This is a genomic window from Pseudomonas amygdali, assembly GCF_002699855.1.
GTDB classification, from domain to species: domain Bacteria; phylum Pseudomonadota; class Gammaproteobacteria; order Pseudomonadales; family Pseudomonadaceae; genus Aquipseudomonas; species Aquipseudomonas amygdali.
Window position 1 is genome coordinate 1 of record NZ_LKBW01000212.1, and the last position, 48104, is coordinate 48104.

Here is a 48104-nt window from a genome sequence, read left to right on the forward strand (position 1 = left end):
TTTGGTCGGCATACATGCACCTCTAGCTACATGTTATGCCCGAACACAAAATTTCTGACAGTCTCCTCTCCATTGAAGACGACCTTTTCGATTTCGATGTGCACGCCGTGCTGTTGCATGGCGTCGATGAACTGCAGGATGGTCGATGGTACGCCAAGCAGTACGTTGAGCTTGATCGAGTTGAGTGCCTCGAAGTGACTCTTGGTGAGCAGGGTGATGTCGCCCACTGACACGACGTGAGCGCCGCAGTTACCGGCCATCATGGTGGTGATGTTGTTCAGGGCAGAAAACAAGTTGATGGTGAACAGGTTGGCGCAGCGATCACCGGGTTGAATGAAGCCGTTGCTGCGGAAGACGTTGGAGCGTGAGCTATCTTCATCGACTTCGCAGTCGTAGTAGTAATAACAGCGTTTGAGGTTGCCGCTGGTGCCGCTGGTAAAGCCGATCAGGCAGTTTCGCTCGTTGCGTTCCAGACAGCGTTCAGTCTGCGCCGTGAAGCCTTCCTTGTCCATAATCGGTACATGTTTTCTGAAGTTCTGGTAGGTGAAACCTTCAAAATCATTGTTCTGGTGGGTCTTAGCGGCAGTATTGGAAATTCTGCTCCATTCCTTTTCTACATCGTAGGCAGTCATGCGAGTCCTATATAGTCCGTTTTTTTGATTTTCTGCACATCCTGCCCACCCGGCGACAGTCAGGGGTGGGCAAAACGTGGACTATGAGTTACTCCGGGGGATGGATCGGTTCCCTATTGAATGGATCTCGATGTCCAACATCTTTTTCATGAGCAGATGCGCGAGCCAGCAGGCACAAAAAGCCACTATGGTGTTACCCAGCAACTGCCCGAGCATTACCCCGACGCTGCCAAATTTATGTGCCCCATACCACACGAACGGCATGGTTCCCAGGCTGGCGCGCAGCCAGCTGAACAGTGTGACGTACGCAGGTCGCCCCATACTGAGGAAGACTGAGGTGGCAATAAATTGCAGCCCAATCAGCGTCCACAGGACGCCGCCCCATCGACAGAACGCGAAGAACACGATCACACCTTCACCGGCGACATGAAATAAGCGGGCTAATGGCTCAGCGAGCAGAATGAGTAACAGCGAGGTCACTGAGCCGTAGCCGATCAACAATCCGTACGTCATCTTTATGGCTTGCGACACGCGAGCAATGTTCATTGCTCCTAGGTTTTGCCCCATTATCGGGATCAGCGCACCGGGCAAGGCGAACACGACACAAAAAGCAACCTGAATGACCCTGTCGATCACCCCGATAGCCGCCAGCGCCTGAGATCCGAACGGTGCCATCGCAGCCATTACGTAGGCCATGCCCACTGGAGTGGCCAGGTTGCCAATCACCGCTGGCAAGGCGGTTCGCCCGATATTTCTGATGTCACCTGACAGGTTCTTCAGGCTGACCCGACAGGTCAGATGGGCGACTCGGTGAACGTAGTAAAACCCCAGACAGGCCGATATCAGGCTCGATATCAGGTAGGCGATGCCGGCACCCACCAAGCCCAGATCCAACACCAAAATAAGCAGCGGATCTGCGATGGCAACAGCGGCCGTCGCCGTCAGCAGGGTCCACATCGCCTGTTTGCCGAAGCCTGCACTGCGCAGTATCTGCACGCATAGCTGCTCGACAGCGACCAGCACCGAAGCCGGAAGGGTTAGCCACAGATACTCACGCGCCGCTGTAAAACTGTTGCCCTCTCCGCCCAACATGCGGATGGCTTGGTCGAGAACTACCAGCTCAAGCGCAGCGCCACAAACGGTAGCCATGCTGCCAAGCAGCGCACCACTACTGGCGAGGCGTCTGGCTTGATCCGGCACGCCGCTGCCCAGGCTTCTCGAAACCGTTGTCGAGACCGCCACAGCGATGCCTAGGATCATCGAAATGAGGAAGAACATCAGGGTTTTGGCTACAGCGAACGCAGCCAGCAAACTGTCGTCACGCAGCATCGCGATGTAAACCACGGTCAGCACTTCGATCAGAAAGATCGACAGCAGGCTGGTCGCACTGGTGCTGGTCATGAATACAACATGCCGCAACATCGACCCCTTGGTGAAGACTGCCTTGGTAACTACCATTGATCCTTATCTTCTCACTGATCCCAGATGAGCAACGGCATTGCATCACCTCAAGCTTTATATGAAAAGTGGCTGCGCTCCGGGATGCTGCGTTAAAAACTAGCTCAGAACTCATTTACAATCCGTAAAATCCGCTTCCTCGCTTTTTTTGCCTTGCATGAACCCCACTCCCGGACGTTTCGTACAGGGGATAATATGTGGTCATCAGGGCTTGTGGGTTCCGAAGAAAGATTCAAAACTGGCGGATATGTCGCTCAAGAAGCTGCACGCTGATGTGGACATATGGCCATCCTGATTTGTCATTGCTTCCGTATAAACGATCTGGTGGAGCAATTCGACGCTAGGCCAATCAGGTCAAAACGCTGCTCACTAACGTGTTCATCCGCCTGCGCTTGAGCTGCACGAAAAAATGCTCGCGGCTGACTTGCCGATCTGCTTCGCTCATTTTCATTCGCAGCTAATGTGAGCCAGAGGACTGCGTCAGTCGCAGTTAATCTGAGCCGAAAAGTGCGCTGATTGCGAGCACGGCCGTTTTCGATTGCAAACCGCTACATCTAGGCCGGTACCGGCCCAGGACAGCCCCAACACAAAACAGCTTCAGACCGTTGCTTTATCATCGAGGCTGGCCGGGATATCTTTACGATACACTTGGCCAGGCTGCTAGGGCTTGTCTGAAAAGTCAGCCCGCAAGCATTTTTCGATGCAGGCCAGTGTGACCATGGCTTTAAAGCTGCTGGCCAGTTTGTCGTAACGCATATAGATCCGACGTTTTTCCTTAAGCCAGCTGAACACCCGCTCAATAACGTTGCGTTTTTTGTACTGAGGCCTGTCAAACAGCCGAGGCAGGCCGGGTTGAGGCTTGCGATGCATCTTGCGCAGCGGAATCACCGGCTGCATGCCGTAGCGGTCGCAGTACTGACGTATAACCTGGCTGTCATAACCCTTGTCGGCAAGCACATAACGGCAACGCTTGCGCGGGCGACCCTTGCTGCCAGGAAGGCTGATCTGATCCAGCAACGGCTTGAAGTAACACGAGTCAGCTTGTTCGCCAGGCGACAGCATGATGGCCAGCGGGATGCCATGACTGTCGCAGGCGAGGTGTATTTTGGTGGTCAGTCCGCCCCTGCTTCGGCCGAGACAGTGGTGTTGCGGTTCCTGCGGGCCCCTTTTTTTTCAGCACCGCTGGCAGCCCGGCTGGCCCGGATTGACGTGGAATCGACCATCCAGGTATCCAGATCGATGAATCCGTCCTCTCGCAAACGAAGATGAAGGTGGCGCAGAACCTGCTCGAACTTGCCGTTGTCACGCCATTGCCTGAAGCGCTGGTAAACGGCCTTCCAAGGCCCAAAACGCTCTGGAAGATCCCGCCATTTGGCACCAGAGCACAAAATCCAGAAGATTCCATCAAGCATCTGACGATCATCGCGCCTTGGCCGCCCCATGTGTTGAGGAGGGGAAATAATAGCTTCAATGATCGCCCAACGCTCAGATGAAATTTCATAACGGTCTGTCATGACGGCTCTCCTGGCAACCAGAGGGCATCATTCTGGCGAAAGCGACTTTTCAGACAAACCCTAGGAGCGACGGGTTACGAATACCAGCCTGTTTCAGTCGCATCTATTTTGAAAAATTCGCATTTAATTCGAAAACCTACACATGCTGATAAGGGTTGTGTAGCGTTAACAGCAAATCAGTCGATGACACAGCCCGCTCTGTTACGGGGCCAATAAGACTGAAAGCTTTCGGCGGTGCACAGGTCTTCGAAAGCGTAGGTTTTCAACAGCCAGCGGGACGCCGCACTTTCAGGGTTCAGAATGTCGATCTTTTCCCGGTTGTGCAGACCGTCCTGATTGGCGAAGGTCAACAGGTCGCCAGTCAGTATGCGGTGGCGCTTGCAGTGCGAACGTGTCATTGCACTTTTGAATGCGATGAAGGCATCGCGTGCTTCGACAGGGGCTTGTTCGGCAACGCAGGTCATGGTGTCGAGAAAGCGGATGGAATGGTCGTTGCTCAGAATGGCATGTTTTTCAGAGGTGCTGAGTTGCTTGTTCATGTCACGGGAAAAGATATCGAACACGGTATAGAAATGCGGCTCACGTAAGCAGGCAATGTGCCGGGGCTCCAGGTTTCTGACGATGTCGACACCATCGATATAACCGGTATAGATCAAGTCATCTTCCGGGCAACGCATGCCCAGCAACGTGATGTAGTCGGCCCTGACTTTATGCGCGGTACGATCATTGTGGAACACCAGTTCACTGTCACTGAAGCCGGTCAATTGCCCGCTGTACTTCTTGATGGCAATAACATCGGTGAAGAAATCAACTTCATTTCTGGTCTCATAAGACAGTAACGGTGTGCCGGTAAGTTGCGCAAACAGCTCAAGAAAGGCCTCACTGACAAACGGTGTTTTCTTGACGTGTTTATCCTTACCGGATCCTCCGGATCAAGCTCGGGAATCAACCTGTCCATAGGGCAGTTGCGAATAACGTGAATCTTTTGCTGATGATTCGCTCTTTCGCTGCGGATAATCTGACAGGCACTCAGGAAACGAGCGGGCACATCGGAGTGCAAGCGCCGTATTCCTTCCGAGAAACCTGTGTAGCTTTTATAGGGGGATAAATCTAGCGGTTCCAGAAGATTCAGCAGGTGTGCTTTCTCTTCAGGCTCAAAAGTAAATAGCGGGATCATGCCTCTCCTCCATGGAAAGAGTTCAGTTCAATTAAGAAAGCGTCAGGCCGGTGGCGTCTATCGTCAGTGCGAGGGCGTGCTGCTCAAACTAGTTGGCAACACGGTTTACAACAGCGGTCAGCAGGGGAATCGGTCTCAGGTTGAACGGGGTGCCAGTGCATAGCTTTTTTCAACGCGCGGGAACAACGGCACCGTCAACAGCGCGCAGAAGGCTGCTGCCAGCCACACCACTCCCCAGGAAAAGTGAGTCATGAGAGAGGATGCAGCGATGGGCGTTGCGAACAGCACCACAAACACGCAGGTATTGCCCATGGCCAAGGCTGTACCCGCCCGACTCGCACCCGCCAGTGTGGCAAGTTCGGTATAGGCGACACCGTGCCAGGCGGACACGCTTATTCCAGCAATGATCATGACGCCGATAATCAGACCGCTGGCCAGCGCAGTTTCACTCAGGCCATAAAAGCCCGCTGCCGACACCAAGGTGCCCAGCGCCAAAAAAGTCAGGGTGCTTAACCAGGCACACGTCTTGAGGTAGGCACGTCGGTTTTTGTTTTTGTCGGTCCAGCGTCCGCTCCATATTCTGCTGACAATCGCGCCGACCTGGATAATCGCCAACGTGGTTGAAATCAGCGTGATGTCCATCTTGCTGAAATCATGGAAGAACACCGCCGCATAGGTGAGGATCGCGAATTGAGGAGCGCATAACAGACCGATGGCTAATACGATGCGCCAGACCCTCAGATCCTTTAACGGGCTCGCACTTGTCTCCATGCTCTGTTTTTTTGCAGCGCTGCTGGAGAAGTCGGGTTCATAGAGCCAGAACCCGGCGAACAACGCCGCTATCAGGCAGAACAAAGCTGATGCAGTAAAGACCTCTACAAACCCGTAGGTATAAGCGAGATAGGGCAGCACGATGGCCCCTAAGGCGTAACCGCCCGGAACGGCCGTCTGGCGAATGCTCATGGCCAACCCCCGTTCACCCTCTTTGAACCAGGCCATGATCGCTCGCCCACGGGATCTCGCTGATGGCGATACCCAATCCTAAAACGCCGAGTACAAGCCCCAGCTCGCTGTTATCCAACTGGTAGGTGGCACGCATATAGACCGCCGTCGCGGGCAGCCCCCCTACGACGCTTGAAAAGCTCACATTCGCGGCCACGCCGACGCCAAGCACTTTCCAACGGTGACCGTTATCGACAGTCATAAGAATCCCACTATTTAATTGGTTGTGGGTCGCAAGATTCTCATGAGAGTATCGTCTCGAATATCAAATTATTTTGCGTGTTCGTCCCAAAAAGCAGGATTGTTATGAGACCGGTGAATTTCGATTTGGATGTCATGCGCAGTTTTGTAACAGGGGTCGAATTGGGCAGTTTTGCCAAGGCCGCGCAGAAACTTGCCCGCTCTACGTCAGCCATCAGTGCCCAATTGAAAAAACTGGAAGCTCAGGCAGGCTCTCCACTCTTCAAGAAAGCCGGACGCAAGCTGGCGTTGACGGACACCGGGGAGGTGTTACTTAACTATTCCAAGCGCCTCTTGAGCCTTAACGACGAGACCATAACGGCAGTGTCGGAGCTCAAACTCAAAGGCTGGGTACGCCTCGGGCTTCAGGAAGACCTGGGCAGTTTCTTGCCGACAGTGCTTGGACGATTCGCCAGAGCCCACCCCGATGTTCGAGTCGAGGCACGTATTGCACGTAATGCAGATCTGTTGAACCGCATCGAAAATGGTTCTCTCGATCTTGCGGTGGCGTGGGGGGGTGTAAAAAAGAATGGGTACCAAGAAACGATCGTAGAGCTGCCCATGCAATGGATCGGATCGTCACACCGGTATCTGGACTGGCGTGTCGAGTCAGGCAACCCACTTCCTGTGATTGCATTTGATGCGCCTTGTCCCTTCCATTCAAAGGCCACTGACGCATTGAACCTTGCCGGGATCCCTTGGCATCTTTCCTTTACCAGCTCGAGTCTCAATGGTCTGTCTGCGGCCACCGAGGCTGGATTGGGCTACACCATCAGAACGGCTCTTGGTCTTCAATCGGGCACTGAGCTTCTGAATATCGAAGACCGGGGTTTGCCGGCTCTGCCTTCGATAGCCCTGACGTTGCACAGGCACGAGGCGAATCCCAATCCTCTGACCGAGCGATTGTCGAGCATGGTGGTACAAGCGATCAGAAGCGAGATCGCCTGATCGCAATGGCCTGACGACCGGCGAAGATATCAGGCCAGGAATTACTCGGCCTTTTCAACACCGCCAGCCTTCTCTTCCAGCTCGGCCATCTTGGCCTCCAGCGCTTCCAGGCGGGCGCGGGTGCGGGCGAGGACGGCCATCTGGCTATCGAATTCTTCACGGCTGACCAGGTCCAGCTTGCTGAAACCGCTTTGCAGCAGGGCCTTGAACTGGGCTTCGAATTCGCTGCGGGGTACCGGCGTTTCGCCATTGAAAAGACGGGAAGCGTGGCCGCTGAGGGCGTCAAGAAAGGCTTTGGGCGCGAGCATGATGATTTTCCTGAATCAGAAGCCGGCAGTGTAACACGCAGCGTCTATAGTCAATTTGAAGGGGCGAGTCGCACGCTTATGGAGCGCTGCGGCGTGCACATGAGCACCATTAGTGTGCATTACCTTGGTCGCGAAGCCGGTTTGACCCGGCAAAACCTGCCCAAGAGCCTGTATTCAATGAATATTCACGAGATGGCAAGCTTTCTGCTTAGTGGCTTATGACCCATGCACTGATGCAGTCGCTGTGACGAATGCAGTGCGGCAGGCGGAGCGGGGAAGTGTTTCGTCAGAAGCGGTTTTCTGGAGTTGGCCTGGCCTGATCAGGCGGCCGACACGTTACAAAGCCAGGCACTGCGCTTAGACTTGAGTCGGGTTTGTTTTCCTGGGGCAAGTCCACCAAATTCGGGAGAAAGTTTTCATGAAGCTAGTCACTGCCATCATCAAGCCGTTCAAACTGGATGACGTTCGCGAGTCGTTGTCTGAAATCGGCGTTCAGGGCATCACCGTCACTGAAGTCAAAGGCTTCGGGCGTCAGAAGGGTCACACTGAGCTTTATCGCGGTGCTGAATACGTCGTCGACTTCCTTCCCAAAGTGAAGATCGATGTCGCCATTGATGACAAGGATCTGGATCGTGTCATCGAAGCCATAACCAAGGCCGCCAACACCGGCAAGATCGGTGACGGCAAGATTTTTGTGGTCAATCTGGAACAGGCCATTCGCATCCGTACCGGCGAGACCGATACAGACGCTATTTAAGCCGCCAAACCCAACGCCCCAGGAGAAAACAATATGACTCTGCGTCAATTCGCAGGGCTCGGTGCCCTGTTGTCCCTCGCATTACCTGGTCTTGCCCTGGCGGCTGACCCAGTGGCCGAGCCGGTGCTGAACTCTGGCGACACTGCATGGATGCTGACCTCGACCGCTCTGGTCCTGTTCATGACCATCCCCGGTCTCGCGCTGTTCTACGGCGGTATGGTTCGCTCGAAGAATATTCTGTCCGTGATGATGCAGTGTTTCGCCATCACCGGTCTGATCAGCATCCTGTGGGTCGTTTACGGCTACAGCATTGCGTTCGATACAACCGGTATGGAAGCGGGCGTCGTCAACTTCAATTCCTTCTTTGGCGGTATGGGTAAAGCGTTCCTGGCAGGCATCACGCCGGCAAGCATTACCGGTCCTGCTGCGTTGTTCCCTGAGGCGGTGTTCGTCACCTTCCAGATGACCTTCGCAATCATCACCCCCGCCCTGATTGTCGGCGCTTTCGCAGAACGCATGAAGTTCTCCGCAATGCTGGTGTTCATGGGTATCTGGTTCACTCTGGTCTACGCGCCAATCGCCCACATGGTCTGGGGCGGCGTCGGTGGTTTGCTGTGGGACTGGGGCGTTCTGGACTTCGCTGGCGGCACCGTCGTACACATCAACGCCGGTATAGCCGGTCTGGTGGCCTGCCTGGTACTGGGCAAGCGCAAAGGCTTCCCGACCACGCCGATGGCACCGCACAACCTGGGTTACACCCTGATCGGCGCAGCAATGCTCTGGGTCGGCTGGTTCGGCTTCAACGCCGGCTCCGCGGCTGCAGCCAACGGCACTGCCGGTATGGCCATGCTGGTTACTCAAATCGCTACCGCGGCCGCCGCACTGGGCTGGATGTTTGCCGAGTGGCTTACTCACGGTAAGCCAAGCGCTCTGGGCATCGCGTCGGGCGTGGTTGCCGGTCTGGTCGCCATTACCCCGGCTGCCGGTACAGTCGGCCCGATGGGCGCTCTGATCATCGGTCTGGCGGCAGGCGTGATCTGCTTCTTCTGCGCTACCAGCCTCAAGCGCAAGCTTGGCTACGATGACTCCCTGGATGCGTTCGGCGTTCACGGTATCGGCGGTATCGTCGGCGCGATCCTGACCGGCGTGTTCGCAGCACCTGCACTGGGCGGCTTCGGCACCGTGACTGACATCGGTGCCCAGGTCTGGATTCAGTTCAAGGGTGTCGCGTTCACCGTCGTCTACACCGCAATCGTGACCTTCATCATCCTTAAAGTCCTGGATGCTGTAATGGGTCTGCGGGTTACCGACGAGGAAGAGTCTGTCGGTCTGGACCTTGCGCAACACAACGAGCGTGGCTACAACTTGTAAGCAGCCGCAGATGCAAAAAAAGAATGCCCGGTCTCCGGGCATTTTTTTGTCTGACGTTTGCGGATATACCGCTGATTTTTGCTGTCATTGACTTTGCCCGCGTCAATGATTTCGGCACCGTGACGCAGCGCAGGTAACGATGTATCGACAGTCTTCGTCAACTTGCAGGGAAGCCGGTTTATTGCGCGCTTTGCTTTTTTCTCAGTCGAGTTAGAATGCGCGCCGAAGGTGCGGAGAACGGTATGTGGCATCAATCCAGAATTGCCTTGCGGGCCAGGCCCCGCGGGTTCCATCTGGTGACTGACGAAATAGTCGCGGGCTTGCCCCCGTTGCGCGATTGTCGTGTCGGGCTACTGCATGTGTGGCTGCAACATACCTCGGCTTCGTTGACTATCAACGAAAATGCCGATCCGGCGGTACGTCGTGACTTTGAGCGTTTTTTCAACCGTCTGGTGCCCCAGGGCGTGGACGGCTACGAACATGACGACGAAGGCCCTGATGACTTGCCAGCGCATTTCAAGGCCAGTCTGCTGGGCTGCCAGTTGGTTCTGCCGGTGACGGCAGGGCGACTGGCGCTGGGCACCTGGCAAGGTATTTATCTGGGCGAACATCGAGACGCTGGTGGGTCTCGTAACGTCCTCGCCACCCTTCAGGGTGAGTGGATATAACCGCTGGAGTCAGCGGTTATGGAATTTTTCCGATCGCCTTAGCATTTCCGGGCGGTTGGGCTATAACTAATCAGCTTTCGCAAGTCATGAGGTAGAACATGAGCGACGACGACGATACTAACGACGATCTGGTAGACGACCTGGAAGGCGAAGACGGTGAGGAGCTTGCAGCAGCCTCCCCGGAAGACGACGCAGCCGAGCCAGACGATTCCGACGTTCCGGCAGCACCCGCAAAAGGCAAGGCCAAGGCCGCTGTCTCGGTCGATGAACTGCCTAGCGTAGAAGCCAAGAACAAAGAGCGCGATGCTCTGGCGCGTGCCATGGAAGAGTTCCTGGCGCGTGGTGGCAAGGTGCAGGAAGTGGAGGCCAACGTGGTCGCCGATCCGCCCAAGAAGCCTGACAACAAATACGGTAGCCGCCCGATTTAAGGCTGCAGACGCTGTATGAGAAAAAGCCCGCCGTCGCTGCGGGCTTTTTCTATTGAGCGAACATCAGACCGTTTTCAGGCCCAGCGTGCCAGGACTTCCGGCAGCTGCGACAGGTTGTGGATCTCGGCATCCGGCAGCCGGTCTGCGTCCCAGGCCTTGCCTTGCGGGTTGTACCAGATGGCGCGCATGCCCGCCTGTTGGGCACCTGCGATATCGTCCTTCGGGTGATCGCCTACGTGCACGGCTGCGCTGGCATCGACTTTTGCGCGCCGTAACGCTTCCACAAACGGTGCGGGGTCGGGCTTACCGATACCCAGGTCCTCGGCGCACAGCGCGAAGGCAAAATAGTCAGCCAGCCCCAAACGACGCACATCGGCATTGCCATTGGTAATCACGCCAAGCGTGAAGGTCTTGGCGAGAATTTCCAGCATGGGTTGCACATCAGGGAAAATCTGCACCTGATGGCGGCCATGCAGGAAGACTTCAAAGCCGCGGTCGGCAAGGTCCTGCGCCTCGTCCGGGTCGTAGCAGGCATCTTCGAGCGCATGGAACAGCACGCGGCGTCGCAAGGCGCTGATGCGGTGCTTGAAGGATGGGTCTTCAGCCACAAGGCGCGAGCGAATTTCCCACAGGTGCTCGACAGGAATCGCCCCCAGCCTGGGCGCGTGTTCGGCCAGCCAGTCACGCAGTGTGACTTCGGCACCGGCAATGGCAGGGGCGGTGTCCCAGAGCGTGTCGTCAAGATCAAACGTCACCAGCTTAATCATCTGCAGCTCCTTTACGTTTGGCTCGGGGATGGGCGCTGTCATAAACAGTAGCCAAATGCTGGAAGTCCAGGTGCGTATATATCTGCGTGGTCTTGATGTCCGCATGACCCAGCATCTCCTGCACGGCGCGCAAGTCCTGTGACGACTCCAGCAGGTGGCTGGCGAACGAGTGACGCAGCATGTGCGGATGCAGGTTCTGCCCTAACTCCCTCTCACCAGCCGCCTTGAGCCGAACTTGAATCGTGCGCGGGCCGAGGCGCTTGCCTTGCTGGCTGACGAACACGGCGTCGTCCTGCGGATTGGTCAGGGCACGCAGCGGCAACCATATTTCCAGCGCCTGGCGAGCCTTGCTTCCGACCGGCAGTACGCGGGTCTTGCTGCCTTTGCCCAGGACATGCACCAGCCCGTCGCGCAGGTCCAGCTGGTCCAGGTTCAGACCAGTCAGTTCGGACAGTCGCAACCCTGATGAGTAAAGCAGCTCCAGAATGGCCTGATCGCGATGAGCCAGAAAATCATCTTCGACGCCGCCATCCAGCAATTGCGCGGTGCGGTCGGTGTCCAGCGTCTTGGGCAGACGCCGTTCACCCTTGGGCGGTGACAGGCCGTTTGCCGGGTCGTGCTGGCAGATGCCTTCGCGATTGAGGTATTTGTAGAAACCGCGCACCGCCGACAGCATGCGCGCCAGACTGCGTGAAGACTGGCCCTGTTGGTGCTGGCGGGCGGTAAAGCTGCGCAGGTGCTGGATATCCAGATCATTCCAGCTCGACAGTTGCGCCTTCTGGCAATATGCCAGAACCTTGCCCAGATCGCGCCGGTAGGCTTCAAGCGTATGAGGCGACACCTGGCGCTCACTGCGCAGGTGCATGCAGTAGGCGTCCAGATGCTGTTCCATGGCTAGCGAACCGAGCGTAAAGAGTGAGCGAAACGCGGCAGCAGGCGGCTCAGGACGTCGGCGATGTAACTGAGGAACAGAGTGCCGACCGAGCTTTTGTAATGCTGCGGATCACGACTGCCGATGGCCAGCACGCCATGCAGGCCCAGGTGATTGAGGCTGGCGATGGCGGTAGAGCCCACTTCCTTGCCTTGCTCTGCGCCAAACAGGAACGCCAGTTCATGCTCACGCAACGCGCCGCAGATGATCTTCTCGCCAATCAGGCCGCCGATTGCTTTCTGTGCTTCGGCGCTGCTGACCCATCGCCCCACTTGCATCGGGCTGTCACTGAACAGGATCAGGCTGACGAAGGGCACCTGAAAATCCTGACGCAGGCTGTCTTCGACAGCGATGACCAGCTCGTCGAGGCTGGTGGCATCCATCAGGGCGAGGTTCAGGCGTCGGGTCTTTTCGAACAGGCGGTCGTTGTCCCGAGCGACGTCCATCAGCTGCGACAGGCGATGACGCATTTCGATGTTGCGCTCGCGCAGCAGCTTTAGCTGACGCTCGACCAGCGAAACGGTATTGCCACGCTGGTGCGGGATGCGCATCGACACCAGCAGCTCGTCGTGCTCGGCGAAAAAGTCCGGGTGCTCAAGCAGGAAGGCGATGACCGCCTCTGCTTCAAGGTCTGGCGCTGCGCTATCGACAGGCGATTCGCAGGGTGTGCCTGTTGAAGCGGGAGGCTGATCGGTCATGGCAGTTACTCACTCAAAGACGAACTTGGCCTTCATAAACCCTGACGGCGGGGCCGGTCATCATGACAGAATGTCCCGGCCCAGCCCATTCGATGGACAGGCGCCCTCCGGGCAGGTCGATCAGCAGTGGCGAATCCATCCAGCCCTGGCTGATGGCAGCAACCGCCGCCGCACAGGCACCGGTGCCACAGGCCTGGGTTTCCCCGGCACCACGCTCCCAGACACGCAACTGCGCACGCTGACGATCCACCACGTGGAGAAAGCCCACATTGACCCGTGCCGGAAAGCGCGGGTGATGCTCGATCTTTGGCCCCAGCTCGTGGACCGGCGCGTTATTGATGTCATCGACACGCAGTACGGCATGCGGATTGCCCATGGACACAGCAGCCAGTTCGATATTCTGCCCGTCTACCTCGACGTTGTAACGGGTGGCCTGCTCTGCGGCCTCGAAAGGTATTTCTTCCGGGACAAACCTGGGTGGCCCCATATCGACGCTGATCTGCCCGTCGCTGCGGATATCCAGCTCAATGATGCCGCTCTTGGTCTCGACGCGTATCTGCTTCTTGGCCGTCAGGCGCTTGTCGAGTACGAAACGGGCAAAGCAGCGCGCGCCGTTGCCGCACTGTTCGACTTCGGAACCATCGGAGTTGAAGATTCGGTAGCGAAAGTCCACATCCGGATTGTTCGGCGCCTCGACCAGCAAAAGCTGATCGAAACCGATACCGGTGTGGCGGTCGCCCCATTGTTTGGCATGCTTGGGCAAGATGTGCGCGTGCTGACTCACAAGATCCAGGACCATGAAGTCGTTACCCAGCCCGTGCATCTTGGTAAAACGCAGCAGCATGGGATTACTCCGGCAGCAGGCTTTCGCCAGCGAACAGCTCGGCCACGGTTTCGCGACGACGCACTTCAAAAGCCTGGGAACCGTCGACCAGTACCTCAGCAGCACGGCCACGGGTGTTGTAGTTCGAACTCATGACGAAGCCATAGGCACCGGCCGAATGGACCGCCAGCAGATCGCCTTCGGCCAGCGCCAGCTCGCGCCCTTTGGCGAGAAAGTCGCCGGTCTCGCAGATCGGCCCGACGATGTCGTACGCACGAGGTTCGCCGTCGCGCGGGCGCACCGCTGTGACGTTCATCCACGCCTGATAAAGCGCTGGGCGGATCAGATCGTTCATCGCCGCATCGACGATGGCGAAATCCTTGTGCTCGGTGTGCTTGAGGTATTCGACGCGGGTCAGCAGCGCGCCTGCGTTGGCCACGATGAAGCGCCCCGGCTCGAACAACAGCCCCAGATCACGACCAGCCAGTCGCTCACGCACGGCTTTGATGTAGTCGGCCGCCAGCGGAGGCTCTTCGTCGCGATAACGCACACCAAGACCGCCACCCAGATCGATATGGTGCAGGTGAATGCCGCAATCGCCCAGGCGATCAACCAGGTCCAGCAGGCGATCCAGCGCATCAATGAACGGCTCGAGCGTGGTCAGTTGCGAGCCAATATGGCAGTCGACCCCGATCACTTCCAGGTTTGGCAGTTGCGAGGCGCGAATGTAAACGTCTTCGGCATTTGCAATGGCGATGCCGAATTTGTTTTCTTTAAGGCCGGTGGAGATGTAAGGGTGAGTGCCTGCATCCACATCCGGGTTGACCCGCAGCGATATCGGCGCACGAACGTCGAGCTCGGCAGCCACTTCCTGCAGACGCTCAAGCTCGTCGGTGGATTCGACGTTGAAGCAATGCACGCCGACTTCAAGAGCGCGACGCATGTCTTCACGGGTCTTGCCGACGCCGGAAAACACGATCTTCTCGGCTTTGCCGCCTGCGGCCAGCACACGCTCCAGTTCGCCGCGCGAAACAATGTCGAAACCGGCGCCAAGACGCGCCAGGACATTTAACACGCCCAGATTGGAGTTGGCTTTTACGGCGAAGCAGACCATATGCGGCATGCCGCTCAGCGCATCGGCGTAGGCACGGTATTGCGCCTCTATATGAGCGCGCGAGTAGACATAGGTCGGCGTGCCGAAGCGCTCGGCAATGGCAGACAATGCTACCCCTTCCGCGAACAGCTCACCGTCGCGGTAGTTGAAGGCGTCCATTGAATTCCCTTAAAGGTGCTTGTGCGATTGCGATTTGGCTTGTTCATCCGGAGTTTTGGTGTCATCCGGCAGATACAGCGGGCCTTTCTGGCCGCAGGCTGTAACAAGACAAGCGACCGCGACAAGCGCAGCAAGCGAAGAGATCAGGCGCTTCATGGCGAAATCCTTTGTAAAAGCATTAATTGCGCCCGAGTATACCGACCACCCGGCAGCTTGCCTATGCGAGCGGCGTCCCGTCTGGCGTGCCTTTGACGTGAAAGCCGCAGCAGAGCGGTGGTTGATCGGGATTAAAGTGCTCGTGCATCGTCAATGATGAGTAAGCTTTGCATTTGCCTGGCTGCGTCCGTATCTTGCCCCTCTGCGCTATTTGCAGACACTTATCGAGGTTCCCGCAATGAGTTTGACCGAAGCCCGTTTTCACGACCTCGTCGATGCGACGCAGCAGGTGCTGGAAGATGTTTTCGACGAGAGCGGCCTGGATGTCGACCTGGAAAACTCGGCCGGCGTCCTCACCGTCAAGTTCGAAAACGGCTCGCAACTGATCTTCAGTCGTCAGGAGCCGCTTCGTCAGCTTTGGCTGGCAGCCCGCTCCGGCGGTTTCCATTTCGATTATGACGAAGAGAACAGCCGTTGGGCATGCGACACCAGTGATGAGCTGCTCAGCGAAATGCTTGCGCGCATCACCCTTGAGCAAGCCGGTGTCGAACTGGATTTCGACGAGATCTGATCGTGAGCCAGTCCCCCGTTCGACCGCCCAAACCGCTTTTCAGCAACGTCAGCCCGGCTGTAGCGTCGCCCTGTATAAGCCTGTGCCGGCTCGATGAGCAGAAGGTTTGCCTCGGGTGCTTCCGTCATGTCGAAGACATCCGCGAATGGCGCTCGGCCGATGACCATCGTCGTCGACAGATTCGCCATGAAGCGGAACAGCGTCGAGCCAGCGCGGGCCAGACCGCAGGCTGATGCCGCGTCGGGTTGTGTATTTACTGCGCTGTGTTAGTGTCGGAACCTGCTTCTCCAGATTGAGAGGCCCGTAGAACCCCGCCCACCCCGGCGGGGTTTTGTTTTATTCATGGAGAATAAAGGAGTCTGCCCAGACCATGACCACAGCACCTTCGATCATCCTCACCCGCCTCGACGTACAGCGTCTCGAGAGTTTTATCGCCAGCCAGGACGAAGACACGCCGGGCATCCAGGCGTTGCAGGCCGAACTGGACCGCGCCGATCAGGTAGTGGGCCACGATGAAGTGCCTGCGGGCGTTGTGACCATGAATTCGCGTGTGCATTGCCGTGAAGAAGTCAGCGGCAAGGATTACCACCTCAAGCTGGTTTATCCCCAGGATGCAGGCGCAGACGGCACCGTCTCGGTCCTCGCGCCAATGGGCTCGGCGTTGCTGGGTTTGCAGGTCGGCCAGCACATCGACTGGCCAGCACCGGGCGGCAAGACCCTCAAGCTGACCTTGCTGGCGGTGGAATATCAGCCGGAAGCAGCGGGCGAGTACGAGTAATCGAAGGCGCTGCATCCGTAGAGCGCCTCCGCATTCAAGAGCGGACGCAGAGCGTCCAGAACGGCATTCCCACGCTGGAGCGTGCGGAACGATAGGCGCGAGGGGCAGAACAAGCGTACGTCAGGCCTGGTCCATCGCCTCGTTCAACAGCTTTTCCAGCTCGGCCTTGTGATGCAGGAAGAGGATGCTTTGTCCATGCCGGTCATCCAGCAGCCCGGACAGGTCCAGGTCGGTGATGTAACAGCGATAGCGCTGGGGTTCCAGGCGCTTGCCGAGAATTTGCCGGGCAACGGCGGCATACAGCTGATCGCCATATTCCAGCTCGGAAAACTCGCAGTTATCGCAGTACAGCGTGGCGCTCAGCTGTCCGGGCGAGGTTTCTTCGATGATTGCCTGCACGTCATAAAACGCCTTGTCCGCCGCAGTCGGTGCCAACCGATGTTCGACACGCCGGGCAAGCCCAGGGCCAGAAGGCAGCACTTGGTAATAAAGGGTTTCCAGCGAAACCGGCTCGGACGGGTCGTCCAGCGGCAATGACGCGCCTCGGCGATAAACCAGCGAGTGAAGAAAACGCTGCAGTGGCGTCAGCAGGCTTTGTTCGTCGTGATACGGCAGGCGCTGGTGCCAGAGCGAATTGTGTTCGTCCAGCACGTACACGTCGGCATCCGGCTCGTTGATTCGGTAGAACACCTGAATGCATTCAGGCTGACCAAGTGGCAGGATCAGCGCCAGATCGTGGCCATCGAGTGCCTGAGGGTCCAGATGCAAAGGGCTGTACAACGGCAGCTCTTCACCCAGGTACTTGAACAGGCCTGGCAGGCTGTTGACCACTACATGACCGACCTGCCCGGGTTTGATCTCCAACACGTGATACTGCTGCTGCACTTGAATCAGATAACGATGGTTCAACCGCCTGGCGAGTAATAACCGGGCCGTGCTGATCAGTTCTTCAACCCGCTGAGCGATGGCAGGTGCCCGGTTATGACAGAAGCAGCGCACGCGAATCTGCGGCTGTTTACCGCTCTGCGGCAGGCTGCCGAGCAGTTCGCTCATGCAGTCGAGCAGGGCATGCGGGCCGTCATAGCGGCTGACCAGCGTTTCGTTCCAGGTATTGAGGGTGATCTGGTCCAGCGTCAGCACCAGATTCTCCCGGACACCCGCGTAACTGAGCGAGTCAGTGCGCTCGGTGGTCATCAGAATACTAAGGTCGCGGTGATGCCTGAGCGGGTCGACACCGACATTGACCAGCAACAGTATCTCGCTGGATGAACTGGGCATGAGCAGCTCGTCGTCGCTGACCTCGGGCAGCGGCAGTTCAATACTCTGCTGCAAGGCACCGAGCAGGTTGAACAACTCGAACTCGCTCAAGTCACTGGTGCCAGGATGCAGCGCCACGCGGGTCGTGGTGTCGATCACGTTGTTGCGGTGGCACCAGGTCAGCAGCTCGAGCAATTCCCGACTGCGCTTGATCGGCGAAAAGTTCGGCCACTCGTGAATACCCAGGTTGCCGTTGTACAGGGCCCACTGATGCTTGCCTGGCTCGCGTTTATCAGGGGAATGCACCAGCGTCAGCGTATCTTCTGCAAGGTCCGGAGCGATGCCCGGATTGATGAACTCGACCTTGCCCGCCTTGCGCTCGAAAGCGGCATACAGGCGCCGACCGAGTATGGTCAGGTCACGAGCATTGAGCGCGTCGGCGGTGCTTTGCGTTCTGGCGAACCGGGTCTGAAAGCGATAGCTGTAATTGAGTTCGTTAACCAGTGCACGACGCTCGCTGGCCACCTGGCGCACTTTCCACTGGCTGCGGCTGTCGAGCAGCGCCAGTTGTCGTTCATCCCAGCCCCACTCAGAGGTCAGGCGCTCCAGCAGCAGGCGTTGCCAACCGGTGTTGCGCTGACGGCTCGAGCCGGTGAGCTTTTTGTTGACCTTCAGGTACAGGCTGCGCCGCACCAGTTCGAGGCGCTCTTGCTCGTTGCGTGCCTGCAGATGCTCTTCGATACGCCGGTACACAACCACGTACGGGTCCAGCTCATCCAGGTCCAGTTGGTTGGCAAACACCGCTTGCTTGAAACGCAGGCTCAGGCACTGCACGCGGGGATGTTCACTGGAGTAAACCTCGATCAGCAGCAGCTTGAGAACAGACTTGTAGGGCGACTCGATACCCTTGAACAACTGCCACAAGCCGGCACCAATAAATTCCGCCGCAGGAATGTGCGACATCGGCCCGAGGTCGAGCACTTCGCTGGCGCGAATGAAGCGTTTGCTCAGCAGGGTATGGGTGTAATCCTCATAGTTCTGCTCTTCATAGACTGGCACCAGCCACCACATCGGGGTGCGCCCTGCGAGCCAGATCGCCGTGCGATAAAACTCATCGAGCAACAGGTAATGCTGGGTAGTGCCGCAGTCGTCAGAGCTGAGCTGCGAGTCGCGGTCCCCACGCTTGAAACGTTGCGGGTCGATCAGGAAAAAGTGCGCCTCTGCCCCCATAGTGGCGGCCCAGGCTTCAAGGGCATGGCATTTCCTGCGCAGTTCGGCGATGGCCTCCGGCTCCAGTTCGCTGTCGTGGCAGACCCATACGTCCATGTCGCTTTGTTCAGCCTGGGCCAGCGTACCGAGGCTGCCCATCAGGAACAGGCCGTGAATCGGCTGAGGAGCGTTACCACGCCGGACCTTGTAAGAGAAGGAGCGTGTCAGGCGTTGCGCTTCGGCCAGCGCCAGCGTGTCCGGTTCGTACTGCGAGACGCCAGCAGGCGTACCACCGGAAACGTAACCGGGCAGCAGAGGGTGGTTGACGTGAAAGAACAGCGGCAGCAGGGTCAGAACGCTTTGCTGGCGGGTCGACATGCCTTCGAGGGCACGCGCATATCGCCCGTCATTGAGTGACAGGAAACGGTTGCGCAACTGGCTGAGAACCTTGCGGTCGATGCCCTCATCCAGGTCGGGGCGAATTTCAGGATTACGCGTCATCGCAACTCAAGGCATCTGGCCTGTGCAGGCGTGGAATTACTGAGCAAAGATGGCGGAGAAGTTTTGCAGCCGAGAGAAGAGGATTCAGTCGGGTTGTTATTCTGACGCCAGAATCCTGTATCGACCGGCGTTCAGATAAGTGAAGGGCCTGCCACGCTTTTTTGTGCGCAGGCCCTGCGCCTGTCAGGCAGCTTGTTTGGAAACGTTGAGGATGGTCAACAGTGATTGGGCATGTTGAGCGGCCTCAAGCCCGAGGCTGGTCAGATAACCGCCATCGACCTGGGTCGTCAGTCCTTTATCGAAGAGTCTTTTTGCTGCTGCAACGGCAGTGGGTGCCGCTACATGGTGGACTTTCAGGCCTTCCTGGGTGTTTCCCAGATTGAACAGTGCAAGGATTTCCAGTTCGGCAACCAACTCAGGGGTATACGACATAGGTACTCCAGACTTTTTGTAGTAGTACGACCTCGCCGGCTGGCGGGTGTGCTCTGGAATCGACGTGTCCAATCTGCGCTCGTCGGTTCTGGATGACCGTTGAAGCCGGTTTGGCGTGGCAGCCCCGGAGGATCATGCGGCAGCGGGGCATTTGCAGTGTAGTCAGCGTCTGGAGTGTTTGCAGCATATATCTTGCTGGCACAACCTGACCGCAAGGTTACTTTTCCGGGGGCAGATCGGGCAGGGCCCGCAGCGCTGCTTCGTACCATTGCGTATCGAACGGACGGTCCTGCTCCAGCAAGGCGTCGATTTCGATGGCCAGGACGTGCGCCATCATTTCGAGAATGTCTTCACGCTCGTAGTTAACCAGGGTAAGCATGTTGAAAACAGCCTTGGCCGCTGGCGGATTACCGGACTCGATCTGGTTCTCGATGGCTTCGATCAGGGTCGAGGCGGCAAATTCTTCTTCGTCATTGTCAAGTGCGTCGTTCATGTTCATTCCTCTGGTAAGGCAGGCAGTCTAACCGGCGACCTGAAAACAACAAACCCCGGAGGTCCGGGGTTTGTCAGCACATTGGCGAAGATCAGTCAGCCGTCGGCTGGCCCATCGGCACAGGTTCCTTGCTGCGCCAGTGCGGCAGGGAGTTCCAGTAGCGCTCGCCCTTTTCATCGTCGTACATGCCTTCCCAGCGCGAGATGACCAGTACGGCCAGCGCGTTGCCGATCACATTCAGGGCCGTACGCGCCATGTCCATGATCCGGTCGACACCGGCAATAAACGCCAGGCCTTCCAGCGGGATACCGGCGCTGCCCAACGTTGCCAGCAGTACCACGAAGGAAACACCCGGCACACCCGCGATACCTTTGGACGTGACCATCAGGGTCAGAACCAGCATCAGTTGCGCGCCAATCGACAGGTCAATGCCATACAGCTGGGCAATGAAGATCGCCGCAATGCTCTGATAAAGCGTAGAACCATCGAGGTTGAACGAATAACCCGTCGGCACCACGAAGCTGCAGATCGCCTTCGGCGCGCCATACGCTTCCATTTTCTGGATCACGCGGGCAGTACGGTTTCGGAGCTGGCGGTGGAGTAGGACAGAATCAGCTCGTCCTTGAAGATGCGCATCAGCCTGATCACCGAGAAGCCGAACGCCCGAGCGATCAGCCCCAGCACCACGAAGGCAAAGAAGGCGATGGCCACATATACCAGAATCACCAGCTTGGCGAGCGGCAACAGGGAGGCGAAACCGAAGTTGGCGACGGTCACCGCAATCAGCGCGAACACGCCGATCGGCGCGTAGTTCATGATCATGTGCGTGACCTTGAACATGGTTTCCGAGACGCCCTGAAACAGCTTCACCAGAGGCTCACGGACCTCTGCCTGCAGGCTGGAAAGCCCGAGACCGAACAGCACTGAAAAGAAGATGATCGGCAGCATCTCGCCACGCGCCATGGCAGCAAAGATGTTGGACGGGATCAGGTTGAGAATGGTCGCGATAAACGCGTGATCATGCTGAACTTCGGCCGTTGTCTGCTGGTATTTGGAGATATCCACCGTACCCAGCGTGCTCATGTCGATACCCGTGCCCGGATGGAACACATTGGCCAGCACCAGGCCCACCAGAATGGCGATGGTGGTCACGACTTCGAAATAGAGGATGGTCTTCAGACCGATGCGCCCCAGTTTCTTGGCGTCGCCCACACCCGCGATGCCTACAATCAGCGATGCGACAACGATAGGGATAACGATCATCTTGATCAGACGAATGAAGATATCGCCCGCAGGCTGCAGGAGATTGGTGATCCACCAGGCCTTCTCGGCGCTGAAATGGTTGAGCAGCGCCCCCACCGCGATACCCAGTACCAGTCCGATCAGAATCTGCCAGGCCAGACTCAGCTTTGCCTTCTTCATATTATTACCCTTGTTCAAAGTGGCTTGGGCAAGTCCAAGACCGATGCGCCGAGCGTGCTTTTCAAAGCAGTTTCAGGGCAGGGGATCCCTTTGGAAATGTCCCGAGAAGGTCACCGCAGACGAGCATCCCGGCTCTGTAGCAGGCGAAAAAAGTCGCAACTATTCCCATGGCACGCGCATACGTCTAATGCCGTAAACGACTACCTCATGCTCAATCGGCATACAAATAAGCAGAAATGTGTTGATTTATGTCGCGAGGCGAGAGGGCGATTCGGCGCGAAGGTGGCTAAAACGTCGTCTTCGGCCTGATGGAGAGAAGCGGGTTTGCAGAAAGAACACAGCGGTGCTGAATCGATTACTCGGCGCATTTAACAGATGTACGGTAGTGAAGTGCTCAGGCCAGCTTATCCGCAGACAAGCTCATGGCCTGAGCGATTGAGTCGAGTCGCCGCCCTGTCAGCCTTTTCCTTTGGTGCGGGTCATGTGCGGGCCGCTGTTTTTCTCCAGATACTCGATAATCATCCCGGCCACATCCTTGCTGGTGGTGACTTCAATGCCTTCCAGGCCAGGTGACGAGTTGACCTCCATCACCAGCGGGCCGTGATTGGAGCGCAGAATATCCACACCCGCCACACTCAAGCCCATGACCCTGGCTGCACGCAATGCAGTCATGCGTTCTTCCGGGGTGATCTTGATCAGGCTGGCACTGCCGCCACGGTGCAGGTTGGAGCAAAACTCGCCCGGTTTGGCCTGACGCTTCATCGAGGCGATGACCTTGTCACCGACAACGAAGCAGCGAATATCGGCACCGCCCGCTTTCTTGATGTACTCCTGCACCATGATGTCCTGCTTGAGCCCCATGAAGGCTTCAATCACCGATTCGGCTGCCGTAGCGGTTTCGCACAGCACCACGCCGATGCCCTGAGTGCCTTCCAGCACCTTGATGACCAGCGGCGCGCCGTTGACCATCTGGATCAGGTCGGGAATATCGTCAGGCGAGTGGGCAAAGCCTGTCACCGGCAAGCCGATGCCCCGACGTGACAGCAGTTGCAGCGAGCGCAACTTGTCGCGCGAGCGGGCAATGGCGACCGACTCATTGAGCGGAAACACGCCCATCATTTCAAACTGACGCAACACCGCACAGCCATAGAAAGTCACCGAGGCACCGATCCGCGGAATCACCGCATCAAAGCCCTCCAGAGGTTTGCCGCGGTAGTGGATCTGCGGCTTGTGGCTGGCGATGTTCATATAGGCGCGCAGGGTGTCGATCACCACCATCTCATGGCCACGCTCGATGCCAGCTTCGACCAGACGACGGGTGGAATACAGACGCGGATTACGCGAAAGCACAGCGATCTTCATGCAACACCTGAGGAAGTAGAGGCCGGGAACACCGGCTTGTCTTGTACGTAAGTTATGCCCGGATTGACCACCAGTTGGCCGTCGATCAGCGCCTTGGAACCCAGCAGCAGTCGATAACGCATCGACTTGCGGCAAGCCAGTGTGAATTCCACTGGCCAGATACGATCACCCAGGGCCAGCGTAGTGCGAATGACGTAACGCACCTGCGCGTGGCCATTGGAGCTTTTAATGGTTTTCATGGCGACCAGTTGCGCCTCGCAGCGGCGATGCCGCAACTGAACCACAGTGCCCAGATACGCGTTGAAGCGCACCCATTTCTGGCCATCGCGCTCAAAAGGTTCGATTTCGGTGGCATGCAGGCTTGACGTGCTCGCACCGGTATCGATTTTTGCCCGCAGGCCCGCCACCCCCAGGTCGGGAAGCGCTACCCACTCGCGCAGGCCGATGACTGTCAGATGGTCGAATGTTTTCAATGCAATTCCGTATGTCTCAAGACTTCTGCCAGACGTCAGGTGCTATCTGCGCCAGGGCTTTGAATGCAGGTTTGGCGAACAGATAGCCCTGCATCAGGAAAATGCCGCAATCGGCGAGAAAGTCCCGCTCCTCAACCTGCTCTATACCTTCGGCAATGAGCTTAATCCCCAAGTCCGAACACATTGTGACAACACCCCGAACAATAGCCTGACGCGCGCGATCACGATGAATGTCGCGAATCAGGTTCATGTCGAGCTTTATCAGGTCTGGCTGAAAGTCCGCGAGCAGCGTCAGCCCGGAATACCCGGCACCGAAATCATCGATGGCGGTCATGAAGCCGAACTCGCGATACTCGCGCAGAATATTGCACAAGTGCCCGTTGTTATCCACATGCTCGCTTTCGATTGTTTCGAAAATCAAACGCTCGACAGGAAAGTCATGCTGCCTGGCGGCCTCCAGCGTGCTGCGGATACACAGCTCGGGACGATACACGGCGTTGGGCAAAAAGTTGATCGATAAACGCTCGTTCATGCCCAGTTTCGCGGCACCGGCGATGGCGGTGGTCCGACACGCCTGATCGAAGCGGTAGCGGTTCTGGTCGTTGACCTGACTCAGAACGGACATCGCACCTTCGCCATTGGGGCCACGAACCAGCGCCTCGTGAGCGAAAATCGACTGGTCGTGAAGGTTCACGATCGGTTGATACGCGTAGTCAAACGAGAAATCCAGTTCCGGACTGCCCGTGCATCCCGCGCACCCTTTTCTGGGGGCGGTCAACGAAGTTGGAAAATCTGTCACGTCGCGCTCCATGTAGGGGTCGGGCAATGAAAAGGGGAATAGCTGTTTTTGACAAGCAAGGATCGGTTACTTCATGTTCGTGTGGGTGTGTACACATCAGGCGAGCGACGCAGTCGCGTTTCCTGATGAGCCCGATAACGTTCAGACTGCTGCACTGATGAGGAATTCAAATGGCGCAAAAGCCGGAAGAAGATGACAAGGTCCGTCTGGATAAATGGCTGTGGGCCGCACGTTTTTTCAAAACACGCGCATTGGCCAAAGCAGCTATCGAAAGCGGCAAGGTGCACTGTCGCGGCGAACGTTGCAAGCCCGGCAAGGAGCCTCGTCCAGGCGACGAGTTTCAGATTCGCATGGGCTTCGATGAGCGCACGATAGTGGTCGAGGCGTTGTCCACCGTTCGCCGGGGTGCGCCTGAGGCGCAGACGCTGTATAGCGAGACACCCGACAGCATCGCCAAAAGAGAAAGCGCGGCCGCTCAGCGCAAGGCTGGCAACCTGGGTGTAACTACCGACGGAAAGCCCACCAAGAAGCAACGCCGGGAGCTTTTTGGTTTCCGTGCCAGCCACAACAACGACTGAAAACAGCGCATGGCGGCTCCGGCGATCAGCCCGAACGGCCAACCCGCTTGGAAGCGCACCGGATAGCTCCTAAAATGCCGGTCAATCCGCATGGCCACGGCGCTTTCGAGTGCCGGACGGTGCTTGCTCAGCCGCGTGCCATCCAATGTCATTACTTCAGATACCTTCCCTATGCATGATTTACCGGACACCGATTTCACCCAGCGCTTCATCTTCGACGAAAGCGACGTTCGTGGAGAGCTGGTAGCCCTTGAACGCAGTTATGCCGAAGTACTCGCCAAGCACCCGTACCCGGAGCCGGTCGCGCAGTTGCTGGGAGAACTGATGGCTGCCGCCGCTCTGCTGGTCGGCACCCTCAAGTTCGACGGACTGCTGATTTTGCAGGCGCGCTCCAGCGGCGCTGTACCGCTGCTGATGGTCGAATGCTCCAGCGAACGCGAGCTGCGCGGCATCGCCCGCTATGACGAAACGCTCATCACGCCAGCCGCTGGCCTGCAGGACCTGATGCCTGACGGTTCGCTGGCATTGACTGTCGACCCGCACAAGGGCAAGCGCTATCAGGGCATTGTGGCGCTGGATGGCGTCGACCTGTCGGAAAGCCTCTCTAACTACTTCGTGATGTCCGAGCAGTTGGGCACCCGTTTCTGGCTCAAGGCTGACGGTCATCGCGCCCGCGGCCTGCTGCTGCAGCAACTGCCTGCCGCACAGATCACCGACCCGGAAGAGCGCGATGCCAGCTGGGAACATGTCATTACCCTCGCCAGCACCCTGACTGCCGAAGAAATGCTCGGCCTGGACAACCAGACCATTTTGCATCGCCTGTATCACGAAGACCCAGTGCGCCTGTTCGACGCCCAGCCAATCTGTTTTCGCTGCAGTTGCTCGCGCGAGCGCTCGGCCAACGCACTGGTCAGTCTTGGCCTGGAGGACGCGCAGCAACTGGTCATCGAGCACAACGGCAGCATCGAGATCGACTGTCAGTTCTGCAACGAGCGCTACCTGTTCGATGCCACTGACGTTGCACAGCTGTTTGCTGGCGGCGGTGTCGATTCGCCATCTGACACGCTCCATTGATCAACGCGTAAAGTCCCTCAGAATACGGTATGGGCCCTTGTAATGCTGTTCTGACAGGAGGGTCCTACCATTTCTGGGCATTTCTGGCATAATCCAGCCCACTTTTACGCTGTAGTAGTGGTTGTTTTTTTACTACAAAACCGTTTGGAGCACTCGGCTACAGGCCGACGGGGAACCTCATGACGCAAATCAACAACGCTGTGCACACCGATCTGAGCACCGACGAACTGGTCAAGGAAGCCCTTGCCCGTAACGAAGGCGTACTTTCCGACACTGGCGCACTGGTTGTGGAGACAGGCCATCGTACTGGCCGTTCGCCGGTCGATCGTTTCATTGTTGAAGAGCCGAGCACCCAGGACGCCATCGCCTGGGGCCCGATCAACCGCAAGTTTCCGGCCGAGAAATTCGACGCCTTGTGGAACCGTGTCGGTGCATACCTGGCCGAGCGCGAGCGCTTCGTTTCCCACGTTCATGTAGGCTCCGATCCTGCGCACTACCTGCCCGTCAAGATGACCACCGAAACTGCGTGGCACAACCTGTTCGGCCGTTGTCTGTTCATCAACCCTGAACAGTACAACCCGGCTGGCAAGGACGAGTGGGAAATCCAGAACGCGCCATGGTTCGTCTGCGACCCTGAGCGTGACGGCACCAACTCCGATGGCACCGTCATCATCAACTTCGCCGCGCGCAAGGTACTCATCGCAGGCATGCGTTATGCCGGCGAAATGAAGAAAGCCATGTTCTCGGTACAGAACTTCCTGCTGCCAGCTTCGGACGTGCTGCCGATGCACTGCGCCGCCAACATGGGCAAAGAGGGCGATGTAACCCTGTTCTTCGGCCTGTCCGGCACCGGCAAGACCACCCTGTCCGCCGATGAAAGCCGTTACCTGATCGGTGACGACGAGCACGGCTGGGGCGAAGGTGTGGTGTTCAACATCGAAGGCGGTTGCTATGCCAAGTGCATCGACCTGTCCGAGAAGAACGAGCCGGTCATCTGGAAAGCCATTCAGCACGGCGCCGTACTGGAAAACGTCGTACTTGACCCGGTCACCAAAAAAGCCGACTACGCCGACAGCAGCCTGACCCAGAACAGCCGTGCGGCCTACCCGCGTGAACTGATCGAAAAACGCGCACCGAAAAACCTCGGCGGCGAGCCAAACGCCGTGATCTTCCTGACCTGCGACCTGACCGGCGTCCTGCCACCAGTGTCGATCCTCAGTGAAGAACAGGCTGCCTACCACTTCCTGTCGGGTTACACCGCACTGGTCGGTTCGACCGAAATGGGTTCGGGTTCGGGCATCAAGTCCACCTTCTCCACCTGCTTCGGCGCCCCGTTCTTCCCGCGTCCGGCTGGCGAATACGCTGAACTGCTGATCAAGCGCATCCGCGGCTTCAAATCCAAGGTCTACCTGGTCAACACCGGCTGGACCGGCGGTGGCTACGGCGTCGGCAAGCGCTTCAACATCCCGACCACCCGTGGCGTGATCGCAGCCATCCAGAGCGGCGCACTGATCGGTGCAGAAACCGAGCACCTGGACACCATCAACCTCGACGTACCGAAATCGGTACCCGGCGTCGACACCGGCCTGCTCAACCCACGCAACACCTGGGCTGACAAAGCGGCCTACGACGAAGCCGCCAAGGCCCTGGCTGGCCTGTTCGTGGAGAACTTCAAGAAGTTCGACGTGAGCGACGCCATCAAGGCTGCGGGTCCGAAGTTGTAATTAGCGTCCTCTAAAAAAACCGCCTTCATCAGGCGGTTTTTTTTGGTCCTGGAATTGAGTACTTGATGTAGAACCGTTCAGATTGCGACTCGACGATTGAATGGCGTCCGCACAACCTCCGTGTAAATATCAGCGTTGGCATCAGTCATTTATTATCTTGCCTGTAGGTATGGCCCGGCTTTATTACAAACTTCTTTACCAGAGCATTGAGTTCTTTACCGGGGTAGAGATCAAGGCACTTCAATAAATAAAACTTTACGCCCTTTACTTCAGAGTCAATCAGAGGGCTCGTATAGTCTCTGGCTAAATCCTTATCAATGAGCGTTTCCACTGCATCAGGGCTTCTCTAATATCCGTAATAAGCCCATTCGTATGAGGACCAAAATTATAGGGGAAGCCTTGCCCGAATCCACTCCAAGCGTGTAGGAGGCATAGTGATTGCGTGATCTTTCTGCTCCTTGTCGTCTTGATAGGTAACACTGCTTTCAGAAAACTTAAGCGGCTCATGTCCGGGCTGGCCGTCCCAAAAGATCCTATAGTATCTCCTGGCTAACAGCTCGCCTTGATCGTCGAAGATAGTCAGCCGGACCCTCTCCATGCCATCGCCATTAAAAAGACTGTTGTTGAGTCCGGCTCCGCAAATATTTATTATAAATTTCTCATTGTCGAAGTTTTTTGTGCCTCCTTTTAATTCTTTAGTGTGATTGTAGCTCTGGCAGTCAGTATTGTCTAGCACGTTAAATGCAGTGGAGTAAATAACCAAAGCAATAAATATAAAAACAAAGAAGAAAAAAGACCAGAGGTACATTTTTCTTACATGGGCTCTGAGGGTTTGCATAATGTATCCAGCTTTATGATAATAGGCTTTTTTAGTTTATGTATTTCAGGTCTGCTGTAAATCATAAAATCGCCACCCCGACCATGCTTCTCTCTCCACTCACTATAAGAGCTATTGTACACAGGCCAGTAAACATCTTTCTCCATAAATTTTCTGACAATACCTGTTCTTTTATCTACTGGCTTGTCAATCTGCCCGCCAGGCAAATAGTCCCAATTGATTTTAGTTTCAGTTATAGGGGTACTACCCATATTAGTATGAATTTTCTTACCGTCAACAAGATCACTGACAACGGCAGAGTAGGAAAGAATCATGTCATTTTTGTTCCAGTGCCCTAGATATTGACTATTGCCATCATTTTTGTCGTTAAAGGAATAGTTATCTTTCAGGTAGGTATATACACTAGTAATGGTCGCCGTAGCTTCAGCGCAAAAAGTTTTGGTTCTGGCTGTATCGTCATATCTGTAAAATTTTTCCACAGCAACTTCAACCCTGCCAATAGCAGCATAGATATTAAAATTTCCTAGCGTGGCAGTGAGATCAGTTAAACTCATGCCGTCAAGAGTGTTACTTGTTGATATTGCCTGAAACTGAATTTGCCAGTCAATATGAAACTGCCTGATATCCCCTATCCAAGGAGACGTATCAAAGGAAAGATTTGCTGCCGAACTAGAATCATCGAATTTATTTTTTACATGCTTGAGGATTTTTTGTTTAGCACCTGCAATTGCTTTTTCAGAATGAATTTTTTCTTCAATTAATTCATTAAATTTTTCTGCTACGCTTCCATACTTAAAAGCCCATTTTAATGTCACTGTTGTGTCATCAATGGGTTGAACTGAATTGGGTTGATCATTGTAGATATGCTTAGGGCTAGCGAACCACCGTTTGGCGATCTTGGCAGCTGTCGGCCAACCTATTTTGTCCATGGCCAAAGGAATATCCTGAAGATCAAACTCTGGAAGCTTTTCCTTATCTTCCGCATCGCGCTCTAGCGTATAGGGCTTTGAGGGTTTGGTTTCCCCGGAGGATGGTTTATTATTTTTAACTTCAGTAAGCGATCTCTTACCTCCCGCTTCTGTTTGTTGCGCCATACGTTGCTCTTTACTGCGCTCTGTGGGCTTTAAGACTACTTGACCAGGCGCGCAACGATTATAGGAGATTTTTTGCGGAGTATTGATGGGGACAGCCCCCTCTAGGCCATAATTTTCTTTCCATACTTTGCCACGAAAAATAGACCGTTTCATCGTGTAGTAAGGTATTTTCTTTACTTCAGCCATAAACCCGTTCCTTGGTAAAACAATAAAATCCCAAATCCGCTCAGGACCTCTCGCGCAGCGGCAGAACTGCCGGAGCAACGTAATGCAGATCTGCATTGTTTAGCCTGTGTAGCCAAACCGTCAATTTCGCTGCGCACCGGAGTATCGATTCTCTCTCTCCATGTGACTCGATTAACATCGTGAGCCCGCACGTCCGCGACGTTTGACCACATGATGGATGGCCTAGCCTGTGCCGTTCATGCGTCGAAAAATCTGCTCATATGGCTATTGCTTCGGCCACAGCGCATTAGGCCAGTGATCAGCTCAATCGCGGCGGTCGGGAGTTGTCCACGGCCGGGGTTGGAGGGGCAAGACTGAATGCCTGATTCAACGGCAACCGTCGTAACTGCGAGGTCGCCGGAGCCATGTTGTAATTAAACATCTCCGTGTCCGTCCCCACATACGGACCCCGTAAATGCTCATGTAAACGCCTCGACTTGTCGGGGCGTTTGCTTGTCTGGAATACTCATTTCCATTTGTGACGATGGCAAGGAGGTGGTTTGTGACAGCGACCGGAATTCAGGTACGTCGTTTTGTGCCGAACGATGAGCAAGGTGTGTCGGCATTGATCCTGCCCATCCAGCGTGAAGAATTCGGTATCCCCATCACCGCCGAGGATCAGCCTGATCTGAAGGCGATCCCCACGTTTTACCAGATCGGCACAGGTGATTTCTGGGTCGCGGTGCAAGGTGATCACGTCGTCGGCAGCATCGCGCTCAAGGACATCGGCTCAGGGCAGGCAGCGCTGCGCAAGATGTTCGTTGCCGCGCCGTTTCGCGGCAAAGAGTTCTCGATTGCAGCCAGGCTGCTGGACCGTTTGATCGAAGAGTCGACTCGCAAAGGCGTGACCGAAGTGTTTCTGGGTACAACCGACAAATTTCTCGCCGCACATAGATAATGAGAAGCACGGTTTCCAGGAGATCGCAAAAGAGGATCTGCCTGCGAGCTTTCCGCTAATTGCGGTGGACAGCAAGTTCTACGTGCTGGGTCTGAACCCTGAGTAAAGCTGTGGCCGCAGCTCAGCCCAACGGATTAAACCCGCTCGCCGCACTGCAATAGCGTTGGCGAGTGGCGGATTCAGCGAGACGCTTGCACTGCTCCTTGAAATACACCTTGGCACCCTTGCGACACTCCCGGTATTCGATTGAGCCTCTACGCCAGTTACGGCACACGCTGGTGCCGTCGATTTGAGCATCTGTAACGATCCATTCAGCGTGATAGGTGCGCTTCCTGTCCCACTGCCACACAACGGCCGACTCAACGAATTGCGCCGCTGCGAGCCTTGGCTGCGGCCTTTGCTGTTGTGCCTTGTAGTGGCTCATGTAGCTCGCAGACACCATGCCCTGTGCGGTTGAATTTCGAACTGTCTCTTGGCCTTTGCCAAATCGACAGGTAGCGACTGTTTCGTCGATGAGATTATCCGGTCCCATGCACTCAGACAGCGTTTGGGGGCGGCCCGGCGTCTCGTGTAGTGGTAGCGGAGCAACGGCTGAAGCGTCGGCATCGACGAAAGCAGAAGATAGCGCAGGCGCGGCATCGATTGTTTTCGGCAAATGCCGGTAATGAAACAGGCCGTAAGCGCACAGCCCCATCAGTAAAAGCACCATCAATAGATAGTGCTGGAACGTCGGAGCACTCCTTGATTTGCGGCGCTGAGCGCGCGCAATTGTGTCTTCCTCGTCGACACTCAAGTTTTCGGAAGCGTTACGGCGATTCTTCATGTCTTGCAATCAAGCCTCCTGAATATCTGACTGGCTTTTCCGCGCGTTGAAAATGTCCATGGCCGAGCTGTCGTCCGATGTGATGAGCGCGGCGTAATTGGCGGGGTATTGTGCTTTTTCTATGGGTGGCAGCTGGTCGTAGTGGGCGAGAAGCATGACCAGTGTTTGAGTACTTTTGCCGGTTTCGTTGTATTCGTCGGTATACCTTTGGCATATGGCCCTTTTCCATACTTGCTCTTGAGAGTAGTTTTCGGAGTACGCGGCATTTCTTTCGTTTATTGTGAAGTCGCCACCCTCGTCATAAATAATCAACCTCAGTTGATCCTGAGATAAACCCGCGAATGGGTTTTTTCCTGCCCCGTTGTTGAACGAAGTCGCTTGCATGGCTCTTTCGAGCAATGCAGGGTCGTCCGTATCCGGAATCTCTGCGTCGTGCAGTTTTCTACTGGCGTAATAGCTGTTGCCTGCAACTTTATCACTAATTTTTTTTGCCAAGGCCCCCAGGTTTTTGAAGTCAAGACTGCTGTCGCGGGCTTGGGCTCGTGCTGCGCTGCTACTTAATTGAGTGGACAATGTCGAGAAGGTGGCGCCGTCAGGGGTAGGCCCAGAATCAAGTTCTTTAAGGCTGGAGTTTAAAGGCGTGGCGAAGGTGCTTTCCTCGACAGCTGTTAGTGCGGTTTTATGGGTGAGGTGTTTGAGGGATATTGTATCAATCATGCAGCGTCCTCGCGGCAGAGGCCAATCCGTGGCTTTATATTCACTCTTTGTATCGGCCCAGCCAGACACCGCTTTAGTTTTCCGCTGAAAAGCGTGCGTATCAAAATGCGACACGCACGCTCCGGGGCTTATTTCATGGTGAACTCAGCAGCCCACGCGTAGGTGGAGAGATTGGTAGCACGAGACGTCGCCGTGCAGGTAGCGCCGCCTTCAGAATTTGCAGCCCGGTTCCATTTCGGCACCTTGGCCCCGCCTGCACCGGGAAGTTTTATGAAGGTGGTCGAGAATACGCAAACCTTGGAACCCATGACGTAGCGAACACTGGCGTAGCTGGTATCCGGTGATAGAGTGCTTTGCATCGAGTAAGTATCTGAACCTCCCGGGGGGACTGCAGAGTTAATCGGTGATTTAGCATTCAGCCGGGCAGAGATCTCATTACGCGTAACGGGTTTATACTCCGCCACCTCGGAGCCCAGGTTTTTAAATGTAACAGTAACTGCTGGTCCCGCTTGCGCAGTAACGCTGGTGCACAGTGTTGCAAAAGCAAGGGAGGCCAATAAGGTCTTGTCGTTTTTCATAGGGAATAGTCCTTGAGTAAATGAGTAACTTCAAAGCGTTTTAAATAAGATAAAAGCACGACGAAACGGGGCAACGGTCGTTCGTGCCCATATGGATCGTTCAGCTTATAGAGTGTCACGGAGGGATAGGCAGGGCGTACGCATAGTGAATGCGTCGGTCAGATAAAGTACCTCCAGTCAATATAATAAATAAGAGTTAAAGCGATGCATGAAGCGTATCGCTATCTTGCCGTGTCCATCAGGAGCAAATTTTACTTGCTGACATTCGTTGTTGTTTTTTAACACAGGCGACACGAAAGGCAAGTAGGAAACTTCTGATTCTTGGCGCATTGGCAAAAGATATTTTTTATTCTTGTCTTTTAGCGCTGCACTGGATTAACTGCGCTAGCGAGAGCTAAGCGTGTAAGTATGTTGCGCCCTACAAGGCTGAAGGGCGCAATAACTATCTTCACGTCACTGCATAAAACTTGCGCACATACCCCGTGCTGGTCCATTTGCAGGGCGCGCCCTGGGCGACGAATACGGTATCGCCGGTATTCACAGTCAGGCTCTGGCCATTTTCCAGGCTCAACACTACGCTGCCTTCGATCAGGTTCATCAGCTCATGGATTTTGTGCGGGCGCGAGATACGCTCGTAGGGTGTGGAGTCCCAGACGCCGATGCGCAAAGTGCTTGCGGTGTCTTCAAACAGGTTGTTGCTGCGGCACTGCGGCAGCGCGCTGATCATGATCGCCGGGTCTGGCGGTGAGGACGGTGTGAGCATGGCGAGGCGGTCCAGAGCGGTAATACCGGGTTTGTCGGGGCCATTGGCCTGAGTGGATACGCAGAACGCCCAGAGGCTGTCCGGTTGCGCTTCGATACGTACTTGCGTGCCACGACCGATCACGGCACTTTCGCCGGTGCTGATGGTGATGCTGCCGGTGCCAGAGGTCAGCGTGACGCTGCCGCGATGTATCACCAGCATTTCGGTGTAGGGGTAGGCCTCTATCGAGAGTGCCGTACCCAATTCAACGATGCCAGCCGCAATACCCTGTTCATCGACAAATGCCGTGCGGCGGCCACTGTCGAACGGGTCATGCGCATCAATGGGGCCGGTGGTGAATTCGGTATCTACCGGGCTGAGGTCAGCGCGGGCCAATAGCAGGACTGTGGGGTGGGGCATTGGGTTGGGCTCCTGGATGAGAATTTATGATTCATCGATGATCGTTCCAACGCGGTGCGCTTGGCGTTATACCCAACTCTTGTGGGAGCGGACCGGGCGACGCTTCGCTCGTTCGCGAAAGGGCCGGTACATTCTTCGAAAATATATCGCCTGAATTACCGTCTTCGCGAACAAGTTCGCTCCCACTGTAGGTTTCTGCCCAGCCTGCCACTGCGGTTTCAGCCGCGCTTTTAGAGCTCATCCGCACTTTTGTGTAACGCTGAGCGCAGAGCATTGGCACGATGATGTTCTTCCGGGCGATCAGCCGATCGCCTGGGTAATCAGCGCAAACTGGCGCACGCCCTGGCGGGCTTGCGGAACTGCGCCCATGCTCATGCAGGTCACGCTGTCGACACGCTTGAGGCCGGCTTCGTCCAGCCAGTCGGCCAGGCCGCAGTCGGTCGGGATGTCGATGCGTACAAATGCGTAGGGCACTTTGGCCAGCAGTTGCTTGATCATGTGGCGGGCCTGTTCCACCGTCTGGGCGACGACAGGGCCGATGCACAGGCCACGGCCGAAAGGACGCAACAGGGCAAAAGCCTGCAACTGGCCATCGCGTTCGATGCCGACTGCGTGCTCAAGGTTATTCAGCACATCGCCCAGCGTTGCCGAACGGTCCATGCCCGAACCGGCGTTGGCCAGTTCCAGCACACGAGCGTGGTCAGCCTCGCTCAGCGCACGACTGCTTTCCTGTGCTTCCAATGCGGTTGTGTCAGGCAGTTGTGCCTGCCCCTGACGCTGTTGAACCTCACCAAAACTGACGAAGCCCATTTTCTCGTACAGCGGTGCGCCAGCAAGTGTTGCATTGAGGATGGCGGTGCGTGGCGGCACGCAGCCGATAGCAAGCTCCATCAATCTGCGGCCAATGCCCTTGCCTTGATAGTCGTCGCTGACAATCACCAGACCAATCGTGGAAAACTCGCCCTGATGGCAGGCAAAGGCACTGCCGATCAAGCGACCGTTGTGTACTGCAACAAAGCCTTTGGCGACCCGTTGCAGCATGGCCCAGTCTTCCAGTCGATGCGGCCACTTCAGGGCAATGGATAACTCATGAGCGTTACCGACATCGGCTGCGGTCATGGGGCGAAATTCAAAGTCGAGGCGTTGCTGAGCGAGCATGACGTGTCTCCGTCCAGAAGGATGCACCGGCAAATAAAAGGCTGCGGCAGGCTTGCTGTATCCCATCTGCTGCGGGCGCTGACAAGAGGCCTGCAAGCATTCGGCAGATTCCACAAACCGCCGTTCTCCAGACCACAGTTACTGCTTAAATCGGGTGGGCACCCGGCAGCAAATGCTTGTGGTTTTTCTTCGGTTTCAGGCTCTTTATATAGCCGCCGGAATTTGCTGCTCGCAGATCACTGGCGCGGCGCAGTTTCTGCGGTGCAAACCCGCGTGTTTGAGCCCGAGCGCCCTGAAAAGGGTCAAAAAAGCGCCAAAAACGGGGGCTGCCCAAGGCTGGAGCGCCCCGCAAAGTCTGCTGAGCGCGCACCTCAAAACGGTGGTTTCTATCAAGCAGCCATCACTTTTAACGCCATATGCTGATTTCACGGTGTTGTAATGAGGTTGTGCTGCAGCGTGCATCACCGCCCTTGGAAATGAGGCCGGATTGCTCGTCATGCCATGACCTCAACGAACTTTCAGGACCGCACACAATGAGCTTTCTTCGACCAAAATTCATTACGTTCGACTGCTACGGCACGTTGACCAATTTCCACATGGGCACCATGACGCGCGAGCTCTTCGCCGACCGCGTACCGGCCGAACAGATGGATCAATTCGTCAAGGATTTTTCGGCGTATCGTCTGGATCAGGTCATGGGTGACTGGATGCCGTACGACGAAATTCTCAAGGTTGCACTGGCTCGCACCTGCAAGCGCTGGAACGTTGAATACCGCGAAGAAGGCCAGCTGTATTACGACGCCGTGCCGACCTGGGGCCCACACGCCGATGTGCCCGCCGGTCTGTCGAAAATCGCCGACATGATCCCGTTGGTGATTTTCTCCAACGCCAGCGACAGCCAAATCATGTCCAACGTCGAAAAGCTCGGCGCGCCGTTCCACAAGGTGTTCACCGCTGACCAGGCCAAGGTCTACAAGCCACGTCTGGCTGCGTTCGAGTTCATGCTCGACAACCTGGGTTGCGGCCCGGAAGACATCTTGCATGTGTCTTCAAGCTTCCGTTACGACCTGTTTTCCGCACACGACATGAAAATCAAGAACAAGGCATTCGTGGCTCGCGGTCATGAACAGCCAGCCAACAGTTTCTACGAATACCACCAGATCCCGGACATTGGCGGGCTGGCCGGGCTGGTCGGCCTCTAAACCGGACAACTCGCGCAACACCGGCATTTTTCAAGGTGCTCTTCTATGAGTGACAAGGGGAACAGAATGCGCAGTGAGTCTTACTGGCTCGATACGGCTCCAGACTTTACCGGCGCGCAGGACGGCGCAGTGGAGGGGCAGGCAGACGTTGTGGTGGTCGGTGGCGGTTTCACCGGTCTTGCGGCGGCGCGTGCATTGGCCTTGAAAGGTGCCAGCGTGGTGGTTCTGGAAGCTGGCCGGGTGATCGGCGAAGCGTCGGGCCGCAACGGCGGACAGTGCAATACCGGCGTGGCTCAGGACTACGCGTCATTGAGCGCGACCCTGGGGGCCGATCAGGCGCGCGAGTATTACCAGGCTTATGAAAGTGCGGTGCAGAGCGTGGTCACGGTGGTCGAGCAGGAAAACATCGCCTGCGACATCAAGCGTAACGGCAAGCTCAAGCTGGCGGCCAAGCCAGGACATTACGAAGGACTGGCGCGTACCTGCGAGCTGATTCGTCGTGAGGTGGATGCCGACGTAGAGTTGCTGTCCGCAGAGGACGTGCGCGGCGAAATCGATTCAAACGAATTCCACGGCGGCCTTTTGCAGCGCAACGGTGTGCAGATGCACGTTGGCCGTTTCGGCCTGGGCCTGGCCGATGCGGCTGTGCGCAACGGCGCAAAGGTGTATCAGGGTGCCACGGTGAAGGACTGGAAAGCCAACCGTGGCGGCTTCGTAGTCAACACCTCGAAAGGCTCTATTCAGGCCGGGCAGGTGTTACTGGCGACCGGTGCCTGCCAGCACGGCGGGTTGGGCTGGTATCGCCGACGCATCGTGCCGGTTGGCAGTTTCGTCATCGTTACCGAAGTGTTGCCGCAAGCGCTGATTGACCAGCTGTTTCCCAACCAGCGCGCTTACGTGACCAGCCGTTTGATCGGCAACTATTTCCGTCTTACCCCGGACAACCGCCTGCTGTTCGGCGGGCGGGCACGCTTCGCCATGTCCAATAGCAGTTCCGATGCCAAGAGCGGCAAGGTGCTGCAAGCGGCGATGGTGCAGATGTTTCCGCAACTGGCGCACGTCAAGGTCGACTACTGCTGGGGCGGACTGGTGGACATGACGTCCGACCGCCTGCCGCGTGCAGGCGAACACAATGGCGTCTTCTACTCGATGGGCTACAGCGGCCATGGTGTGCAGATGTCGGTGCACATGGGGCGGGTGATGGCTGAGGTCATGGAAGGCAAGGCGTTGGCCAATCCCTGGAAAGACCTGAACTGGCCAGCCATTCCCGGCCACTTCGGCAAGCCGTGGTTTCTGCCGCTGGTAGGCGCGTATTACAGCTATCAGGACAGTCGCCACTGAGTTTTTGTTTAACCGTCGTGTGTGCTTGAAGGACGCTCCGGCCAACCGTGAGCAACTCGGAATTTCCCCTTTTCGACAGGTAGAACTGATATGGCTGACAAAAAAACCGACTCCCAGCTGATCACAGGCCAAGACAGCCTGCGTGTTTTCGAAGGTCTCAATCGTGGTCTGTCGCGGCGCGATGCGCTGCGTATGCTGGGTGTTGCAGGTGTGGTTGCGGCGGGCTCCACCAGCCTGTTCGGTGCAGCGGGCAAGGTTTTTGCCGATGACGCCGATGCGCCTGTCAAAGGCAAGCCAGGCGGGCGCATTCGTGTGGCGGGCATGTCCAGCTCCACCGCTGACACGCTTGATCCGGCCAAAGGCGCGCTGTCTACCGACTACGTTCGCCATTTCATGTTCTACAACGGTCTGACCCGTTTCGACAGCCATCTGGTTCCGCACATGGAGCTGGCCGAAAAGATCGAAAGCGACAACGCCACGGTCTGGACCGTCACCCTGCGCCAGGGCGTGACCTTCCACAACGGCAAGGCATTGACCGCTGGCGACGTGGTGTTCTCCCTGTCGCGCCACAAGGACCCGGCCACCGGTTCGAAAGTCCTGCCGCTGATGGCGCAGTTTTCCGAGATCAAGGCCACCGGCCCGCTGGAAGTACAGATCACCCTCAGCTCGCCAAACGCCGAATTGCCATCGATCCTCGCGGTTTCGCACCTGCTGATCGTGCCCGAAGGCACCACTGATTTCAGCAAGGGCATCGGTACCGGCCCGTTCACCGTCAAGGAATTCAACCCTGGCGTGCGCTCGGTCAGTGCGCGCAACCCTAACTACTGGAAGCCAGGCCTGCCGTACCTGGACGAGATCGAATTCATTGCCATTGCCGACGAGCCGTCGCGGGTCAACGCGCTGCTGTCCGGCGACGTGCACATGATCAACGAGGTCAACCCGCGTTCGACCACACGCATCGCGGCCAGCGCCAAGCACCGCGTTGTGGATGCGCCGTCCGGCAACTACACCGACCTGATCATTCGCCAGGACCAGATGCCCGGCAAGAGCCCGGAATTCACCGAGGCCATGAAGTACCTGCTGGACCGTGAGCAGGTCAAATCGGCCGTGTTCCGTGGCTATGCCCGCGTCGGTAACGACCACCCGATTGCGCCCGGCTCGCGTTACTTCAACACTGACCTGCCGCAACGCGCCTATGACCCGGAAAAGGCCAAATTCCTGCTCAAGAAAGCCGGCATGGAAAAAATCACCATGGCCGTAGCGGCATCGCCTGCTGCGACCGGTTCGGTGGACATTGCCGTGCTGCTGCAACAGTCGGCCAAACAGGCCGGGCTGACGCTCAACGTCAACCGCCTGCCGAGCGATGGTTACTGGTCCAACCACTGGATGAAGCACCCGCTGAGCTTCGGCAACATCAACCCGCGACCGAACGCGGACGTGATCTTCTCGCAGTTCTTCCAGTCCTCGGCACCGTGGAACGAATCCGGCTGGAAAAACGATCAGTTCGACCAGTTGCTGCTGCTGGCCCGCGGGGAAACCGACGACGCCAAGCGCGCCAAAATGTACGGCGACATGCAGACCCTGGTAAGCCAGAACTGCGGCATCGGCATCCCCGTGTTCATCAGCAACATCGACGGCGTGGACAAGCGCGTTCAGGGCTATTCCAGCAACCCGCTGGGCGGCTTCATGGGCTACATGTTCAGCGAGCAGGTTTGGCTGGACGTGTAAATGCAACGCTGAACCGAGCAGGAGGATGCAGATGAATAGCAACACACTCTGGTTGATCGTGCAGCGCTTCGGCGCGGCGATCGTGACGTTGTTGATCGTTTCCATCGTGGTCTTCGCCATTACGGCGGTGTTGCCTGGAGACGCGGCACAACAGGCCCTTGGGCAATTCGCGACGCCTGAACAGGTCGCCGCATTGCGTACAAAGCTGGGCCTGGATCAGCCAGGTGTGGTGCGTTATCTGCATTGGTTGACCAACCTGCTCGGCGGCAACTTCGGTGAGTCGGTGTCCAACGCGATGCCGGTGTCCGAGCTGATTGCCGGGCGCTTTCCGAAAACCCTGATGCTGTCGGCAACCACCGCGCTGGTCTCGGTACCGCTAGCGCTGGCACTGGGCATTGGCGCAGCGATGTACCGCGGCAGCCGCCTTGATGGGGCGCTGAGTTTCATCACGCTGACCCTGGTGGCGGTGCCCGAATTTCTGGTGGCCACCCTGGCGTTGCTGATTTTCGCCGTCAACCTGGGCTGGCTATCGGCGTTGTCGTATGGCGGTGACGTCAGCTCGCCGTGGCAATTCATGCGCACTTACGCGTTGCCGGTGATGACGCTGTGCTGCGTGATCGTGGCGCAAATGGCGCGCATGACCCGCGCTGCGGTTATCGACCAACTGGACAGCCCGTATGTGGAAATGGCCCGCCTCAAGGGCGTCAGCCCGGTGCGTATCGTACTGCGCCACGCCTTGCCCAATGCTATCGGGCCGATCGTCAACGCGGTGGCGCTGAGCCTTTCCTACCTGCTGGGCGGCGTGGTCATCGTTGAAACCATCTTCAACTACCCCGGCATCGCCAGCCTGATGGTCGATGCTGTAACCAACCGTGACATGGCGTTGGTTCAAGGCTGCACCATGCTGTTCTGCTCCGCTTACCTGGGTCTGGTGCTGATGGCCGACCTGTGTGCAATTCTTTCCAATCCGAGGCTGAGAACCCAATGACTCAATTCATTGCGAAATCGACGCCTGAAGCGCCGGCACCGGTGCTACGCAAAAAAGCGTCCCGCCCCACCTCATGGCTTGGCTTGCTGGGCGCAACGGTGTGCTTCATCTGGCTGATGGTTGCGCTGTTCGGCCCTTGGCTCGCGCCGCATGCTGTTGGCGAAGTGGTTTCCGACAACATGTTTGAAAACATGAGCGCGCTTTATCCGTTCGGCACCGATTACCTGGGCCGCGACATGCTCAGCCGCGTGCTGGTCGGTGCGCGCTTCACCGTCGGTCTGGCATTGATTTCTGCCGTGCTGGCCAGCGGCATCGGCACGCTTTGCGCACTGTTGTCAGTGGTCGCGCCAAAATGGCTGGACGAAATCATCAGTCGCCTGATGGACGCGTTCATCTCAATCCCCAGCAAAATGCTGGCGCTGATCATGGTGTCGGCGTTCGGCTCCTCCGAGGTGCTGCTGATCTGTACGGCGGTATTGAGCTACACGCCGGGAGCGTTTCGTATCGCGCGCAGCCTGGCGGTGAATATCGAGGCGCTGGAATACGTGCAAGTGGCGCGCACGCGGGGTGAGGGTCGTATCTACATTGCCTGCCGGGAAATTCTGCCGAACATGCTCAACCCGGTCATGACCGACCTGGGGCTGCGTTTTGGCTTCATCGTGTTACTGCTCAGCGGCATGAGCTTTCTGGGGCTTGGTGTGCAGCCGCCCGATGCCGACCTTGGCTCGCAGGTACGCGAGAACATCGGCGGACTGAGTCAAGGCGCGCCTGCCATCGTGATCCCTGCGCTGGCCATCGGCACGCTGACCATCGGTGTCAACCTGTTCATCGACCGACTCGCCTCACGGCGCGGTCGCCGCTCGGGAGGGCATTGAAAATGAGCCAGTTGATTCGTGTGCAAGACCTGCGCGTGGTTGCCGATGGCGATCAGGGCGAGCTGAAAATCGTCAAAGGCGTCAGCTTCGCGCTGGAAAAAGGCGAAGTGCTGGCGTTGATCGGCGAGTCCGGCTCGGGCAAGACGACTATTGCGCTGGCCCTGTTGGGGTATGCCCGACGCGGCTGCAAACTGGCCGACGGTGTGGTTCAGGTGGGCGAGCACGACATGCTCAGCCTGCCCGAAAGCCAGTTGCAGGGCCTGCGCGGCAACCGTGTTTCCTACATCGCGCAAAGTGCCGCGGCGGCTTTCAACCCGGCCAAAAAACTTATTGATCAGGTTATCGAAGGCGCGCTGATTCATGGTCTGGGCAGCCGTGCAGACCTGCAAGCCAAGGCCGTAGAACTGTTCCGCGACCTGGCCTTGCCCAACCCGGAAAGCATCGGCCAGCGTTACCCGCATCAGGTTTCGGGCGGTCAGTTGCAGCGCGTGATGGCGGCCATGGCGCTGATCAGCGACCCGTTGCTGGTGATCCTCGACGAGCCGACCACGGCGCTGGACGTCACCACGCAGATCGACGTGCTGCGCGCCTTCAAGCGGGTGGTGCGCGAGCGCGGTGCGACGGCGGTCTATGTCTCCCACGACCTTGCCGTCGTGGCGCAGATGGCTGATCAGATCGTGGTGCTCAATGGCGGGCGGATTATCGAGCAGAGCAGCACTGCGGCGCTGCTCAAAGGCCCGGAAGACGCCTACACCCGCAGCCTGCTGGCAGCGGCGCGGCCCGACAAAGTACTGAAACCGGCCAGCGAGGTGGTCAAGGACAGCACCTTGCTGACCATCAGGGGCCTGACTGCTGGCTACGGCAAAAAGAACCTGCAAGGCATGCCGATGATTCGCGTGCTGGAAGACATCGACCTGACCATTCGCCGTGGCCAGGCCATTGGCGTGATCGGCGAGTCCGGTTCGGGCAAGTCGCCCCTGGCCCGTGTGGTCGCCGGTCTTCTGGACCCGGCGCACGGCAGCCTGACATTCGACGGTGCCGACTTGTCCGGCACCTTGGCAGGACGCACCGAAGAGCAGTTTCGGCGCATCCAGATGGTGTTCCAGAACGCCGACACCGCGCTCAACCCGATGCACAGCATCAGCGCAATTCTGGCGCGCCCGCTGAAGATGTATTTCGACCTGAAGGGCAAAGCCCTGCGCGATCGCATTGACGAACTGATGGACCTGGTGCGCCTGCCCCGTGAACTGGCAGAGCGGCGCCCCAACGAACTGTCGGGTGGCCAGAAACAACGCGTCAACCTGGCCCGCGCGCTGGCGGCCAAGCCGGACCTGATCCTCTGTGATGAAGTGACCTCGGCGCTGGATACCGTGGTGGGCGCGTGCATCCTTGAACTGCTCGGCGAACTGCGCCGCAAGCTGGGGGTTTACTACCTGTTCATCAGCCATGACATTTCCACCGTCCGCGCGCTGTGCGACGACATTGTGGTGATGTACAGCGGCCACAAGGTCGAAGAGGGCAGCCGCGAAGCGTTCAGCCGTGTGCCATTCCATCCGTACACCGACCTGCTGGTGCACTCAGTGCCAGAACTGCGTCAGGGCTGGCTGGAAACCTGTGGTGTGACCAGCGGCAAGCTGCCACCCATCAGCGCCCCGGCCAACAACCCCGAGCTGTGCACCTTTCTCAACCGTTGCCCGGCCCGTGTCGAAGGCCTGTGCAACAAGACTGCCCCGAGCCGTCGCATGATCGCAGGCGGCAGCGAAATCCTCTGCCATCGCGACAGCGACGAGCTGCAGACCGTGCAAGAAAACCTTAATCCTGTGACCGTGGGAGCCTACGCATGAGTGGCCGTTTTGTGAGACTGGGCGAACGTGATCGCCCGGTTGTGAGCCTGATGGTCGATGGCGCGCCCATAGAAGCATTGCAGGGCGACACCTTGATGGTGGCGTTGCTGACCCGCAAAGCCACGCTGCGCCAGTCCGAGTTCGACTCCGGACGTCGTGCCGGTTTTTGCCTGATGGGCGCCTGTCAGGATTGCTGGGTCTGGACCCGCAACGGCGAGCGCCTGCGCGCCTGCTCCAACGAGGTCCGCGAAGGACTCGATATCGTCACCACCCAACCGGAGGCGAAATGGCCACTTCTTCACGGTTAGACGTTCAGAACCCTGCCAGCCCGAGAGTCGTCATCATTGGCGCTGGCCCGGCAGGCACCCGTTGCGCCGAAACCTTGCTGGCGGCGGGCATCAAGCCGATTCTGATCGACGAAAACCGGCGCGACGGCGGGCAGATCTATCGCCGTCAGCCAGAAGGCTTCAAGCGCGATTATTCAGCGTTGTATGGCACTGAAGCCGCCAAGGCACGTGACCTGCACGAAAGCTTTGACCGCCTGCGCGCACAAATCGACTATCGCCCCGACACACTGGCCTGGAACCTCACGCATGGCGAGCTGTGCTGTGCCGGCCAGGGCGTGCATACCGTGGTGGAATACGACGCACTGATCCTGTGTGCCGGGGCCACCGACCGGCTGATGCCGATCAAGGGCTGGCAACTGGCAGGCACCTACAGCCTGGGCGGCTCAAAGATCGCGCTCAAGTCGCAGTCGGTGTCCATCGGCAGTCGCGTGGTGTTCATGGGCAGCGGACCGTTGCTTTACCTGGTCGCCAGCCAGTACGTCAAAGCCGGTGCCGATGTGGCCGCCGTGCTCGACACCTCGCCATTCAGCAAGCGCATCGGCGCGATGCCCAAATTGCTCGCGCGCCCTGGCTTGCTGTTCAACGGCATGAAGCTGCTGGCCCAGTTGTACAGCGCCAAAGTGCCGGTGCACCTGGGCGTGCAGCCCGAAGAAATTATCGGCAGCGAGCAGGACGGTGTGACCGGCGTGCGCGTGAAGCTCGCCAACGGTAACTCGCTGACCGTCGATTGCGATGCATTGGCGCTGGGTTATCACCTGCGCCCGGAAACTCAACTGGCTGACCTGGCCGGATGCCAACTGCGTTTCGACGACGCGTCCGGGCAATGGGTGCTGGCGGTCGACGAAGACGGTCGCACCTCGGCGAACGGCGTTTATGCAGCGGGCGACGGCGCAAAAATCCGTGGTGCCGATGCTGCCGAACAGGCAGGGCGATTGGCGGCGATGGCGTTGCTGGACGATCTTGGCCGGCCTGTGGATAACTCGCGCCGCGAAGAAGTGCGTAAGAATCTGCAGGTCATGGACCGCTTCCGTGTCGGGCTGACCGAAGCGTTTCCCTGGCCTGCTGCCCAGGCAGCTGCGTTGCCCGATGAAGCGATTGTCTGCCGCTGCGAGATGATCAGCGCCGGTGAATTGCGCGGCGTGGTGCGTGAAAAAGGCGCATGCGAAGTCAACCGCGCCAAGGCTTTCAGTCGCGTTGGCATGGGCCGTTGCCAAGGCCGTTATTGCTCGCAGGCCGGTGCCGAAGTAATCGCTGCCCAAGCCGGTGTGCCGGTCGAGCAGGTCGGTCGTCAGCGCGGGCAGGCACCGGTCAAACCGCTGTCGATGCTGGTGGACGAGGTGGCCTCATGAAACAACCGAAAGTGGATGTGCTGATTGTCGGTGGCGGCTTCATGGGCTCGGCATCGGCGTTCTTTCTGCGTCAGCGCGGCAAGTCGGTGACCCTGCTGGAGCGCGACGTGATCGGCCAGTACGCCAGCGGCGTCAACTTCGGCAACGTGCGGCGCCAAGGCCGGCACCTCGGTCAGCTGGAACTGGCCAACCGCTCCAGAGCACTGTGGCAGCGGTTGCCTGAGCTGATCGGCGAAGACCTGGAGTTTCTGCCCAGCGGGCACATGCGCGTCTGCTATCGCGAGGATGAAATCGCTGAGCTGGAAGCTTACGCAGCGGCCCCTGAGGCCCGTGAGCTGGACCTGAAAATCTATAGCGCCAAGGCACTGCACGAGCGTTTCGGGTTTCTCGGGCCGGACGTAAAGGGCGGCTCCTACGCGCCGCACGATGGCCACGCCAACCCACGTCTGGCTGCACCGGCTTTTGCGCGCGCAGCGATTCGTGCCGGGGCGCGCATCGAAGAGCGTACCGAAGTGGCGCATGTGGAAAAGGTCGGTAACGAATTTGAAGTCACCACCACTGACGGGCGCATTTTCACTGCCGATCAATTATTGATCACCGCAGGTGCCTGGGGGCAAAAACTCTCCGCGCAGTTTGGCGAGCCCGTACCGCTGGAAACCAATGGCCCGCAGATGGCTGTGACCGAACCGGTGCCTTATGCGCTGCCGACCGTCATCGGCGTGTTCACCAAAATCCCTCACGAAGTGATCTACTTTCGGCAGATCGCACGTGGCAACATCGTCATCGGCGGTGGTTTTCGCAGCAAGCCGGACATGGTCAACCGCCGCGCCTACGTCGAGCCGCGCAGCATCATTAATCAGGTGCAGCAGATGCTTCGGCTGTTGCCCGGTGTCGGCAACCTGAACATCATCCGCGTGTGGAGCGGCATTGAAGGCTACACGCCGGACTCGCTGCCAGTGATGGGCCGCAGCGGTAAGGTCGATGGCCTGTTCTATGCATTTGCCTTCTGCGGTCACGGCTTCCAGCTCGGTCCGGGCGTGGGCGACGTGATGGCTGAACTGATCAGCACCGGTAAGACCAGCACCTCGATCAGCCCGTTCGACATTCGCCGTTTTGAAATCGTTACCGAACAAGCGAGTAAAGCCTCATGAGCCCCCGCGCCCTGGAAATTCTCAAACGCCTGATCGCCTTCGACACCGTGTCGTCGGAGCCGAACATGGCACTGATCGAATACGTCCGTGAACTGCTGGCCAGCAAGGGCATCGAGTCGTTGATCGTCAAGGACGAGACCGGCAAGAAGGCCAACCTGTTCGCCAGCACCGGCCCGCGTGATGTACCCGGCGTGCTGCTGTCCGGCCACACCGACGTGGTTCCTGCGGCCGGTCAGGCGTGGACGATGCCGCCCTTTCAGGCCACCCTGCGTGACGGGCGTATCTACGGCCGTGGCACCTGCGACATGAAGGGTTTCATTGCCCTGGCCATCGACGCGATGCTCGATGCCGCGGACATGACCCTGATCCGTCCGCTGCAACTGGCGCTGTCCCACGATGAAGAGATCGGCTGTGTCGGCGTGAGACGGCTGCTGGATGTGTTGCATCTGGCACCGGTGCGCCCGTTCCTGTGCGTGGTTGGCGAGCCGACCCTGATGCAGTTCGCTGTCGGTCACAAGGGCAAGGCGTCCTATCGCACCTTCTGTCGAGGCCAGGAGGCACATTCCTCGCTGGCCCCAAGAGCGGTCAACGCGATTCACCTGGCCAGCGATTTCATCGCCGAGCTGCGCAATAGCCAGAAACGGATCGAGCAACAAGGCGCGCGTGACGAGGGTTACGACATCCCTTACAGCACCGTGCACATCGGCCGTATCGATGGCGGCAAGGCGCTGAACATTGTGCCCAACCTTTGCACCATGGAATTCGAGTACCGCAACCTGCCGGGCGACAATCCCGACGCGCTGCTGGAGCAACTGCGCGAGCGCGCCGAAGTGCTGGTACGCGAAGCGAAACAATTGTCGGGCGTGGCCGCTATCGAAATCGAAGTGATGAACGAATACCCGGCACTGGAGACTCATCCGAGCGTTGAAGCAGTGCGCATGCTGCATGCATTTGCCGAACCGGGCACACAGCACATCAAGGTCTCCTATGGCACTGAAGGCGGCCTGTTCGCCGGGCGGCTCAACGTGCCGGTGGTGGTGTGCGGGCCAGGCTCCATCGAGCAGGCACACAAGCCGGACGAGTTTATCGAGGAGAGCCAGATGAACGCGGGCGAGCGCTTTTTGCAAAGCCTGCTGGGTTCGTTGAAGCAGTAGAGGCTGCCGTCCGAGGGCAAATTTCAGCATCGGACGCTGCCGTTATCCTGCTTTCAGCATCCTGGACTGCGGCGCCTGCCTAGACTGGCAGGTATCCCGAAACAGGACTCGACCATGCTCAAGAATCAGTTGAAAGACCCCAGCCTGCTGGTAGACCGCGCCTACGTCGATGGGCAATGGATCAGCGCTGACGATGGTGCAACGCTGACCATCAGCGACCCGGCGACCGGCGAAACGATCGCGCAGGTTCCGGCCCTGAATGGCCCTGAAACCCGTCGCGCCATCGAAGCTGCGAATCGTGCCTGGCCCGCCTGGCGTGCACGTCCCGCTGCCGAGCGCGCGGGCCTGCTGGAGCGCTGGCATCAGGCGATGCTCGACAACGTCGAAGACCTGGCGCTGATCATGACCCTTGAGCAGGGCAAGCCGCTGAACGAATCTCGCGGCGAGATCCGCTATGGCGCGAGCTTCGTCAAATGGTTCGCTGAAGAGGCGCGCCGCTCCTACGGCGAAACCATCCCCGCGCCCAGCGCAGACCGTCGTTTGATGACCCTCAAGCAGCCGGTGGGTGTGTGCGCCGCAATCACCCCGTGGAATTTTCCCAACGCAATGATCACCCGCAAGTGCGCGCCAGCCTTGGCTGCCGGGTGCCCGATCATCGTCAAGCCATCGGACCTCACGCCTTTGTCGGCGCTGGCGCTGGCGGTATTGGCCGAATGGTATGACCCCCGAAGGTTGGACGCAACCTTTGGAGGCGTCATGGGTAAATATACAGTGCAGGCAAAACTCGCAGCCGTGAAAGAATATTGTG

General features: G+C 57.6%; 50 protein-coding genes and 4 pseudogenes. 25 read left to right on the plus strand and 29 right to left on the minus strand.

The features are described 5' to 3' along the window. Window positions 1-65: 65 nt before the first annotated feature. From AO277_RS14220 to AO277_RS29170, 7 genes and pseudogenes are all read right to left on the minus strand, one after another. A pseudogene (locus AO277_RS14220) lies at window positions 66-632 on the minus strand (AMP-binding protein); the annotation flags it as partial. 81 nt (window positions 633-713) lie between these two features. Beyond that, window positions 714-2090 carry an MATE family efflux transporter gene (locus tag AO277_RS14225; RefSeq protein ID WP_002555798.1) on the minus strand — a complete coding sequence of 459 codons (1377 nt, stop codon included), beginning with the start codon at window positions 2088-2090 and terminating at the stop codon, window positions 714-716. A 660-nt stretch (window positions 2091-2750) separates the two neighbouring features. After that, window positions 2751-3604, minus strand: a protein-coding gene (locus AO277_RS14230) for an IS5 family transposase (RefSeq protein WP_099259037.1) whose coding sequence is annotated in 2 segments (ribosomal slippage) — window positions 2751-3265 and window positions 3265-3604 — 855 coding nt in all. Because the reading frame shifts where the segments join, the coding sequence is not laid out codon by codon here. A 176-nt stretch (window positions 3605-3780) separates the two neighbouring features. Continuing rightward, window positions 3781-4368, minus strand: coding sequence for a Fe(II)-2OG oxygenase family protein (locus AO277_RS14235; RefSeq protein ID WP_236691239.1), 588 nt, complete (start codon window positions 4366-4368; stop codon window positions 3781-3783). Continuing rightward, window positions 4365-4781: a hypothetical protein gene (locus AO277_RS29165; protein WP_236691240.1), complete on the minus strand. Its 417-nt coding sequence runs from the start codon at window positions 4779-4781 to the stop codon at window positions 4365-4367. Before AO277_RS29165 ends, AO277_RS14235 begins: the two co-directional genes overlap by 4 nt. A 135-nt stretch (window positions 4782-4916) precedes the next feature. After that, window positions 4917-5780: an MFS transporter gene (locus AO277_RS14240; protein WP_257214230.1), complete on the minus strand. Its 864-nt coding sequence runs from the start codon at window positions 5778-5780 to the stop codon at window positions 4917-4919. Beyond that, window positions 5758-5985: a hypothetical protein gene (locus AO277_RS29170; protein WP_236691242.1), complete on the minus strand. Its 228-nt coding sequence runs from the start codon at window positions 5983-5985 to the stop codon at window positions 5758-5760. The genes AO277_RS14240 and AO277_RS29170 overlap by 23 nt, the downstream gene beginning before the upstream one ends. Before the next feature lie 104 nt (window positions 5986-6089). Here AO277_RS29170 and AO277_RS14245 point away from each other — a divergent pair, with 104 nt between their 5' ends. Further along, the gene (locus tag AO277_RS14245) at window positions 6090-6971 is read left to right on the plus strand and encodes a LysR substrate-binding domain-containing protein (RefSeq protein ID WP_005743179.1); all 882 of its coding nucleotides are present in this window, start codon (window positions 6090-6092) and stop codon (window positions 6969-6971) included. Between the two features lie 41 nt (window positions 6972-7012). On the opposite strand, the gene AO277_RS14250 is transcribed toward AO277_RS14245, so the two are convergent. Then, window positions 7013-7279: an accessory factor UbiK family protein gene (locus tag AO277_RS14250; protein ID WP_002555806.1), complete on the minus strand. Its 267-nt coding sequence runs from the start codon at window positions 7277-7279 to the stop codon at window positions 7013-7015. Between the two features lie 99 nt (window positions 7280-7378). Here AO277_RS14250 and AO277_RS29175 point away from each other — a divergent pair, with 99 nt between their 5' ends. The 5 genes from AO277_RS29175 to sutA all read left to right on the plus strand — a co-directional run bounded on the left by AO277_RS29175 (window position 7379) and on the right by sutA (window position 10503). Then, window positions 7379-7501, plus strand: coding sequence for a hypothetical protein (locus AO277_RS29175; RefSeq protein WP_255872753.1), 123 nt, complete (start codon window positions 7379-7381; stop codon window positions 7499-7501). 196 nt (window positions 7502-7697) lie between these two features. Then, window positions 7698-8036 carry a P-II family nitrogen regulator gene (gene glnK / locus AO277_RS14260; protein ID WP_002555808.1) on the plus strand — a complete coding sequence of 113 codons (339 nt, stop codon included), beginning with the start codon at window positions 7698-7700 and terminating at the stop codon, window positions 8034-8036. A 33-nt stretch (window positions 8037-8069) separates the two neighbouring features. After that, complete coding sequence (locus AO277_RS14265) at window positions 8070-9407, plus strand: ammonium transporter (protein WP_003435008.1); 1338 nt, start codon at window positions 8070-8072, stop codon at window positions 9405-9407. Window positions 9408-9649: 242 nt separating this feature from the next. Further along, window positions 9650-10075, plus strand: coding sequence for a secondary thiamine-phosphate synthase enzyme YjbQ (locus AO277_RS14275; protein ID WP_002555810.1), 426 nt, complete (start codon window positions 9650-9652; stop codon window positions 10073-10075). A 98-nt stretch (window positions 10076-10173) separates the two neighbouring features. Continuing rightward, window positions 10174-10503 (plus strand): dormancy-specific transcriptional regulator SutA, encoded by a 330-nt coding sequence (gene sutA / locus AO277_RS14280; protein WP_002555811.1) that lies wholly within the window; start codon window positions 10174-10176, stop codon window positions 10501-10503. A gap of 74 nt (window positions 10504-10577) precedes the next feature. On the opposite strand, the gene AO277_RS14285 is transcribed toward sutA, so the two are convergent. Genes AO277_RS14285 through lptM form a run of 6 tightly spaced genes read right to left on the minus strand, consistent with a single transcriptional unit; the run spans window position 10578 to window position 15151 of the window. Next, entirely contained in the window at window positions 10578-11270 is a 693-nt protein-coding gene (locus tag AO277_RS14285; RefSeq protein ID WP_044318910.1) for an HAD family hydrolase, read from the minus strand. Then, window positions 11263-12162 carry a tyrosine recombinase XerC gene (gene xerC / locus AO277_RS14290; protein ID WP_044318911.1) on the minus strand — a complete coding sequence of 300 codons (900 nt, stop codon included), beginning with the start codon at window positions 12160-12162 and terminating at the stop codon, window positions 11263-11265. Before xerC ends, AO277_RS14285 begins: the two co-directional genes overlap by 8 nt. A 2-nt stretch (window positions 12163-12164) precedes the next feature. Then, entirely contained in the window at window positions 12165-12899 is a 735-nt protein-coding gene (locus AO277_RS14295) for a DUF484 family protein (RefSeq protein ID WP_002555814.1), read from the minus strand. A 13-nt stretch (window positions 12900-12912) separates the two neighbouring features. Continuing rightward, a complete protein-coding gene (gene dapF / locus AO277_RS14300; protein WP_004659606.1) occupies window positions 12913-13743 on the minus strand; it encodes a diaminopimelate epimerase in 831 nt (276 codons plus the stop codon). 4 nt (window positions 13744-13747) lie between these two features. Next, window positions 13748-14995, minus strand: a complete 1248-nt coding sequence (gene lysA / locus AO277_RS14305) for a diaminopimelate decarboxylase (RefSeq protein ID WP_044318912.1) — start codon at window positions 14993-14995, stop codon at window positions 13748-13750. Window positions 14996-15004: 9 nt separating this feature from the next. Further along, window positions 15005-15151: an LPS translocon maturation chaperone LptM gene (lptM, locus tag AO277_RS14310; protein WP_002555817.1), complete on the minus strand. Its 147-nt coding sequence runs from the start codon at window positions 15149-15151 to the stop codon at window positions 15005-15007. Window positions 15152-15389: 238 nt separating this feature from the next. Here lptM and cyaY point away from each other — a divergent pair, with 238 nt between their 5' ends. The 3 genes from cyaY (at window position 15390) to rnk (ending at window position 16500) form a co-directional block, all read left to right on the plus strand. Then, window positions 15390-15722, plus strand: a complete 333-nt coding sequence (cyaY, locus tag AO277_RS14315; RefSeq protein ID WP_002555818.1) for an iron donor protein CyaY — start codon at window positions 15390-15392, stop codon at window positions 15720-15722. 2 nt (window positions 15723-15724) lie between these two features. Further along, entirely contained in the window at window positions 15725-15955 is a 231-nt protein-coding gene (locus AO277_RS14320) for a DUF1289 domain-containing protein (RefSeq protein WP_002555819.1), read from the plus strand. Window positions 15956-16092: 137 nt separating this feature from the next. Beyond that, window positions 16093-16500, plus strand: coding sequence for a nucleoside diphosphate kinase regulator (rnk, locus tag AO277_RS14325; RefSeq protein WP_005743168.1), 408 nt, complete (start codon window positions 16093-16095; stop codon window positions 16498-16500). Window positions 16501-16620: 120 nt separating this feature from the next. Here the strand turns inward: rnk and AO277_RS14330 are convergent, their stop codons facing one another. From AO277_RS14330 to rimA, 7 genes and pseudogenes are all read right to left on the minus strand, one after another. Further along, a complete protein-coding gene (locus AO277_RS14330; protein WP_044318913.1) occupies window positions 16621-19467 on the minus strand; it encodes a class I adenylate cyclase in 2847 nt (948 codons plus the stop codon). A gap of 183 nt (window positions 19468-19650) precedes the next feature. Continuing rightward, entirely contained in the window at window positions 19651-19899 is a 249-nt protein-coding gene (locus AO277_RS14335) for a TIGR02647 family protein (RefSeq protein WP_002555822.1), read from the minus strand. A gap of 217 nt (window positions 19900-20116) precedes the next feature. Further along, complete coding sequence (locus AO277_RS14340; RefSeq protein ID WP_004659597.1) at window positions 20117-20392, minus strand: hypothetical protein; 276 nt, start codon at window positions 20390-20392, stop codon at window positions 20117-20119. Window positions 20393-20483: 91 nt separating this feature from the next. Next, window positions 20484-21814, minus strand: a pseudogene (gene gltP / locus AO277_RS14345) (glutamate/aspartate:proton symporter GltP). Between the two features lie 456 nt (window positions 21815-22270). Further along, on the minus strand, window positions 22271-23176 hold the full coding sequence (rimK, locus tag AO277_RS14350) for a 30S ribosomal protein S6--L-glutamate ligase (RefSeq protein ID WP_044318914.1): 906 nt from the start codon (window positions 23174-23176) through the stop codon (window positions 22271-22273). Beyond that, complete coding sequence (gene rimB / locus AO277_RS14355) at window positions 23173-23649, minus strand: retropepsin-like aspartic endopeptidase RimB (RefSeq protein ID WP_044318915.1); 477 nt, start codon at window positions 23647-23649, stop codon at window positions 23173-23175. Before rimB ends, rimK begins: the two co-directional genes overlap by 4 nt. A gap of 16 nt (window positions 23650-23665) precedes the next feature. Beyond that, window positions 23666-24448 carry a S6 modification regulatory phosphodiesterase RimA gene (rimA, locus tag AO277_RS14360; RefSeq protein WP_044318916.1) on the minus strand — a complete coding sequence of 261 codons (783 nt, stop codon included), beginning with the start codon at window positions 24446-24448 and terminating at the stop codon, window positions 23666-23668. 170 nt (window positions 24449-24618) lie between these two features. Between rimA and AO277_RS14365 the strand changes: the two genes are divergently transcribed. The 3 genes from AO277_RS14365 to AO277_RS14375 all read left to right on the plus strand — a co-directional run bounded on the left by AO277_RS14365 (window position 24619) and on the right by AO277_RS14375 (window position 27824). Continuing rightward, window positions 24619-25026 (plus strand): RNA-binding S4 domain-containing protein, encoded by a 408-nt coding sequence (locus AO277_RS14365; RefSeq protein WP_002555828.1) that lies wholly within the window; start codon window positions 24619-24621, stop codon window positions 25024-25026. Between the two features lie 171 nt (window positions 25027-25197). After that, complete coding sequence (gene hslO / locus AO277_RS14370; RefSeq protein WP_044318917.1) at window positions 25198-26100, plus strand: Hsp33 family molecular chaperone HslO; 903 nt, start codon at window positions 25198-25200, stop codon at window positions 26098-26100. A gap of 179 nt (window positions 26101-26279) precedes the next feature. Further along, complete coding sequence (locus AO277_RS14375; protein WP_044318918.1) at window positions 26280-27824, plus strand: phosphoenolpyruvate carboxykinase; 1545 nt, start codon at window positions 26280-26282, stop codon at window positions 27822-27824. 145 nt (window positions 27825-27969) lie between these two features. On the opposite strand, the pseudogene AO277_RS14380 reads toward AO277_RS14375, so the two are convergent. The 3 genes and pseudogenes from AO277_RS14380 to AO277_RS14390 all read right to left on the minus strand — a co-directional run. Further along, window positions 27970-28164 (minus strand): annotated as a pseudogene (locus tag AO277_RS14380) (T6SS amidase immunity protein Tai4 family protein); the annotation flags it as partial. Window positions 28165-28209: 45 nt separating this feature from the next. Next, the gene (locus AO277_RS14385) at window positions 28210-28662 is read right to left on the minus strand and encodes a hypothetical protein (protein WP_180273447.1); all 453 of its coding nucleotides are present in this window, start codon (window positions 28660-28662) and stop codon (window positions 28210-28212) included. Further along, window positions 28638-29942, minus strand: a complete 1305-nt coding sequence (locus AO277_RS14390) for a DUF6402 family protein (RefSeq protein ID WP_099259040.1) — start codon at window positions 29940-29942, stop codon at window positions 28638-28640. The genes AO277_RS14385 and AO277_RS14390 overlap by 25 nt, the downstream gene beginning before the upstream one ends. A 541-nt stretch (window positions 29943-30483) precedes the next feature. Between AO277_RS14390 and AO277_RS14395 the strand changes: the two are divergent. Beyond that, window positions 30484-30985: pseudogene (locus AO277_RS14395) on the plus strand (GNAT family N-acetyltransferase). Between the two features lie 15 nt (window positions 30986-31000). On the opposite strand, the gene AO277_RS14400 reads toward AO277_RS14395, so the two are convergent. From AO277_RS14400 to AO277_RS14425, 5 genes are all read right to left on the minus strand, one after another. Continuing rightward, window positions 31001-31573: a hypothetical protein gene (locus AO277_RS14400; protein ID WP_044319379.1), complete on the minus strand. Its 573-nt coding sequence runs from the start codon at window positions 31571-31573 to the stop codon at window positions 31001-31003. Window positions 31574-31711: 138 nt separating this feature from the next. Continuing rightward, complete coding sequence (locus AO277_RS14405; protein ID WP_044319376.1) at window positions 31712-32419, minus strand: hypothetical protein; 708 nt, start codon at window positions 32417-32419, stop codon at window positions 31712-31714. A gap of 128 nt (window positions 32420-32547) precedes the next feature. After that, the gene (locus tag AO277_RS14410) at window positions 32548-32997 is read right to left on the minus strand and encodes a hypothetical protein (protein ID WP_044319375.1); all 450 of its coding nucleotides are present in this window, start codon (window positions 32995-32997) and stop codon (window positions 32548-32550) included. 448 nt (window positions 32998-33445) lie between these two features. Further along, a complete protein-coding gene (locus AO277_RS14415) occupies window positions 33446-34159 on the minus strand; it encodes a cupin domain-containing protein (protein ID WP_044319374.1) in 714 nt (237 codons plus the stop codon). Between the two features lie 300 nt (window positions 34160-34459). After that, entirely contained in the window at window positions 34460-35317 is an 858-nt protein-coding gene (locus tag AO277_RS14425; RefSeq protein ID WP_044319373.1) for a GNAT family N-acetyltransferase, read from the minus strand. Between AO277_RS14425 and AO277_RS28560 the strand changes: the two genes are divergently transcribed. The 12 genes from AO277_RS28560 to AO277_RS14485 all read left to right on the plus strand — a co-directional run. Further along, window positions 35249-35740, plus strand: coding sequence for a hypothetical protein (locus AO277_RS28560; protein WP_169748175.1), 492 nt, complete (start codon window positions 35249-35251; stop codon window positions 35738-35740). The two genes, AO277_RS14425 and AO277_RS28560, sit on opposite strands and share 69 nt — an antisense overlap. A 110-nt stretch (window positions 35741-35850) precedes the next feature. Further along, window positions 35851-36519, plus strand: a complete 669-nt coding sequence (locus AO277_RS14435; protein WP_044319372.1) for a haloacid dehalogenase type II — start codon at window positions 35851-35853, stop codon at window positions 36517-36519. 66 nt (window positions 36520-36585) lie between these two features. Next, window positions 36586-37860: an NAD(P)/FAD-dependent oxidoreductase gene (locus AO277_RS14440; RefSeq protein ID WP_044319371.1), complete on the plus strand. Its 1275-nt coding sequence runs from the start codon at window positions 36586-36588 to the stop codon at window positions 37858-37860. A gap of 90 nt (window positions 37861-37950) precedes the next feature. After that, window positions 37951-39588, plus strand: a complete 1638-nt coding sequence (locus AO277_RS14445) for an ABC transporter substrate-binding protein (RefSeq protein ID WP_044319370.1) — start codon at window positions 37951-37953, stop codon at window positions 39586-39588. Between the two features lie 31 nt (window positions 39589-39619). Beyond that, a complete protein-coding gene (locus AO277_RS14450) occupies window positions 39620-40576 on the plus strand; it encodes an ABC transporter permease (protein WP_044319369.1) in 957 nt (318 codons plus the stop codon). Further along, the gene (locus tag AO277_RS14455; protein WP_044319368.1) at window positions 40573-41451 is read left to right on the plus strand and encodes an ABC transporter permease; all 879 of its coding nucleotides are present in this window, start codon (window positions 40573-40575) and stop codon (window positions 41449-41451) included. Before AO277_RS14450 ends, AO277_RS14455 begins: the two co-directional genes overlap by 4 nt. A 2-nt stretch (window positions 41452-41453) precedes the next feature. Beyond that, entirely contained in the window at window positions 41454-43295 is a 1842-nt protein-coding gene (locus AO277_RS14460) for an ABC transporter ATP-binding protein (RefSeq protein WP_044319367.1), read from the plus strand. Beyond that, a complete protein-coding gene (locus tag AO277_RS14465; RefSeq protein WP_044319366.1) occupies window positions 43292-43603 on the plus strand; it encodes a (2Fe-2S)-binding protein in 312 nt (103 codons plus the stop codon). Before AO277_RS14460 ends, AO277_RS14465 begins: the two co-directional genes overlap by 4 nt. Then, a complete protein-coding gene (locus AO277_RS14470; RefSeq protein WP_044319365.1) occupies window positions 43582-44991 on the plus strand; it encodes an FAD/NAD(P)-dependent oxidoreductase in 1410 nt (469 codons plus the stop codon). The genes AO277_RS14465 and AO277_RS14470 overlap by 22 nt, the downstream gene beginning before the upstream one ends. Further along, a complete protein-coding gene (locus tag AO277_RS14475) occupies window positions 44988-46142 on the plus strand; it encodes an NAD(P)/FAD-dependent oxidoreductase (protein WP_044319364.1) in 1155 nt (384 codons plus the stop codon). Before AO277_RS14470 ends, AO277_RS14475 begins: the two co-directional genes overlap by 4 nt. Next, the gene (gene argE / locus AO277_RS14480) at window positions 46139-47296 is read left to right on the plus strand and encodes an acetylornithine deacetylase (RefSeq protein ID WP_002555952.1); all 1158 of its coding nucleotides are present in this window, start codon (window positions 46139-46141) and stop codon (window positions 47294-47296) included. Before AO277_RS14475 ends, argE begins: the two co-directional genes overlap by 4 nt. 114 nt (window positions 47297-47410) lie before the next feature. Next, window positions 47411-48104, plus strand: a 694-nt coding sequence (locus AO277_RS14485; protein WP_257214231.1) for an aldehyde dehydrogenase family protein, incomplete at its 3' end; no start/stop codon positions are given.

Coding starts and splice junctions, on each gene's coding strand:
- AO277_RS14225 (WP_002555798.1), bottom strand. CDS start 2,090: ATGGTAGTTACCAAGGCAGTCTTCACCAAGGGGTCGATGTTGCGGCAT.
- AO277_RS29165 (WP_236691240.1), bottom strand. CDS start 4,781: ATGATCCCGCTATTTACTTTTGAGCCTGAAGAGAAAGCACACCTGCTG.
- AO277_RS14240 (WP_257214230.1), bottom strand. CDS start 5,780: ATGGCCTGGTTCAAAGAGGGTGAACGGGGGTTGGCCATGAGCATTCGC.
- AO277_RS29170 (WP_236691242.1), bottom strand. CDS start 5,985: ATGACTGTCGATAACGGTCACCGTTGGAAAGTGCTTGGCGTCGGCGTG.
- AO277_RS14245 (WP_005743179.1), top strand. CDS start 6,090: ATGAGACCGGTGAATTTCGATTTGGATGTCATGCGCAGTTTTGTAACA.
- AO277_RS14250 (WP_002555806.1), bottom strand. CDS start 7,279: ATGCTCGCGCCCAAAGCCTTTCTTGACGCCCTCAGCGGCCACGCTTCC.
- AO277_RS29175 (WP_255872753.1), top strand. CDS start 7,379: ATGAGCACCATTAGTGTGCATTACCTTGGTCGCGAAGCCGGTTTGACC.
- glnK (WP_002555808.1), top strand. CDS start 7,698: ATGAAGCTAGTCACTGCCATCATCAAGCCGTTCAAACTGGATGACGTT.
- AO277_RS14265 (WP_003435008.1), top strand. CDS start 8,070: ATGACTCTGCGTCAATTCGCAGGGCTCGGTGCCCTGTTGTCCCTCGCA.
- AO277_RS14275 (WP_002555810.1), top strand. CDS start 9,650: ATGTGGCATCAATCCAGAATTGCCTTGCGGGCCAGGCCCCGCGGGTTC.
- sutA (WP_002555811.1), top strand. CDS start 10,174: ATGAGCGACGACGACGATACTAACGACGATCTGGTAGACGACCTGGAA.
- AO277_RS14285 (WP_044318910.1), bottom strand. CDS start 11,270: ATGATTAAGCTGGTGACGTTTGATCTTGACGACACGCTCTGGGACACC.
- xerC (WP_044318911.1), bottom strand. CDS start 12,162: ATGGAACAGCATCTGGACGCCTACTGCATGCACCTGCGCAGTGAGCGC.
- AO277_RS14295 (WP_002555814.1), bottom strand. CDS start 12,899: ATGACCGATCAGCCTCCCGCTTCAACAGGCACACCCTGCGAATCGCCT.
- dapF (WP_004659606.1), bottom strand. CDS start 13,743: ATGCTGCTGCGTTTTACCAAGATGCACGGGCTGGGTAACGACTTCATG.
- lysA (WP_044318912.1), bottom strand. CDS start 14,995: ATGGACGCCTTCAACTACCGCGACGGTGAGCTGTTCGCGGAAGGGGTA.
- lptM (WP_002555817.1), bottom strand. CDS start 15,151: ATGAAGCGCCTGATCTCTTCGCTTGCTGCGCTTGTCGCGGTCGCTTGT.
- cyaY (WP_002555818.1), top strand. CDS start 15,390: ATGAGTTTGACCGAAGCCCGTTTTCACGACCTCGTCGATGCGACGCAG.
- rnk (WP_005743168.1), top strand. CDS start 16,093: ATGACCACAGCACCTTCGATCATCCTCACCCGCCTCGACGTACAGCGT.
- AO277_RS14330 (WP_044318913.1), bottom strand. CDS start 19,467: ATGACGCGTAATCCTGAAATTCGCCCCGACCTGGATGAGGGCATCGAC.
- AO277_RS14335 (WP_002555822.1), bottom strand. CDS start 19,899: ATGTCGTATACCCCTGAGTTGGTTGCCGAACTGGAAATCCTTGCACTG.
- AO277_RS14340 (WP_004659597.1), bottom strand. CDS start 20,392: ATGAACGACGCACTTGACAATGACGAAGAAGAATTTGCCGCCTCGACC.
- rimK (WP_044318914.1), bottom strand. CDS start 23,176: ATGAAGATCGCTGTGCTTTCGCGTAATCCGCGTCTGTATTCCACCCGT.
- AO277_RS14365 (WP_002555828.1), top strand. CDS start 24,619: ATGGCGCAAAAGCCGGAAGAAGATGACAAGGTCCGTCTGGATAAATGG.
- hslO (WP_044318917.1), top strand. CDS start 25,198: ATGCATGATTTACCGGACACCGATTTCACCCAGCGCTTCATCTTCGAC.
- AO277_RS14375 (WP_044318918.1), top strand. CDS start 26,280: ATGACGCAAATCAACAACGCTGTGCACACCGATCTGAGCACCGACGAA.
- AO277_RS14385 (WP_180273447.1), bottom strand. CDS start 28,662: ATGCAAACCCTCAGAGCCCATGTAAGAAAAATGTACCTCTGGTCTTTT.
- AO277_RS14390 (WP_099259040.1), bottom strand. CDS start 29,942: ATGGCTGAAGTAAAGAAAATACCTTACTACACGATGAAACGGTCTATT.
- AO277_RS14400 (WP_044319379.1), bottom strand. CDS start 31,573: ATGGGGCTGTGCGCTTACGGCCTGTTTCATTACCGGCATTTGCCGAAA.
- AO277_RS14405 (WP_044319376.1), bottom strand. CDS start 32,419: ATGATTGATACAATATCCCTCAAACACCTCACCCATAAAACCGCACTA.
- AO277_RS14410 (WP_044319375.1), bottom strand. CDS start 32,997: ATGAAAAACGACAAGACCTTATTGGCCTCCCTTGCTTTTGCAACACTG.
- AO277_RS14415 (WP_044319374.1), bottom strand. CDS start 34,159: ATGCCCCACCCCACAGTCCTGCTATTGGCCCGCGCTGACCTCAGCCCG.
- AO277_RS28560 (WP_169748175.1), top strand. CDS start 35,249: ATGAGCGTTACCGACATCGGCTGCGGTCATGGGGCGAAATTCAAAGTC.
- AO277_RS14425 (WP_044319373.1), bottom strand. CDS start 35,317: ATGCTCGCTCAGCAACGCCTCGACTTTGAATTTCGCCCCATGACCGCA.
- AO277_RS14435 (WP_044319372.1), top strand. CDS start 35,851: ATGAGCTTTCTTCGACCAAAATTCATTACGTTCGACTGCTACGGCACG.
- AO277_RS14440 (WP_044319371.1), top strand. CDS start 36,586: ATGCGCAGTGAGTCTTACTGGCTCGATACGGCTCCAGACTTTACCGGC.
- AO277_RS14445 (WP_044319370.1), top strand. CDS start 37,951: ATGGCTGACAAAAAAACCGACTCCCAGCTGATCACAGGCCAAGACAGC.
- AO277_RS14450 (WP_044319369.1), top strand. CDS start 39,620: ATGAATAGCAACACACTCTGGTTGATCGTGCAGCGCTTCGGCGCGGCG.
- AO277_RS14455 (WP_044319368.1), top strand. CDS start 40,573: ATGACTCAATTCATTGCGAAATCGACGCCTGAAGCGCCGGCACCGGTG.
- AO277_RS14460 (WP_044319367.1), top strand. CDS start 41,454: ATGAGCCAGTTGATTCGTGTGCAAGACCTGCGCGTGGTTGCCGATGGC.
- AO277_RS14465 (WP_044319366.1), top strand. CDS start 43,292: ATGAGTGGCCGTTTTGTGAGACTGGGCGAACGTGATCGCCCGGTTGTG.
- AO277_RS14470 (WP_044319365.1), top strand. CDS start 43,582: ATGGCCACTTCTTCACGGTTAGACGTTCAGAACCCTGCCAGCCCGAGA.
- AO277_RS14475 (WP_044319364.1), top strand. CDS start 44,988: ATGAAACAACCGAAAGTGGATGTGCTGATTGTCGGTGGCGGCTTCATG.
- argE (WP_002555952.1), top strand. CDS start 46,139: ATGAGCCCCCGCGCCCTGGAAATTCTCAAACGCCTGATCGCCTTCGAC.